Raw genomic sequence first — 57671 nt, 5'->3', positions numbered from 1 at the left:
TTTCCATATTTTTTAAACGGAAAGGATCCTGCATTCCTAAAAAGTCGAAATTATAAGTAATATCTTGTCGTATCTCCATAATAAAATCCTCCAATTTATCAAAAGCACTTCTATTATAAATTAAATTGTTGTTTTTTACAAACGCAATTTAAGTAGGTTTTATACAATAAAAAATCTAGAGTTTCAATATACTCTAGATTTTTTATTCTAACATATTCAGAGGATAATTTTAATATCTAATTTTCTGTATCGGATGAAATTTTCAACTTTTTTCTTTTCTTCATACGATTTTTTATAAGCACCCAAGTTGGACTAGCTATACATATAGAAGAATAGCATCCTGATATAATACCTATCAATATAGGCTCTGAAAAATTCCTTACAGAAGGAACCAATATATAAACTGAAACCAAGGTTATAACAACTGTAAGCACTGTATTTATAGATCTGGCCATAGTTTGAGTCAAACTGGCATCAGCTATTACTCCTGATTCTTCCCGTCTCATATATTTTTGATTTTCTCTTATCCTATCAAAAACTACTATAGTATCATGGACGGAATATCCGATAACCGTAAGTGCAGCTGCTATAAAACTAGAATCAATTGAGACACGAAGTATTGCATATATCGAAAGCATTATAAGTATATTATGGATAAGCCCAATAATTGCAGCCATGCCAAAACTAAATTCAAACCTTATAGCTATATATATGAACATAGCTACAATTGCTATAACTATTGCCTTAATTGCATTAATTCTAGCTTCTTGCCCTATAGATGCACCTATACTTTCCTGATTTGTAATATTGCTCTTACTATATTTAGCTTTTATATCTTTTACAATTCCGCTTACATCGTCATTGCTTAAATTGGCACTCTTTATGGATATATGGGTTTTTTCCACTTTATTGGATTGAAAATCATTGGAATACTTTTTAATTACTTTATCCACATCCGGTTTATTAAAATTTTGGCCAAGATTTATTTCAATTACAGTTCCACCTTTAAAATCCAATCCAAACTCTAGTCCTTTAGTTGCCATTGTAAAAATACCTATTGCAATTACTATAATTGATATTGCATACCATATTTTTCTTTTTTCTACAATTCTATATATTTTATTCATGCTATTTTGATATCCCCTTTCTAAAGTCATGGACACCAAAAGTTCCAATTGTAGCTTTGTGACTGAACAATCCTATATCTGCCACCAGCTTCATCAGAGTCCTTGTGACTGTTATAGCAGTAAACATACTTAGAACTACTCCTATTATAAGAGTAAGTGCAAATCCTTTAACAGCACCTGTACCTACGCTATAAAGTACAATTCCTGAAATAATTGAAGTTATATTTGAATCAAAAATTGAACTCATTGCTCTCTTAAACCCTATATTTATAGCTGCTTTAATAGGCCGCCCGCTTTTCAGTTCCTCCTTGGTCCTTTCAAATATAAGTATATTTGCATCAACAGCCATACCTACTGTAAGCAAGAAGGCAGCTATTCCTGAAAGTGTCAAAGTTACATTTACATTTGCAAATGCTGCCAGTACTATGTATATATATAATGTCAGTGCTATATCTGCAATAAGTCCCGGCAATCTGTAATACAAAACCATAAATATCATTACAAGCCCTATGCCAATTTTACCGGCAAGTATGCTCAGAGGTAAAGCATTGGCACCAAGAGATGCTCCAATAGTTGTAACCTGTACTGGCTTTATTGAAACTGGCAGAGCTCCTGACTTTATTAAATTTGCTTGTTTCTGTGCTTCCTCAAGAGTCTGGCTTCCACTTATTATTGCCTTTCCATCGGTTATATGAGCATTTACTGTTGGATCCGTAAGCTTCTGATCATCTAAATATATTGCAATCTTCTGTCCCATAAATTTCTGTGTGGCATCTGCAAATTTTTTAGTTCCACTTGAGTTTAATTCCAGGCTTATGGTAGGTTGTTGGTCGTTGTTGGTATCTAGATATGCACTAGCATCTTTTACATCCCTACCTGTAAGTATAGTGCTATTATCTGGTCCTACAAATTTGAGCTGTCCTGTTTTTGCCACACCATCTACAACTTCTTTTGCGTCAAATTTTCCAGGTATTTCAATCCTTATTCTATTGTTTCCTTCTTTTGTTACTACAGTTTCACTTACTCCTAGTTTATTAACTCTCATAGCCAGGAGATCTACTGTTCTATTTACCGTCTTCTGATCCACATTTTTAGATTGGATTTCCTCTAATACGGAAATACCACCCTGCAGATCAAGTCCCCTGTTTATAACCTGAGTGAATGGTTTTACCTGATATCCGGCAAATCTAATTCCATACACTCCAGAATAAGCTAGAAAACCTATAATAGCAAGACATACTAATAAAATTATAGTACTTCTCACTCTCGTACTACTTTTTCTTCCAGATCTCATGTTTATGCTCCTTTTTTACTAATTTGTACTTTTTTATAGATAATACAATAAAATTATATCACTTTTATTCAATTCATAGTTTTAACTTTAAGTGCAATTGCACATTCAATTCTCTTTTTCTGCATTTTACATCCCAATGAATAAGGTTTATTCATATCTCCATTGAAATTATAGTTATTTGCCTGACAACCTCCGCTGCAGTAAAATCTAGCCCAGCAATTTGTACATTCAGGCTTATTGTATATATGTGCAGTTTTGAATTTTTGACTTATGTCCTGTCTCAAATTTTCAAAATTACTCAAATTACCCATTTTAAAATTCTCATTTCCTACAAATTGATGACACGGATATATGTCACCATCTGGAGTTATTGCCACATACTCATGCCCTGCACCGCATCCTGATATTCTCTTGTAGACACAGGGCCCCCCCTGTAAATCTATGTTAAAATGGTAGAATTTAAACGTTTTTCCATCTCTTTTTCTATGGATCATTTCCTCATATAATCTATCATATTGTTTAAATATAGTATCAAGGTCTTCTTCCCTTATAGAAAGAGGGTTATCCTCAGGAAGCACTACTGGTTCAACTGATATTTCATCAAACCCTTGATCTGCCAAAAATTTTATATCTTCGAAAAAATCTATATTTTCTCTTGTAAATGTTCCTCTAGCATAATATTGCTTGGATTTGTCACGCATTTCCACCATCTTTTTTATTTTTGGAAGTATAGAATCAAAGGATCCACTTCCATCTACTCTCACCCTGACATTATCATTTACTTTTTTTCTGCCGTCAATACTTAGTACTATATTTCCCATATTTTTATCCAGGTAATCCATGATTTTATCATTTAATAATGTAGCATTCGTAGTCATGGTAAACCTTATATTTTTGTTATGTATTTTTTCCTGAGTCTTTGCATATTCTACTATTTCTACTATAGTATCAAATGCCATAAGTGGTTCTCCACCAAATAGATCGATTTCTATATTTTTTCTAGGTCCAGACTTTTCTATAACAAAATCTATTGCTTTTTTTCCAATTTCAGCAGACATCAATTTTCTTTTACCTTTGTACTCACCTTCATCTGCAAAACAATATTTACATCGTAAATTACAATCATGTGCAATATTTAAGCAAAGTGCTTTTATAAATGATGGAGTACTGTCATTTCTTAATGCCGCATTCTTGTATATATCTTCAGAATATAGTGTTCCATTTTTAACTAATTGTTTAACTTCTGAATAGGCCTCTAAAATATCTTCTTTTCTGTATTTATCTCCAAGGCATTTACCAATTTGATCCAAAGTTTTTAATCTATCATCATCTAAAATATCATATACAAGTTCATCTATTACATGAACCGTTCCAGAGTTGACATCTATTACATAATAATCATCACCCTGAATAAATTTATGAATATTGTTCAAATCTTCTTCCTCCTACTATTTTTTGTATTTTCATGTGAGTATAAACTTAAGGCAGTAACTCTATGTTACTGCCTTAAGTTTATACTAATTTTCACAAGCTAAGTTAGCAACTGTACATGAAGTCTTACATGCTGACTGACAAGAATTAGCACATTCTTTACAACCTGGTTTTTTTAAACTATCTTTTATGTTAGAATTGTTTATAGTTCTTATATGCTTCATTTAATTTCCCCCATTCTTAAAGGTTTCTGTTTGATTATAACATAAATTATTCTTAAAATAAAGTTTGTAAACTTAGATACAACCTATATTTACAAAGAATTAACCAACTAAAGATTAACCCCAATTATGCCTGACATTCCACCTACAAGAAGTGCAAGTATCAATCTTTTAATACCTTCAGAACCAATTACAGAAGAATTTCCTGAAATTATAGAGACTATGTATAGTATGATTATATACAAAATCGCAACTATAATTCCTACAAGCCAACCTTTTCTCTTTATTTTTCTTGAAGCATATATTGCACCATACATTATGCTCAGGATAGTTGTTACAACATAAAAAATAGAATTCACAAATTCATTTACTTCAACAAATGTCATTACTACAGCAAACATCAAAAGCATCAACACTGTAATTATAAAACTTCTAAGTACACCTTCGGCAGCAGGAATATAATTATATTTTTCCAAATTAAAACACCCCCCATCTAATAGTATTTATGTAGATGAAAGATGCTTTATTACTTATAATTTATTTATCTTCGCTTTTAGACACTTCTGAAGTGCTTCTACTTGACAAAACATTCAATATACCACTTTTACTGAGCTTTATTTTTACTCTGTCCGGTCCTGTCTGAAGTGTAATTTCTTTATCCTGTATGTTGGTAACTTTTCCTATTATTCCTCCCTTTGTTATAATTTCATCGTTTACCTTAAGTTCACCAAGCATGCTGCTATATTTTTTTCTTCTCTTGCTTTCAGGAAGAAACATAAATAGATAACACACTATAATGACAATAAGGAATGGTGCAAATGTTCCTAAATTCTTCATATTTATACCTCCTTGTTATTTTTTACTTTCATTCCATTGTTGGATTTTTTGTTCTTTATATTTTGGAAAGTAATTTCCATCAATAGCATCTCTTATTTCACTCATCAAATTATTATAAAAATATAAATTATGCATGACACAAAGTCTCATAGCTAGCATTTCCTTTGCTTTAAATAAATGTCTTATATAAGCTCTGCTGTAATTTTTGCAAACCGGGCAACTGCAATTATAGTCAATTGGACTATCATCCAATTCATACTTTGCATTTAAGAGATTCAATTGTCCATGGTCTGTAAACACATGAGAATGCCTCCCATTTCTTGCAGGAAGTACACAATCAAAAAAATCTACCCCTCTTTCTACTGCTTCAAGTATATTTGTAGGAGTTCCAACTCCCATTAAATATATAGGCTTATCTTGAGGTAAATGTGGTACAACTTTTTCTATTATCCTATACATTTCTTCACTAGTTTCACCAACAGCCAACCCTCCAATGGCATAACCATCCAGGTTCAAGTCACTGATCGCCTTGGCATGTTCTATTCTTATATCATCATATGTACCGCCTTGATTTATTCCAAATAGCATCTGTTTTCTATTTATAGTATCAGGCATTGAATTCAATCTATTCATTTCTGCTTTACATCTTTCAAGCCATCTTGTAGTTCTCTCTACAGATTTTTGGACATATTCTCTAGGTGAAGGATTTTCAATGCATTCATCAAATGCCATAGCTATAGTTGATGCAAGATTGCTTTGAATTCTCATACTCTCTTCAGGTCCCATAAATATTTTTCTTCCATCAATATGAGAACTAAAATAGACTCCTTCTTCCTTTATTTTTCTTATCTTTGCCAGGGAAAACACCTGAAATCCACCTGAATCCGTTAAAATAGGTCTATCCCAATTCATAAATTTATGAAGACCTCCAAGTTTTCTAATAACCTCGTCTCCTGGTCTTAAACTTAAATGATATGTATTTGACAATTCCACCTGGCATCCAATATTTCTCAAGTCAACACTTGAAACAGCACCTTTTATAGCTGCCAATGTGCCTACATTCATAAATACAGGTGTTTGAACTACTCCGTGTACTGTTGTCAACTGTCCACGTCTTGCATTTCCTTGTTTTTTAAGAAGCTTATACATTGATTATTCCCCCTATTTTATGAACATGGCATCTCCAAAGCTAAAAAACCTGTATTCCTCATCTACTGCAATTTTGTAAGCATTCAGTATATTTTCTCTTCCACAAAGTGCACTTACAAGCATTATTAATGTTGATTCAGGCAGGTGAAAATTGGTTATAAGATTATCCACCACTTTGTATTTGTAACCAGGGTAAATAAATATATCTGTCCATCCCGATTGTTCTCTTACTCTTCCATCTTCGTCTCCTATAGTCTCTAGAGTCCTACAGGATGTTGTACCTACCGCTACTATTTTATGTCCTGTCTCTTTAGCTTTATTTATCTTATCTGAAGTATCTTTAGTCATACGGTAGTATTCAGAATGCATGTCATGATCTTCAATATTCTCAACTTTAACCGGCCTAAATGTACCAAGACCTACATGCAATGTCAAAAATGCAATCTCTACTCCCTTTTCAGCTATTTTGCTCAAAAGTTCTTTTGTAAAATGAAGTCCTGCTGTAGGAGCTGCCGCAGATCCTTCTTCCTTTGAATATACTGTCTGATACATTTCCTTATCTTCCAGTTTTTCCTTTATGTATGGTGGAAGAGGCATTTGTCCAAGTCTGTCCAGTACTTCCTCAAATATACCGGCATATTCAAATTTTACCATCCTGTTTCCATCTTCCTTTTCTTCGAGTATTTCAGCCTTCAATTCGCCATTTCCAAAGTTAAACCGACTTCCTACTCTAGCTCTTTTACCAGGTTTAACTAAAGTTTCCCATGTATCATCCTCTGTTCTCTTAAGTAACAGGATTTCCATCTTACCCCCTGTTCCCTCTTTGCTGCCTATTAACCTTGCAGGAAGTACTCTTGTATCATTTAAGACAAGACAATCTCCTTGATTCAAATAATCTATTATATCCCTAAATACCTTATGTTCAACATTGCCGCTATTTTTATCAAGTACCATAAGTCTTGCCTCATCCCTCTGTTTTAAAGGATGCTGTGCAATAAGTTCCTTTGGTAGATAAAAATCAAAATCTGTTATTCGCAATTTATTCACTCCATTTCGTACGATTCAAATTACACAATTACAACTCTATTTATCAAATAAAGTTGATTGTCTTGATTTTTTGTCTGATCTGGTTCTATTAAAATGTCTATATGCACTATCTGATGCCATTCTTCCTCTTGGAGTTCTTATTATAAAACCTTTTTGGATTAAATAGGGCTCATATACATCTTGTATTGTATCCAGTTCCTCTCCTATAAAATAAGCCAGGGTTTCCAATCCAACAGGACCTCCATTAAAATTATCAATTATAGCCTTAAGTATTTTATTGTCTATACTATCAAATCCTTCATTGTCAACTTCAAGGAGTTTAAGTGCAGCTTTGCTGCTTTCCATATCTATGATTCCATTACCCTTAACTTCCGAATAATCCCTTACTCTTTTTAATATTCTATTGGCAATTCTTGGAGTGCCGCGCGATCTTCTTCCTATCTCTTTTGCAGCCTGAGCATCAATTTTTATATTGAGTATATCTGCAGATCTCAATATAATTTCACTGAGTTCGTCTTCACTGTAGAATTCCATAGGACATAACATTCCGAACCTATCCCTAAGCGGTGCTGTTAAAAGTCCAATTCTCGTAGTTGCACCTATGAGTGTAAAGTTCGGCAAATCCAGTCTTATGGATTTTGCTGAAGCACCTTTACCTATTACTATGTCAAGTGCATAATCCTCCATGGCTGGATACAATATTTCTTCTACACTTCTATTCAACCTGTGTATTTCATCTATAAAAAGTACATCCATATTATTTAAATTTGTAAGTATTGCAGCCAAATCACCTGCTTTTTCTATAGCAGGTCCTGATGTAACCTTCAAATTTCCACCCATTTCACGGGCTATTATATTTGCAAGAGTAGTTTTTCCAAGACCTGGCGGACCATAAAACAGCACATGATCCAATGCTTCATTTCTATTTTTCGCAGCTTGTATAAATATCTTAAGCTTGTTTTTTACATTTTCCTGTCCTATATATTCATTGAGTTTTTTAGGTCTTAAACTATACTCGTTTTCTCCTTCCCCGTCTAAAACAGAAGGAGTTACAATTCTATCTTCCATATTTACTCACCTAACCTAACCCATTAAAAATTTAAGTGCATCTTTAATAATAACTTCAACAGAATCACCAATTTTTATTGAATCCAATGCCTTTGATGCTTCTTTTTGAGAATACCCAAGAGAAATGAGCGCCTCTAGTGCTTCAGATAAGTTTTCATTATTTGCATTCAACTCATCTTCATTACCATTAAGTTGATCTATTTCCTTGCAGTCTATTTTATCCTTTAGCTCCAATATAACTCTTTGGGCAGTTTTTTTACCTATGCCGGGAGCTCTGATTATTGTATTTTCATCTTTAGTTATTATAGCATATTTTAAGTTGTTTACATTAGTTATAGACAACAGTGACAATGCAGCTTTCGCTCCTATACCATTTACTCCAAGCAACAAATTGAACATAAACAGTTCTTCTCTAGTTAAAAATCCATATAATCCAATAAAATCTTCTCTTACTATTTGAGTTACATAGACCAATATGTGATCTCCAATTTTAGGAATATTAGCAATGGTACTTCCAGATGTATTTATTCTATATCCAATATCGTTGTTTTCCACTATTATGTAGTCTTTATTCATACCTGCATAAATTCCTTTTATATACTCATACACTGAAACTTCCTCCAAAAATAATAATACTTTCCAAAAATTAAAGAAATAATTGTAACACATAATACTTTATCATTTTAAAAACGTTTATTCAAGTAATTAAATACAACTAACGTCAAAAAGCCTCAAAGGCTATTATTCATAGTCTTCAAGGCGTGCTTCAGCATCATTCAGGGTGTCACATTGAAAATATTTATCTCCTTTGGTCAGCATTTCTATATCCTTGGGTTTCAATCTATTTATTTTTATATCCGTTATATCCCTTGATGAATCTTCTATAAACATGCTGCCATCCGCATCTGTTTTATATATTGCTACTGCTCCATCTTTTATGCCAACTACATATTTATTTGGTTCATACTTATCCACTTCTTTAATCATAACTGCTTCAAGTGGATTAAAGCTATACATCTTATAGCCCCTGCCTTTATAAATATTTTCTATCTGACTTTTAGTTTTTCCCGCCAGATTACCTGCTGATTTTTCTTCTTGAATTTGAACTGCCCCACTTTTAGCATATTTTATTTTCAATATTATATTTCCATTTTTAGACATTATATTGTCTACATTTGAATTTGTCTTTACAAAATTATAATTTTTTGTACTATCATAATCCTGTATTTTATTTACACATATATAATAACTTATACCAAATACTAAAATGGTTAAAACAACTAATGATGCTGTACGAAATTTTCTTATATCCATAATATCCCTCCTTACTGATTATTATGGACATGATGTGCTAATATTATACATATATTATTTACTTTTACATTAAAATCAGCAATTTCTTATATTTTTAAATTATTACTAAATTTTAATAATGATATTTGCAGATATGTTATACTAATATAAGATTAAATATATAAATACAGAAGGAGTTGAAATTAGTTCTTAGCTTAATTAGTTACGCTATATATGAACTTTGTAATTATGAAATCAAAAAAATTTATATTCGTAGCTATTGTTTTTATTTTGGCCATATATGGAGTATTTTGTCTGAGGAATATTCCTTATATAAGCAGACATTTTAGAAACAATACAAATATAGTAAAAGTAACAATACCCGAAGGATACACAACTGAACAAATAGGCCAAGCGCTAGAAAAATCAGGATTGGTTACAAAATATGACTTTATGGATGCAGTTGAAAATTGGGAAAGTGATAAAGATACTAATTATTGGTTTTTAAAAAGTATTCCAAATAACAAACATAAATTGGATGGTTTCTTGTATCCTGCTACATATTCCTTTAATAAGAAGATGTCCAGCAGGGAAATTGTAGTTGAAATGCTCAATGCATTTGCAATCCACATACAGCCTTATAAAGAGTATATAACTAAAAACAATCTCAATACAAAAGATGTTGTAATAATAGCCTCTTTAATAGAGAAAGAAGCAAAAAAAGATGTAGACAGGCCCAAAATATCAAGTGTTATTTATAATAGATTAAACAAAAACATGCCTCTTCAGATAGATGCAACTATTTTATATATAATTGGACATAAGGATAAATTATATAACAAAGATTTAAAAGTAAAATCTCCATATAATACCTATTTGAACACTGGATTACCACCATCAGCGATATGTAATCCAGGCACTAAGTCAATATCTGCAGCTGTTCATCCTGCAAATACAAAATATCTTTATTATGTGTTGGATAATAGAACAAATGAACATATATTTTCTGAAACATATTCAAATCATCTTAAAAACATATCAACATATAATAATAAGTAAGTAAAGAGAATATAGATAATTTATGCAAAAACCAAATCTATCTATATTCCCACCCATTCCCCCCTAAGTAAAATAAAAACCAGTCCACACAATGCATTATGTGGACTGGTTTTTAATGTTTTAATCATCAAATTCATCAGGGAAATCCGCATTGTGATAGACATTTTGAACATCATCATCATCTTCAAGTTTATCTATAAGTTTTTGAACCTTCTCAGCAGTTTCCATATCAACAGCTGTCAGAGTATCTGGTATCATAATAATATCAGCTGATATAAATTTAAATCCCTGTGATTCAAGTGAATCTCTCACATCTCCAAAATCTTCTATGGTAGTAGTTATTTCAAATACTTCATCCTGAGCCTCAAAATCTTCTGCACCCACATCCAAAGCTTTCATCATCATGTCATCTTCGTCCATATCATCTGTTTTTTCTATTATTATCTGACCTTTAGTATGAAACATATAGCCTACACATCCGTTAGCTCCTAAGTTGCCACCACTTCTTGTAAATGCAGTTCTAACATTTCCTGCAGTTCTATTTTTATTATCAGTAAGAGCTTTAACTATTATGGCTACACCACTTGGTCCATAACCTTCATATGTAACTTCTTCATAATTTAGTCCTTCCATTTCGCCAGAACCTTTTTTTATTGCTCTATTTATTGTATCTTGAGGCATATTGTTGGATTTTGCCTTTGCAATAACATCCCTAAGTTTTGAATTTGTATCCGGATTTGAACCATCTTTTGCTGCAATTGCAATTTCTTTACCTATTTTGGTAAATATCTTTCCCCTTTGGGCATCTATTTTACCTTTTTTAGCTTGTATATTATGCCATTTTGAATGTCCTGACATATTTATTCCCTCCCAAATACCATTTATATAAAATCTTAAATATTATATCATATAAACGTTTATTCACACAAATCTTCTTCCCTATACAATCTATTTTCCATTTTAAAATAGTCTTCTTCATCTCCAACTATCACCTGACATTTTCCCCTAGTTATATCTATAGTCTTATTTATGACTTTATCATTACATTCCAATGGACAGTACATTAAAATTTTAACTTTATCTGAATAATCTATATTTTCTATATGCCACAATTCCTTTTCAAAACCATGCTTAATCTTGTCCAAGTCTTCATAGTTTACTATTATATCAAGCTCTACACCTTTAATTTTTTCTATTATACCGCTATCTTCTATAGCCTTGGACGCAGATTTGGAATAAGCTCTTAGAAGACCTCCTTTTCCTAATAGAATTCCTCCAAAATATCTTGTAACTACTACTATAACATCTGTTATTTTATTTTTTTTGATTATTCCAAGGATAGGTAATCCTGCTGTACCTTGCGGTTCACCATCATCACTATATCTTTGTATATTCATATTCTCTCCTATAGCATAGGCATATACATTATGCCTAGCTTCTTTTTCACCGCCTTTTATTTTATTTATAAATTTTTTGGCTTCATCTTCAGAATAAATTCTCTTTACACGACCTATAAATATGGATTTTTTTTCTTCAAATTCATATCGAGACTCATCCTTCACTGTAAAATAACCCAAACTTTTCACCTCTTTTAAATATTTTGTTTAATAATATTTAAATATTGTTCTGAGCATATCTTCAAATATTCCTTATCTGTATTATTTTTTATACATTCTATTTTTTTCACTGCTTTTTCACTTTTTATTTTAATCAAAGCCTTTATAGCATACATTATAACTTGGGGGTTTGTATCATCTAACGCTCTTATAAGTGCATTTTCTCCTAACTTATTTCCTAATTTGTCACCTAATTTTCCAATAGCAGAAACTGCCATTCTTCTAACATTTACGTGTTTATGGACTACTCCCTTTACTAGAACATCAAAGACCTCCATATCCCCTATTTCTCCTAGTATCCAAAGTGCAGTTTCTTTATCTTTGGTTCGCATGTTTATATAATTCAACTTTATAAATTCAACTAATTTTTTTTCATTAAACTTGTCTAAATTTTTAAGTACATTTATTTTATCAAATTTTCCAGATGTACATATTTCATAAAACAGTTGTTTTTCGCTGCCACTTTTAGCCAAAATCCCATATTTTATTTTACCACTTATTATATGCTTTTCAATTGTCTTTCTATCTAAATTTCTTATTTTACTTATAGAATCTATGCTTTTGCCTTCCAGAGACAAAAAATAACTTATCTCTTCAGTAGTATAAGAATCTATATCATTCCAATCTACTTTCAACATTCCATTTAATCCCATAACATTACCTCTTTTGGTTCATAATATCTGATATAATATTAATCCCTGTTTTTATATCTTCATCTTTTACCTGGGAAAAACTCAACCTGAAATATTTTTGTCCATCTAATGGGTTCTTATAAAATAAAGTTCCAGGAGTTATTAGTATTTTTCTACTTTTAGCTTCATTAAAAAGCTGAATTGTATTTATAGAGATTTCATCTAGTATTCTCAAATAAAAATGTAGTCCTCCTCCGGGGTCATTAAATACTGCTTTATCTTTCAAATATTTTATAAGACAGTACTTTGTATAATCATATCTATGTGAATAGACACTATTCAACTTATCTATATAGTTTCTCCAAAATCCCTTTCTAATATATAGATCAAGTGCCCTCTGCATAATACTTGAAGTAGATATGTCAGTGTTTATTTTACAGTTTTGTATGCCCTCTTTAAATCTCTTAGGAGGTACTAAATAACCAATCCTTATTCCAGGCAAAAATATTTTTGAAAAACTCTTTATATATATTACTCTATCATTAGTATCTAAACTTTTAAAACTATTATATTTTATTCTGTCATCATAAATAAGTTCTGATAAATAATCATCTTCTATAATATAAAAATCATATATTTGTGCTAAATTAAGTATCTGTATTTTCTTTTCATAGCTATAACTCATACCTGTTGGATTTTGGAAATAACTCATCGTATAAAAACACTTTATAGTATTTTTTCTTAATATTTTTTCAAACTTATTAATATTCAAACCATCTTTATCCACAGGTACTTCAAATATCGCAGCTCTCCTCCATTTAAATACGGATAATGCTCCACTATAAGTTGGTTTTTCCAAAATCACACCATCATTTGTATTAACTATAGCTTTGGATACTATATCTATTCCCTGTTGTGCTCCTGAAACTATTAATATATCCTCACTATTAATTTTATTATTCCAAAAAATATGACTTATACTGTCTCTAAGTCCTTCATATCCTAAAACTTCCTGACAAATAAGAGCCTTGGCACCATCTCTGTCAAGGACTTCATCTATTACATTTTTAAAAGACTTTACAGGAAAAAAATCTCCATTTGGAGTTTCTCCTGTAAAATCCATATACTCTGTATAACCGTTATTAGATATCTTTTTTAGTACTTTTGAGTACTCTCTTCGAAAATTTTTATTTATATCTTTTCTCTTGGCATATGTTCCGCTGCCCATCTTTTGAAAAGCATATCCTTCACTTTCAAGCTTTTTATATGTATTTACAATAGTTATACTATTTACATTTAAATATTCAGATAATTTTCTTATAGAAGGTAATTTCTCTCCATCTTTTACAATATTCGAGTCAATTAGCTTTTTTATATGCTTTGCTATAGCCTTATATTTAATTATTCCTTGACGATCAAATTTCAAAAAATATTTATTCGATTCAATCACATCCATTTGTTTTGTGTATTAATCTAAACAAAATACACATTTTCTTTAGATAGTATGCTGCCATCTTCCAATTTATAATCTCTCATTTGTTTTTTTATTATATTCTTCTTCCAAAGTTTGTCTAGTATTTCTTCCATACATATATCATATTCCTTGAATAATTCATCTTTTTTTATTTGTTCTGAACTCAAGAAATCATCTTTTTTCTTAATATAACTTATTAGTACATTTACAAATTTTGATATATTTGAATTTATGTTTTCATCAAAGTACTCAATTAAATTTCTTATAGATATCTCTATATCTTTTTCGTCCTTACTGCAGAATAATAGGTTTTTAACATATTGTTTCAATTTATCATTTAAATTCACAGCAACACTGACGGCATCCTTGCTGATCATATATCCTGCAGAGTTGACATACAACTTAGAAAATTCCTCTATTGACTTAATTGCCTCAATGTATGCAGTATAAATACCATCATTTTGTAAATATTTTTTACATATAGATATGTCTTTAATCAGATTTCCCACATAAACCATATTCCATCTTTCTCTATCTATATCTGGATAATATCTAATTATATCGTATCTAGAACTTATTTCCATATCCTTGGAAAACACCAGACGAGAAGATGATATTATTCTATGTATAAAACCTCCTCTTAAATTTTCATCATTAATTTGCATGAAATTACCCTTACTCATAAATTTAATATGAATTGGAATACCTATTTCTTCCGTATATATATTTATTAAACTTGAAGCATTATTGTCATATATTACAAATAGATCTACATCTGACTCATCCCATAAATCCCCTGTAATCATACTTCCAAAAACCATAACAGCCAATATGGATTTATTTTTCTTAAATCTAGCAATTGCACTATTAAATGCTTTTTGATATTGTAATATTGTCTTTTCCACTATATTACAACCTCCCTTATCATAGGTTATAAGCAATTCAATCGGTTATTTTGCTGAATTGAATATTAACAGAATTTTTATATATTATATAATTATTATAATATAAATACAATAGTGAATTTATATTATAAATTATTTCATTCAATTTTTAGCTGAATTATAATTTAAAAATTAAAAGAGGAAAAAGCAATTTAATTTGCTCATTCCTCTTTTTTACTTCTATATTTTAACTCTCTTTTTCAAATTCATCCTTCGAAACTCCGCAAAGTGGACATACCCAATCATCTGGTAAATTCTCAAATGCTGTTCCGGGATTCACTCCATTATCTGGATCCCCTTTTTCTGGATCATATACATATCCACAGGCACTACAAACATATTTATCCATTCTGAATTCCTCCAATCATAAAATGTAATAATAAATTTTTGTATTATCAGTATGTCACATTTAGTCATATAAGTCAATATATCTATGTATTAACCATGTATTTGATAATTATAAATTATATGGATCTGTTATATAATACAATAGATTTTGTCAGCATTTAATTTCAATATTACTGACTACCTATAGTATTATTAAAAACATTGAAAAATATTAGAAACATTGCTAATATTAATAATGTAATTTTATAATAAAATGGACAATTTTAATAAGGAGGATAATTATGGGAAAGAGCCAAAAAAAGTCTCGGAAAAAAACTCCAAAGAAAACTCAGAAGAAAACTTTAAAACTCTCATTTACCATTTTAATCTGCATATTTTTATCAGTAGTTGTAATATGTATTGGAGTCGGAGCAGCCATCATAAAAAGTGCACCTGCTCTAGATGTAAATCGTGTATTAAATTTAAATGAGCCTTCAGTTTTATATGATGATAAAGGAAATATGGCAGATACAGTGACGAGTACCGAGCAAAGAACTGTTCTTTCTTTTAATAATATACCTGACAATTTGAAACATGCTTTTATAAGTATTGAAGATGAACGATTTTATAAGCATAAAGGTATAGATATAAAAAGAATAGCAGGAGTAGTTCTAATAGATATTGGAAATAAAATAAAAAGACAATCTGGACTGCAGGGAGCATCTACTATAACTCAGCAGTTGGTAAGAGGTATATATCTGTCACCGCAAGTAACTATTACAAGAAAACTACAAGAAATATATCTTTCCATAAAGCTCGAAAAACTTTTAACTAAAGATCAAATTCTTGAAGGATATATGAATACAATTTTTTTAGGTGGAAGAGCTTTCGGTGTTGAATCCGCTTCACAACAATACTTTGGAAAGTCGGCCAGTTCATTAAATTTAATTGAATGTGCCTTCATTGCAGGTATACCTCAAAGTCCATCTGTATATTATCCTTATTCCAGTGCTTCTAAAAAAAATCCATCCATATATTTAAACAGAACAAAAAGTGTATTGAAGAAGATGTATGAAAATAACTACATAAGCGAACAACAATATGTGGAAGCTATAAATAATATAAATAAGGGAAATTTACATATAAAACCGTACTCTCCCCAGGACAACCGATTAGAACATGAATGGTTTTCCATGCCTGCAATGCAGCAGGTAAAAAATGATTTAAAGACAAAGTACAATTACAGTGATTCCCAGGTTAATCAAATGATAACTTATGGAGGATTGAAAATATATACTACTATGGACAAAAGCCTTCAAAAGCAAACTGAAAGTATATTGAATAATTCTACTATATTACAAAATAATTCTGCAAAAGATAAAAATGAAATAATACAACCTCAGGCTTCAGCTGTAGTTATAGACTACCATACCGGAGAGGTAAAGGCCCTAGTTGGAGGTAGAGGTACTCAGCCCGCTATGTCATATAATAGAGCTGCATCTCAAAGTTATTTAAGGCCACCTGGTTCGGGAATAAAACCTTTAACTGTATATAGTCCTGCTATAGAATCTAAAAAATATACTGCCGCAACTGTACTTGAAGACTCACCATGGTCAGATGATATAGCTAGAAAATATGGAACAAATGGCAGCGCTTATACTCCAACAAATGAGGGTACCTTTTCATATACAAATATGACATTGCGAACCGCAATTATGAAATCGTCAAATGCTATAGCTGCCAAAGTAGAAGATAAGATAGGCCTTGAAACAGGTGCTTCTTATGCCGAAAAATTCGGATTAAATTTGGATGCTACTGATAAATCAAGTATGGCTGCACTTTCCCTAGGAGAAATGTACCATGGTACAGATACACTGCAAATGGCTGCTGCCTATGGAGTATTTGGTAATAATGGCATATATACTTCACCTAGACTTTATACAAAAGTTACAGACAGATCTGGAAAAGTAATTTTGGAATCAAAAGTAAGTACTAGAAAGGTATTATCAGCAAATGCTGCATATGTAATGTATGATCTTTTAAAATCTCCTGTAAGTTCGGAAGGAACAGGTTCTACAGCCAACTTTAGTGATATGGCTAGGGGTAAGACAGGTACTTCAAGTGATGACAAGAATTTATGGTTTTCAGGGTTAACTCCCTACTACTCCGCTTCAGTTTGGATAGGAAATGATGATAATTCACGAATATCAGGTTTAAACAGTAACTCTTCAGCTGCAATTTGGGCATCTATAATGACAGCTTTTCATGAAGGATTACCTTATAAAGAAATAACTATGCCTTCTGGAGTTGTAACTGAACAGGTTTCTTCTGAAACAGGTAAATTACCATCTCCACTTTACTTTTTGAATCCATCAAAAAGTAAATACTATACTGAAGTATTTATAGATGGTACTGAACCAACAGAACAAGATACAATATCTGATTCATTATTTGACAACAATAACAAAAATAACGACAATAACAAAAATTCTTATAAAACAAATAATCAGCAAAATACTAAGTCAAAAAGAAAACATGTGAATACTCCAAATTCTAATGACAATACAGCTGATTTAAATAACCAAAACTCCAATAATAAAAATGCAAATAGCACTAATAATAACAATAACAATGTTGATAATACTGATAATACCAATAACACTAATACCAATAATACAGATACAACAAATGACACAAATTCTAAGAATCAACCTAATTTAAGTAATTAGTGTCAATACAATAAGTAGGTTCCGTAAATATTTTTATGTTACGAAACCTACTTATTTATTGATTCAAAATATCCTTCATAGTTTTCAATACTTTCTTTTCAATTCTTGATACTTGTACTTGATTTATACCAAGCATTTTGGCAACCTGTACTTGAGTTTTATCTTTAAAATATCTTAACATTATTATTTGTCTTGACCTTACATCCAAACTTTTAAGTGTTTCTTTTAAAGCTATCCTATTTACCATCTCAACATCTTCATTTGGATTCTGACTTAACTTATCTATCAAGAGAACTGGTGCTCCATCATCCTGATGTATAGTATCATATAAATATTGCATATTATTTGCAGATTCCGATGCAAATATCAAATCTTCTACCTTTATTCCAGAATACTCAGCCAATTCTTCAACAGTAGGCTCCCTATTTAGTTTTTTTGTAAGTGCCTCTTTATCATAATGGAGTTTTTTAGCAGTATTTTTTACACTTCTGCTCACTTTTATCATTCCATCATCTCTCAGGAATCTCTTTATTTCGCCCATTATCATAGGTACCGCATAGGTAGAAAATTTCACATTATATGTTTCATCAAAATTATTAATTGCTTTCATAAGACCCATACACCCTATCTGGAATATGTCCTCATATTCATAGCCTCTATTTAAAAATTTCTTGCTTATAGAAGTAACTAATGGAAAATTAACTTCTACTAACTTATTCAGCGCATTTTTGTCCCCTTTTTTAGCAGCTCTTATAAGTTTTAAATTGTCATTATAGTCATAATTAGATATTTTTACAGCTTCTTCACTCATATTATTCACCTAACTTAATGATTTAAAAACTTTTTTCATCAATACTCTTGTCCCCTTGTTCTTTTCAGATTGTATTTCAAGAGAATCCATAAAAGTATCCATAACTGTAAATCCCATGCCTGATCTTTCTAAATCGGGTCTGGAAGTATACAGGGGCTGCATAGCAAGATTTACATCTTCTATGCCGGCACCTTCATCTTCTATTATTAAAGTAAGTTCTCTTTCTTTTATATAAGCTTCAATTTTTACAATACCTTTTCCATTTTCATAACCATGAATAATAGAGTTTGTAACTGCTTCTGAAACTGCAGTCTTTACATCAGTTAATTCATCTATAGTTGGATCTAATTGTGATACAAAAGCTGCTACTGCTACTCTTGCAAAGCTTTCATTCTGCGATTTGCTAACAAACTCTATTTTCATACTGTTATCATACATGTCTCTATCCCCCCATTAAATATTATCAATAGCCTGCTCAACGCTGTCATACACCTTTATTATTTTAAACATACCTGATAACTGAAATACTCTATTTACCGAATCTATAACTTTTGCAATACAAACAGTTCCATTTTTTAAGCTGAGCTTTTTATACCTTCCAATTACAACACCTATGCCTGAACTATCCATAAAACTCACATGAGAAAAATCCATTATAAGTTTCTTTATGTTATCTCTTTCAAGTCTATCATCAATCTTATTTCTAACTTCTTCAGCACTATGATGGTCTAGTTCCCCGATCATATGAACTATAAGTTTATCATTTTTAACTTCAAATTCTAAATTCATATCATAAAAACTCTACTAAAACCATAGTTTAATATATAAAATGCCATATATGGTATTAGCGTTAAGCTACTGCTTAACTTTAATTTTACATATAGTAATAATGGCATATTTCCATATGTCTAAAATTTATATAAATAAATTTATATAAGTTCTAGTATGTGCAATTATCTACACAGTCCGAGTCAGACGTTCTTACCCCCTCTCCTTTGTAAAGTTTAAAAAACCATTAGGTTTTATTAAAGTATTTGAAATTTCAATTTCATACATAAAAATGTCCATAATATAAAATTAGATACTCTAAGATAATATTCGCTGTATGGAATAATTTTCCTCTATTTTTATAAATTTATTTTTTATTTATAATATATTTTTACCATATAATATATTTTTAAACACATTTAACTTGTATTACTTACATTTATTTTCCAATATGTTTATCTCCCTTTTATTAAACCCAAAAAATTCATATAAATATTCTGTATCTTTAATATGTGCATAATCAATATATGGAATTTTCAATTTCATAAGTTTATTAGGATAATATTCATATAAATTTTCTCCCAATTTTTTAGCAAAACTCTTAATATAAAATTCATAGATGGAGCTATTTAATATATACAATAGCATTTCATAATTAAAAATACCCTGTTTCTTTAATGTTAGGCAATACACATCCGCACTGAAATAACTTCCCCTATCAAGTGCAAATCTATTATGAGAAGCTTTATATGGAAAGACAATTTTTTCATTTTCAAATATTTCCGGTTTTCTTGCCCATTGAATTTCATACCACTCTCTCCTTCCAGCCCTACATTCCCTTCTATTCTCCAATTTATCCTTATATTTACTTACATAATTTATTGAACTTTTATATTTTTCTTCTTCTACTTTATTTAAATATATAATATACCTTTCCGTAGGATTTACTTTGTATTTATGTATATAACTGCTTTTTATCCATGGTTTAACTATATCTTCTTCTATATGTTTTACTTTAATAACTTCACGATCTAAAATAAAAGCCTTATCACATCCAGTTATTATTCCCTGATGACTATTGCATATATCTGATAGTAAAAATTTACATTTTCGTATTATCTTGTTTAACATTTTTCTTTCAGTTTCATTTATAATAACCCATCCTTCTGAATCCAATTCTCCTTTTTTTATAAAAAATCTTGTAAATTTTCCTTTATGATTTGGTTTTATAATTTTTATTTTATTTTCATCACTACAATTTTTTTCATTTTTAAGATAAATTATAATTGGATCTATTCCTATATCCTTAAAAGGCCTTATACCATAAAAATCTATAATTAATTTTATATTTGCATTATTCAATATAAATTTTCTCAATTTTTTTCCACTTGAAGCTTCACAAAAATATCTTGATATTATAAAACCTAATTTTCCTGTTTTATTTAAACATTTTAATGCCCTGCTGAAAAAGCAGTAAGATACATCTCCCTTATCTTCATATACCTCTTTATACTTTTTCTTTAATATCTTGGAATAATTTCTGTCCACATTTTTATGTCCTATATAAGGAGGATTTCCTATGATAAAATCGAATTTACCTTTTACATCATCCATTAAAAAATCCTTTACAATGAAATTTTTATTATTTATAATACCCGTTAATCTAAATAAATCTATTTTTAATATAATAATAGCTGTTTTATCTATATCAAATCCAAACAAATTATAGTAGAGTATATGATAATCTATATCATCTGAATTTAACTTTTTATTCAATCTTTTATTTATTTCATTAATATTATTTAAAAATATTTCTTTCAAATACTGAAAACATGAAAATATTAAATTTCCGCATCCACATGATGGGTCCAGTATTTTAATATATGGATTATGAATCACTTCACTTGAGTCTATTAAATTTTTAACCATATAATCTGCTATTTTTTTAGGAGTATATACTATTCCTGATCTTTTACTATCTTTTATATATTTGTAGTATCTAGTGGAAAACCTGTCTTTCACATTGATTTTCATACTTCTTTTAAAAATATCTATATAATCATTTTTTTCATATACAGATACTTCCTTATTTATAAATTCATATATTTTATATATATTTTTTAAAAAATCATCCATATATTATTATACTCTCCTCAATATATTTCCAACCTATTCATAGTATAAATTATTCCATATAGTATACCATAAATATATCATAGTTATGGTAGGTGATATAGAAATGAAAAAAAATATTGTCCATTTTTTATTAATGTTTATAATTTCTACAATATTTATTTCCCAAATAAATATCTGTACTGTAAATGCTTCAAACACTCTAGAAAAACCTGATTCCAATTCTATTAAGGGTTTAGATATTTCTAAATTGGATATGACTGAAAAAAACTGGTTTTTCAAACCTAAAAACGATGGATTACCATCAGAAGAACCTGCTGATGTCATATCTCTTCTAAAAAAATATTCTGGATATTACTTGGGAGATACCTCTAAAAAAGTATTATATCTAACTTTTGATGAAGGATATGAGAATGGATACACAGGTAAGATACTTGATATATTAAAACAAAATAATGTAAAAGCAGCTTTCTTTGCAACTACTCCATATATAAGGGATAATAAGGATCTAATAAAGAGAATGGTAAATGAAGGTCATTTGGTATGTAATCATTCAAACAAGCACCCTTCTATGGCTCAGAGGGCCAAAACTCCTGATGAATTCAAAGAAGAATTCACTATTACAGAAGATGCTTATAGAGAAGCTACCGGTAAAGAAATGCCTAAATTTTTCAGACCCCCTATGGGAAAATATAGTGAATTATCATTATTCTATACAAAGAATTTAGGATATAAAACTGTATTCTGGAGTTTTGCTTACAATGACTGGAATAGGGATAGCCAGCCTTTACCCGAATCTGCTAAAAAGAAAATAGCTGATAGAACTCATAATGGAGCTATAATACTATTACACGCAGTTTCAAGAACCAACTCTGAAATTTTGGATTCAGTTATTAAGGATTGGAAGCACTCTGGTTATATCTTAGAAAGTCTTGATAAATTACCTTAATATTAATAAGATATTCTATAAAAATAAAAATACTTTCACAATTTTACTTTATATTATCTCCATATTTAGTTATAATTAAACTGACATATAAAAATACTATTTAATCATAATAAAAGAACTAAATAGTATCTTAGTTGTGCTCTATTAATATAATTTATATTTGGAGAGATAATATGAGAATTACACAAGAAACAGACTACGGATTTAGAGTTATATTATATCTATCAAAACTTGGTTATGGAGAAAAAATTGAAGCTAAATCTATATCTAAAGATCAAGGTATACCACTTAGATTTCTTTTGAAATTACTTAGAAAGTTAACTAGACATGGAATCATAAAATCCTATAGAGGTGTCAATGGAGGTTACTCCCTCAATCGCATGCCCGATGAAATTACTTTAAAAGATGTTATTGAAGCCATAGACGGACCTATTTTTATAAATAGATGTCTTGATGACCCTGAAAACTGCAACATGGACAATAGTTCCTATTGTGCAGTACATCGTGCTTTATCTAAAATTCAGTCCAATCTAATTGAAGATCTACAAAAAATGAATTTTGGGAGCTTGTTAAAAAAAACTCCTTAGATAAATATTATACAGTACAATAGAAAATGCTATTTTCTATTGTACTGTATAATATTTATTAAAAATTTCGGTATTGATATCAATCTTTTTATTCTCCACGGTTCTTTTATTACTCTATAAAGCCATTCTATTCCGATATTAACCATCCACTTTGGAGCTCTCTTTACCTTCCCTGCAAAAACATCAAAGCTTCCTCCAACACCCATGAATATATTACATGGAAGTTTTTCCATATTCCTGCTTATAAATATATCCTGTCTTGGTGATCCCATTGCTACAAAAATAGCATAAGGTCTTTTTTCTTTTATATCTTCTATAATATTATTACAATTTTCCAAATCAAAAAATCCATTATGGGATCCAACTATATTCAAATTTTTATGGATGTTTCTTAAATTTTCTATACAATTTTCAAGTACATTCTGTTCAGCTCCTAGAAAATATACAGCCTTATTTTCAATCTCACATTTTTCAATAATCTGTTTCATTATATCTATTCCTGCTATCTTTTCAGCTACAGGATTTTTTAAAATCTTAGATGCTAGAACAGTACCTACACCATCAGGTATTATAATGGAATGTTTACTCGTAAAATATTTGAATAATACAGGATTTTCAAGACCATTATACAGTACTTCAGGATTACCCGATATTATATTTACCTTTTCAAATTTTTCTATATAATTTATAAATTGTTTTCTGGTTCCATTGAAGACTTTATAGTCCAATATATTCGTAAATATTTGTTCATTCATACTTTAAAAAGCTCCTTCACTTTTAAATACAGAAGAGAATGTTTTAAAAAGTACCTTTATATCCAACCATAGTGAAAAATTCTTTATATAAGTTAAATCATAGTATACAGTCTTGCCAAGTTCAATTTCTCCTCTTCCGCTTATCTGAGCCAAGCCTGTTATTCCTGGTGTTACCATAAGTCTCTGTTTATATTCTTCCGGATAAACTTTTACTACATCTGGTATTTCAGGTCTTGGACCTACCAGACTCATATTTCCAATAAGTACATTCATAAGCTGAGGAATCTCATCTAAGCTTGTTTTCCTCAAAAAAGCTCCTGATCTTGTAATTCTATTATCAGTTTTACTTTGGAATACAAAATTTTCTAAATTCTTTGCATCTATATTTAACTTTCTTTTTTTTTCTGCATCTACTATCATGGTCCTGAACTTATATATTGTAAAATATAAACCATCCTTCCCCACTCTTTCTTGCTTAAATATAACAGGTCCTTTAGAATCTTTTTTTATCCAAAATGTAATTATGAGAAACACCGGACTTAAAATTATCAAACCAATAAGAGCAAGTATAAAGTCAACTATCCTCTTTATTATAAATTGAACTTTCTTTCCACCTATGTCTTTATCAGAATCTATTTTTATGTCTTCAGCCTTCATGAGAGCCTCCTCCTTATTTAATTTCTATATATTTATAAGAATTTCTTTAATTCATTTATTATTAAAGCTCCAAAAAATGTAATTAAAAACGCTTTTAATTCAAAATGTAAACTATTCAATGAATATCCATTTGAAATATAATATTGTGTGTACAAATACAGTATTAGTGCATGACATAGATAAACACTATAAGATGCTTTGGATATGTATTTTATTATACCCATAAATAATTTATTTTTCCAATTAAAGCTGAATATAAATAATATAAACAAGGTACTGTATATTATAATCGATGGTCTTTGAAAAGTCACTAAATATTCTAAATTTTTTCCAATTCCCTTATAAAAAATAAGTGAATCTAAAACATATAACATGGAAATTATAAGACATCCAAAAATTATAAAACTATAATTTTTTAATTTAGGTAATATAGTATCCTTGTGTTTCCCTATATATCCACCAATACAAAAGTAAAAGATCCAATACAGTAAATTCTTCTTGTCAAAAAACCACATATCAGGAGTCACATTTATAAAATAATATGTATATATAATCATAACTGCAGTAACACCAAAACTCAATATTACAAACCATATATTTTCTATAAATCTGTAAATTATAGGAAATATCAAATATAATTCTATTATCAACGGTATAAAATATAGATGATAAAACACCTTTCCATGTATAATATAATCTATATTCTGATGTATATTATAATTTTTGGTTATGGCTATTATGTAAATTAAACACCATACAAGATATTGTGGTAAAACCTTTTTGCATCTCTTCCATAAAAAATAAAAGTAATTTTCTTTTCTATTATAAGATATGGTAATACCCATTCCCGAAATAAATATAAAGGCAGGAACAGAAAATCTACATATCTGATTTAATATAAATGTAATATTGTACGTAGTAGGATATGGATTATATCTGAGTGTAGTTGCAGAAATATGTATCCCTATTACCCCAAGTATAGCCATAGCCCTAATTACATCCATTTCCAAAATACGTTCCTTATTAATTAAAAGCACCTTCTTTATCTATTGAATATTCTACTTTTTATTAAAGCAACTAAATTTAAATATTCTCGAATTCTAACCATATATAAAGATACAGCATATACAATAGTTCCAATTACTAATGATGCAAGTATTGAAACCAGGCTTGCCTTCATAGGACTTGCAAATGTATAATTGCATAATCTATTTATAATAAATATGACAACACCCATTATACCGGAAGCAACAATGACTTTGATAAAATTTATAAATATCTTTGAGATATCAATTCCTTTAATTCTTTTGTTCAAATTCCACAACATGAGAATTGTAGTTGTCACCGCTGAAATAGTAGTAGCTAATGTAAGCCCTGATACCTTCATATATTTAACTATAAATATATTTATAATTATATTTACAATTATACCTAAAAAACTATTTATCATGGGTGTTTTTACATCTTTTAAAGAATAAAAGGCTTTATTAAGTATGTCACGTATACCATATGCAATCATTGCAGGACAATAAAATAGGAGTGCATTTGAAGTCAGCTTTGCAGCCTCTACAGTAAAGGCCCCTCTTCTAAAAATTAAGGTTACAAGAGACGTTCTAAGCATTCCTATAGAAACTGCTGCTGGAACCATTATAATTATTATAGTAGTTAACGCACTTGATAATGACTTTTTGTATTTATCTAAGTCCCCTTTAACTGCCAATTCTGACAAGGTTGGATATACAATCATGGCTATACCAATGGCAAATACTTCATAAGCCAAAGTATTTATTTTATTTGAGTAGTCCAGTACAGTAGCCGCCCCAAAATAAATATTTATTGCAAATGACCTATTTACAAAAACATTTAATTGAACTACTGATGTGCTTATAACTACTGGAATCATCAATTTAAACATTTTTACAGTATCACTATCTTTAAAATTCAATACTGGGAAATACTTATATCCAAGCTTTCTATACTTATGAACATTTATTAAGAACTGTACAAAGAATCCTATTACAGTGGCAACAGCGAACCCTATTATTCCATATTTTGCTGTAAGAAATACAAGATATATTATATACACTATATTTGACATCAGTGCCATGGCTGCAGGTTCATAAAATTGTTTATGTGACTGAAGTGCCCCTGCCAGTATACTCTGCAATGTTACAAATATAAGAGATAAGAACATTATTCTCGTTACATAAACAGATGTATTGAATATTACTGTTTGAGAGGTAAAATTATGACCAAATATATATATTATCTGTTTTGTAAAAACAACAAGTAATACAGTTATAATTACAGTTACAATAGAAGATATGCTTATAATGTTATTTACAAATCTATTTCTCTTTTTTATATTTCCACTTTCTATGTATTCTGTATTCAATGGTATAAATGTAGTTGTAAGACCATAACTTATAGTAGTTAAAAGATATACTATGCCTATTGCAAAATTATATATATCGGTAACATATGTAGCTCCAAATTGTGAAGCTATTAAAGAATCTCTTAAAAGAGCCAGTACCTTTCCCCCAATTATAAGAATCATAACCAATAGGGAACTTTTCATTAATGTCTTCTTTCCCATTTACTTCACTCCACCCAAAATATGTAAATATGTTTTGTAATAGTTTTCCCAGAATTTTTTCATTGAAAATCCATTTAACATATCCCTATAGAAATTATCTCCTACAACACCTAGTTTATCTCTATTTAAATAAGCTTTTTCCATTTTATTGTATATATCTTTTTTGTCTTTTGGATTTATTAAATATCCATTCTTGCTATTAACAATTAAATTCATATCGCCTACATCAGAGCATATAACAGTCTTTTTTAACAGAGCACTTTCAAGTACCACAAGTGGAGGAGCTCCTCCTTCATTAAATGAAGTAAGTATGCTTATGTCCGAGGCATTTATGAAGTCCAGTACATTATTTTTAAAACCTGTAAATATAACTTTATCCTTCATCTTTAAATCTTCTACCATATGTTTTAAACTTTCTTCCAATTCTCCGTCTCCAACCAGAAGCAATTTAGTATCTGAGAATTGATCTTGCAGCATATAGAAAGCTCTTATAAGTGTATCATGATTTTTAATAGGATGCATTCTAGCCACCATTACATATACAAAATCATCTTTATTTATATTAAATTCCATCCTCAAGTCATCCCTTGCCAATACTATCTTGGGAGAATTGAAATTTATTCCATTATTCACCACATATTTATTGCCTGTAAAATTGCTTTTATCCAATAAATTTTTAAGATAATTTGATACACATATATAATTATCAAATTTTTTAAGTCCTCTAATGCTTAAAGGTGTATATATGTACTTTTTTAACTTGTTGTTTAAGAAATCATATCTGTAATCACTATGTACTGTAACAGCACAGGGAATATTCAATTTTCTATTTATTACAGAATATAAAAAATTTGATTTAGCTCCATGAAAATTTAATATATCTATATCATTGCGCTTTAAGTAATTTAAAAATTTTTCACCTAAAATATCTTTATATGCAAAATTGACTACTTCTATGTTGTTTTTAATAGCAACGTCATATAAAAAACCTTTTCCTATAGTTACAATAGAACTTTTCATATCAAAAATATTATTACTGCAAATATTTAAAACATGTCTGGCGCCCCCACCATTATCATTTCCAGATATAATCTGTACTATATTCATGTTATAACCACCAATTTAAAATATATTTTTTATTTCAACAGGATTGTCATCACATTCTATTTCATATGCCTGCAGCACTGCTATAATAATCCAAAAAAATACTATTACTTTTGGTGCTGAAAAGAAATCATCAAGTAAATTCATTATCAAAAATACTATAAAAGATACAAAAAAACCTTTATAAAAAGCTGAATAAAATTTATCTCTAACATTTTTAACGAAATATACAAGCTTAATTATAATTGAAATTATAATTGCTATAAAAGCTGCAGATCCAAAAATTCCTATTTCACTCTGCATTTCCAAAAAAATATTATGGGGATGTTTAGGAACAAAATTGCTAGTTTTTAATCCAGGCCGCTGGTACATATACCTGGCAGCTGCTTCTTCAAAATTTCCATTTCCTACTCCTTTAATTGTATGATCCTTTATTATCATAATGGCTACATCCCATATCTTAATTCTAGAAGTATTCTGACCTATATCTGTTATTTCCTTTAATCTATCACGTATTTGTGGTATAAAAGAACTAATTCCCACAATAGGAATTAAAACGAACAAAAATTTCAAGCTGTATATAACTCCAAAAATTATGCACCCAATAATAAAAGCAATCCATGCATTTCTTGAAAAACTAAATACTATATTTGCTAGAAATATGCAAGTGCTTATTATATAAAATATTTTTTTCTTTTTATCTGTTTTCTTAATAGCAAGCATTATTGTTGGAAATATAATCAAAATAAAATAAGCTCCCAGATTATTAGAATTTTCTAAAGTAGAGGCAATTCTAATCCTTTGTACTCCCTCTCCAGCTTGAACAATGCCAATTCCATTTATATAGTCAAATATTCCTACCACACCTATTATAAGAGAAACACATATATAGCTTAATAAGATACCTTTCAAAAATTTTCTTTTACTTCCTTCGCATAGTATTATAAAATATATTACAATATAACTTATAAATCTACTAGTTGAACTTATGGATGATGTTATATCTTCAGCATATATAAAGGATATTAACATTATAATTATAAGTGCCAATATTGAAAGACTTAAATAGTTAGTAAAAAATTCTTTTATTCCCAGTGTAAACCTTCTTCTAGTATCTTTAAAAAACACAAGTCCAACTAGATATATAATAACTACTATTACAAGCCATATATCCCCATTAAAAGAAATATTCATAAACTTATACTTACTATATATAAGAGGCATAATAATTATATAGAGATAAATTGATAAATATAATATCAGATCATAAATTGCCATTTAATTTATTCCTCCAGACTACTTATTTTAAATTTAAAATATTCTTCCAATTTCATATATAATTCAATTATTAATATAACGTCTTAAATATATATTATATAAAATTGATGATATGATATATACTGAAACTGTAGCTAAAGATGCACCTAAAGATCCCAGTCTATTTATAAGAATTACATTTAATAATATATTAGCTATACCCGTTATCATCGAATTATAAAAATTCACTTTTACCAACTTCATACTTGCAAGTATATTTCCTGATGGTGTTCTAAAAGTTCCTGCTACAAGATACCCTATAGATAATATTCTAAAATTAGTAACTGCATCAGAATATTTTCTAGTAAATACAATATTTATAATATAAGGTGCAAATACTATAAGTATAATAGTTATTATTAAATTAAAAATAAATAAATATTTAATAAGCATTTTATATTTATCTTTAATCCATTTTTTATCATTCCAGTGCCTAGCAAAGTATGGATAGGCAAATATCATTATTGACATGGGAATAAATGTAAGATTAAATGGTATTTGAGCAGCAGCACTATAAGAAGCTACAACTGAACTATCCTTTATTATAATTCCTACAAAGAAAGTATCCATCATATATAGTATTTGCGACATTGCATTAGTAAAACAGCAAACCACTGAATACTTCAAAAAATCTTTTTTCTCTTTTAATTTTGGATAGTCTATTTTTACAAGCTTTTTTAATCCATTTCTTATCATATATATTCCAATTAAAATTGATATAATATACGATATATATCTTCCTATAATTATACCTTTTATACTAAAATATCTTCCAAGTACAATATTTCCCATAAAATATAATAAAGTATTTATAACTGTAAGAGAAGAAAATTCATTATTTCTAAATTCCGATCTAAGTAATACTTGAATTTCATTAAAAAATATAGTTAAAAGAGGCATTAAAGACATGTAAAATAATATCTGAGTACTGCCTTCAACAGGTAGTTTAAAAAAAGTAGTATATATTATAATACAAACAGCTATAATAAGATTGAACATTCCTCCTATTTTAATTGCATATTTAAAATAGGAAAGCCTTTTTTCTTCTATATTTTCCATACTGCAGTATTGAAGTGACCCTGATACCATTCCAAGTCCCTCCAGCAATAGAAACATATTTAATATACTTTGGGCATATACAAATTTACCATAAAGATTTACTGATAATATTCTAGTTAAAAGCATTACTATACCAAATTGTATTATTTTATTTATAAAATTTGCACTAAATATTTGAACAAGGCCTTTTTTTAAAGCTGCCTTAATGGTATGTGTATCCTGCATAATAGCCTCCTCAGATTTTAAGACACATAATTTTAACTTTTTATAAAATATCCTTAAGTATATTTTCTAGATTTCTAGTTATTTTATCTCTAGAATAATTTTCAGTAACATACTCTCTTCCATTGGTTCCAAATGAAGCCCTTAATTCTTTATCTTCAGACAATTTTAAAACTGCACCAGCCATCTCTTCAGAATTTTCTGGCTCAACTACTATTCCCGCTTTAGCCGCATTTATGAGATTTGCAGCTTCTCCTTCTACGGATAGAATAATTGGAAGCTCTGTAGCTAGTGCTTCAAACATCTTAGATGGGAGAGCCCCTTTAAATAAATCCAGTTTTTTTAATGGTATAATTGAAGCATCCATGGAAGCAATTATCTTAGGCATGTTTTTCTTGGGTTGCACCGGAATAAAAGTAACATTGCTAAGTTCTTTTTCTTTTACCATATTCTTAAGTTTTTCTTTTTCAGGTCCATCACCAACAAAAACAAATTGTATATTATCATGATTTTTTAAAATTTCAGCTGCATTTATAATAACTTCAAGGCCTTGTGCCAATCCGTGTATTCCACCATAACATGCTGCAAATTTATTTTCTATTCCTATTTTTTTTCTGAATTCTTCATCCCTGTTTTCTTTCTTGAAAAATTCAGTATCTACACCATTAGTTATAAGATGAACTTTATTGCTGTCAAATCCTCTCATGATTATATTGTTGACAATTCCTTTTGTCTGACCCGTAATTACATCTGCTTTTCTATAACAAAATTCTTCTAGCCAGGTAGATGCCTTTATTAAAAGTTTATTATGAAGCATACCTAATTTAACCGCTGATTCAGGCCACAAATCAGATATATTAAAAACAAATTTTGCCTTTATTTTTTTAGATATTACATACCCTGACCAACCTAAAAAAAGAGGAGGTGACTCAGTTATAATTACATCCTGATGTCCAACATGTTTCACTCCAGTAATTACAGAAGAAAATGTAAAGGAAAGATAATTCCTGAGTCTTTTTATAAAACCTTTTTCTTTTGTGGCATATATACTGGTTCTTATTATTCTTATATCGTCAATTTCTTCTATTACAAGCTTTTTTCCCTTATATTTATCAAATATTTCTCCCTTGGGATAGTTTGGCATAGCCGTAAGAATTGTAATCTCATGTCCAAATTTTTTTAGACGTTTTGCAAACTCAAAAATTCTATTCTGTGGTGCTCCAACTTCAGGAGGACAATACTGAGTTAAAAATAATATTTTCATTTTTTCACCTTACTTATTATATATTTCCTTCTTTAATATATCTAATATCTTTTTTCCAGCTTTTCCATCACCGAATATATCTTCCTGTTTTCTTTCTGGAGTAAATTCTACTATAGCATTTAAAATATTATTTTCATTGGTTCCCACAATAATATTCCATCCATTTTCTACAGTTTCAACCCATTCAGTTTCATCTCTCATAGTTATGCATGGCTTTTTCATAAAAAATGCTTCTTTCTGAACTCCTCCACTATCTGTAACAATTTTCTCAGAATACATTTCAAGACTTATCATGTCTAAATATCCTACAGGTTCAATTAATTTTATTTTATCACTGAATGTTAATCCATAATCATCTATATATTTTCTAGTTCTAGGGTGAAGTGGAAGCACTATTTCCTTGCCACTATCATTTAAAGCTGATACAATATTTTCTAATCTATGTATGTCATTGGTATTTTCAGCCCTATGTATAGTTGTCAAAATGTATTTACCATTATATAAATTTAGTCTGTCAATTATATTTGATTTCTCCATAGCTAACTTTTTAAAATCTATTACAGCATCAAACATTACGTCACCTACATTATATACATGCTCTTTTATACCTTCATTTTTTAAATTATATACACCAGTTTTCGTAGGTGGAAATAATACTGAGGATATATGATCTGTCAATATCCTATTCTGTTCTTCTGGCATCTTCATATTAAAACTTCTAAGACCTGCCTCTACATGAGCTACAGGTATTAATAATTTGCTTGCTGCAAGAGCTCCTGCCAATGTTGAATTCGTATCACCGTATACTAATACCAAATCAGGCTTTTCCTGCAAATATATTTTTTCAAGTTCTATTAACATGGTACCCGTTTGTTTACCATGATTTCCAGATCCTATTCCAAGATTATAATCTGGTTTAGGTATATTAAGTTCATCAAAAAATATTTTTGACATATTTTCGTCATAATGTTGTCCTGTATGAATTAACACTTCATTAAATTCATCTCTTATAACATTAGATACTGCTGCTGCTTTTATAAATTGAGGTCTTGCTCCAACTACAGTTAATATTTTCATAATTTCACCACCAACATAAATTATACATTTATTATTTCTTTATATATTCTATCCACTTTATTAAAATTATCTTTTATATTAAAATTATCTTCTACAAACCTTCTTGCACTCTTGCCCATTGATATTCTCAAATCTTTGTTTAAAATTAATTTTTCCAGTGCATTCTGTATATCATCACTATTCTCTTTTCTTACTAGAATACTTGATACATCCGGAGATGTTGCTTCAGGGAGACCTCCTACATTGGAAACTATAACAGGCGTACCGCAAGCTTGAGCTTCTACTGCTGCTACTCCAAAGCTTTCACTATCTAAGATAGACGGGAAAACAGCTATATCAAATCTATTAAAAACTTCTACAACCTGCTGCCTATTTAAGAATCCAAGGAATTCAACCTTATTATGTATTCCCAATTTTTCAGTTAGATTTTCAAGATACTCTCTCTGAGATCCTCTGCCACCTATTTCCAATTTTAAATTTATACCTGGATATTTAAAACTTACTTTGGCAAAACCCCTTATTAAATATTCTATACCATATTTCTCTTCAAGTGTCTTTATAGTACCTATAGTTATAGTATCTCTATGATCATATTTATTTTCATATGGTTTCAATATATTTAAATCCACTCCAAATGGGGTAATCTCTATTTTCTTATCTGTATATTTTCTAGTTTCTTCTGCCATAACTTTACTTGTGGAAAGCACTTTATCTGCTTTTTTCAAATTATATTTCAGCATCATTTTATTCAGTATTCCTGAATTTGGGAAATCAAATACATCACTTCCCCAAACAGATAGTATAAAAGGATGGAATTTAGACAGTGCTGCTAATAATCCGTAACTGGTTGCATAATGTGCATGAATTAAATCCGGTTTTATTTTATCTATAATTCCACTTATCTTTTTAAACGAAAGTATATATTTTAATTTTCTAGTAGAACTATCTTTTTTTACCTCATTCATATCATAATTCAAATTATATACGGGAATACCATCTATATAGCCATCATTTAAAGATATAACGGATACATCATATCCTTTATTTTTAAAAAAGTCACAAAATTTTTTAGTATGTATGCTATTGGCATCGGACAAATAACATATTTTCATATATATTCCTCCAAAATCATTTTTTTAAATCATTCATAACCTTCCTTGCCCTTGCTTCCCATGTATTATCCTGTATAATATTTTTTATGCTATTTACTTTTTCTATATATACCTTGGGGTTCTCAATTATATACATCAACTTTTTTCTAAGTTCCTCTTTTGAATAACCTACAGACCATCCCACATTATTTTTATCTATAAATTCACCTACTCCTGTTCCACTTGTAGCAATTATAGGTTTACCATAAGTTAGATAATCAAATAATTTAACTGGCATTGCAAATTCTCTATACTCTTGAGGTTCTACAAATATACTAAATAAATCTGCTTGTTTAAAATATGGAATTAATCCATCCCCTGATTCGTGTATTACCTTTATTCTGTCATTGAGATACTTTTCATATTTTCCTTTTTCTGCTGTCCACTCTTTCTCCCTACAGCAAACAGTCAGATTTAAATTTTTATTTTCACTTACTACATCAAACAAATACTCTAAATTGTAAAGATAATTTAATCCACCTACATAAAATATATTTAAATTTTTTCTTTTCTCAATTAAGACATTATGATTATCTAAACATATTTTATCTTTTTCTGCAGCAGGAGGCAGTTCTTCTACTTTTCCTTTAAAATCCATAGGCACATAATCATACATCTTTAGTGATGGAAGATATAAAGTATTTAAAAGTCGTTTATATCTAAATAAATCATACTTATAAAACATACATGCGATAATTCTTTTTATAAAAGATACTGTTAGTTTATATTCGTCAAACTTCCAATACACATCTCTATAAAATAATCCTATATTTATTCCATTATTTCTACAAAAATTAAAAAATCCAAAATCTAAAAATAGAAATTTAGGAATATGATTTTTTTCAGTTAATAATGTAGGTTCTGTAGAACTTTCTGAATACATAAAATCATATTTTACCCCACTTCTAATTTTATCTTTTATTTTCTGTATATTATTTTTCCGTTCCTTCCCATATCCCATAACTATGTCTACATTATATCCAATACTTTTAAAAGCATTTAACATTCTTATGGGTCTGATTTGAGATGCTGATGGCCAATCTTCATCTATTTTAAATGGTATATGAAATATACAATTTGGCAATACAATCCATCCTTTCAACAATTACTTGAGTATCAACTTGAAAGAATACTAATATATAGCTCTTTAAGTTTTTTTCCAATTGAATCATAATTAAAATTATCCTTAGCATAATTTCTTATATATTGAAAATCAAAATTATCATAGTTGTCAATCATATTTTTTATTCCAAGTTCTAATTGTTCCTTGTTACCAGGTTCAACCAGTATTCCAACTTTTTTGTTTACAAAATCTTGTGGTCCTCCACATTTAGTAGCAAGCACAGGCTTACCACCAGCCATGGATTCTATTAATACGCTTCCAAAAGTTTCCTTCACGCTCGGCAATATCAAAAAATCATTTTTTTCTATTAATTTAGGTATTTCTAATTTATCCACTTTACCATAAAAATTACACTTATCATATATGCCCAATTCTTTACACGTTTTTTCGTATTCTTTTCTTTTACACCCATCACCTACTATATTAAAAGTTATATCACAGCTGGGATTTTTAGATATAAAATCAGCAAGTGCTGGTATAAAGTATTGCAACCCCTTCACTTCACTATCAGGCATTAATCCAACAAATAATAAGTTCCAATGTTTTCCGTGTTTATTATTTATAAATTTTATATTATATGAAGATGTATCCACTACATTTCCTATTACTTTACTCTTAAATTTAAATTTCAAATCAGAAAGTTCCTTTGCCAGATATGTACTCACTGTAATTACATATTTGGCCTTTTTATAAGATAAATAAAATAAAATTTTATTATAAATCTTATTCGAGAATTCTTCAACTTTTGAAGAGTGTTCAGTTATTATATATGGTATATTGTTGAAAAATTTACTATATGCATATGCTATAAAACCTGCAGTATAACATACATGACAGTGTATTAAACTTATGCTGTTTTCATTCAATATTTTATTTAATATCTTAGCTGACTTTATTATGCTATACAATCTTGATATTTTAGCATTTTTTAAATAATCCGTATTAGCTCTATAAACAATAACTCCTTCTTCAATAGTTTTTCTATATCTACCATTATCTGAGCTTTTGTCATAAGGATAGAATACAATTGGAGTAACCCCTACTTTTTTCAAGGCTCTAACTTGCTCTTTTATAAATACTCCGCTTACATGATTTGAATCATCAGGATACCAACTAGCCAATACTAAAATTTTCAATATAATAACACCTCAACTACTAATTATTTTCCACAAATCTTTTACTTTTTCCTACTATAAGAGCTAAAGACATTCCCATAGAAATCCAAAATGGAGGATACCACATGATTGTACTAGGACCAAAGCACAAGAATATAATGCCAAATAAATTTGCAGAGAACATTATAAAGTATTTTTTATACTTCACTTGTTCATAATAATATGCTTTTAGACCATCTCTAATCATACTTATGTATATATATATAATGTACAAAAATATTGCTATACCAAAATCACCTAGCATTTCAACCCAAAAGCTATGTACATTAAGAACTCCAAATGTATTATTCATCTTTTCTACATATTTTTCTATATTCCCAGCTCCAAATCCCAAATAATGTTTTTCTGATATTACGCCATGTACTACATCGTACATAAGTGTATACCTTTCATTATCTGATCCCTTTTTACCTAATTCAAGTAATTTTTGATCTTCTAAATCGGGTTGATATTTATAATTGGCTATGTTCAATTTGCTTAAAAGTGTAGAACCGGTTATTTTACCATAAAAAGGCTGCATATTGGGAATAAAAGAAATTCCTACAAATATCCCGAGAGTTACAACAGCTGTAGATACTAGTTTTATTATGTTAAATTTGTCTTTATTTTTAGATAGACAATAGAATAATATCATGAATATTATTACTGCAAATATAGTAATCCATGATGTCCTAGACCTTGTAAATATTAAATTAATTTGACTTATAAAATATAAGACTATATATAATCTCTTTTTAAACTTATTTTTAGTAAATAACCAGGCAACTATAAGGATAGTCATGGCCATAACTAAAAATACTGCATAATTATTAGGATTATAAAAAAATACAACTGGTATTTTTTTGACATAGCTTATTTGAGTTGATATAGGGTCCCATTCCTCAAAATGATTTCTTACTCCATATCTTATGCCGAACATTTCCAATACTCCAAGGAACAATATTCCCATATATATGTACTGTAAAAGGCTTAAAGTCCTACACATGATATCTTTAGACCTATTCTCCCAAAATATCATTACCAAAAGAGAAAACATAATAAAAAAGTTAAATACATATTTAACTGCAAGCTTTTTATCTTGTGCGATTAGAACACTAAACAGCATATATACAATAAATATAATTATAAAAATCAAATATTTATTATATTTAATATTTTTAAAACCATCTTTAATACAATGTTTTATAAAATTGCGCAATAAAAATACTATATATATAAATAAGGTTATGTAGAAATAATATACATCATATCTACTTCCTATCGGTACTTTCAATGAAAAATTTATAATAGCAAATAGAAGTGTGGAAAAATATATAAAATTCCGTTTACTTCCTATAAATTTTTTATAAATTACGGTAACATAGAAAGCTGCAAATATTTGAACTACAATCAAGCTTGGAAACATAAAATAGTTAGCTATTAAACTTAAAATAATTATTAAATATATAATTTTATTTTGATTTTTGACGCTTATATCCATTACCAGTTCCACCTTTTCATTTATTGTTGATTTTTAAGAAGTTGATCTTCTGGCACTTTTCTTAAAGATTTAGCTGGATTACCTGCAACTATACTTTCACTTTCTATATTTTTTGTAACTACACTTCCCGCTGCTGCAAAGCCGTCAATATCTATTGTTTTCCCTGGCAATATAACAGCTCCTGCTCCTATTCTTCCCCCCCTTTTTACTGTTACGCCCTTAAAATGTTTAAATCTTTCTTTAGATCTGGCTGCATAATTATCATTTGACGTAACAACACATGGTGCTATAAAAACATAATCTTCAATTTTTGAATAAGCTGTTATGTATGCATTTGTCTGAATTTTACAATTTGATCCTATGCCGCAGTAATTTTCAACTGTGGCACCTTTACCAATTATGGTCTTTTCACCTATAGTTACATTTTCTCTAACTACAGCTATATCTGCAACTAACGTATTTTTTCCTATGCAGGAACCTGCATACACAATAGCAGCTGCACCTATCAAGCAGCCATCTTCTATTTTAGATGGCTGTAGTGGCTCTTCATCATCTTTAAATATACTATTTGCCGCTCTCATAGGTTGTTTACCTATAACTGCATTATCATCAATTCTGACATTGTCACCTATTATTGTTCCTTTATGTATAACTACATTGTTTGAAATAATACAATTATCTCCTATAATAACTCCATCTTCCACAACTACAAAACATCCAAAGCTTACATTTTTACCTACATTCGCAGTTTCAGATATAAAACATTTATCCATAATCTTCTGCTCCTTTTGACTAAAACAAATTATTTATGTATCTTATCTATATTTATCATATCCATAGTAGAAAAATTATCAAATGGGAATTTAACAGGCTGTCCTGTAAGTCTCGACTTATAGGCTGCCAGGATTATAGACATTCCCTTCTTTCCTTCTTCACCATTTACAAGAGGTTCTCTATTGTCATTTATTGCATCTATCATATCTTTAAACAGTGGAGTATGACCAAATCCATATACTGTATCAGGATCGCCTTCCTGAGCCTTCAATATATCTTCTTCATTGTCCTTATTATCATTGAATCTCCATGTCTCTATCTTGTTAACTGCAAGTCCTCCTATACATACTGCTCCATTTTGGCCAAATATGCTCAAAGTTTCTTCAAGATTTTTAGGATATACACATGCACTACCCTCAATCATTCCTATAGCACCATTTTTAAATCTTATTATTACAGCACCAAAATCTTCTGCTTCTATATCCCGCATAAAAGTATCACTTTGGGAATATACTGTATCTATTTCCCCACCAAGCATCCACTGAAGTAAATCTATATCATGTATACATTGATTCATCAACGTACCACCATCTAACTTCCAGGTTCCTCTCCATGGAGCTTGTTTATAGTAATTCATATTTCTGTTCCATAATATCCTTGCTGTACCGTTTATAAGTCTTCCAAATCTATTTTCATCAATGGCTTTTCTCAGCTTTTGAATTGGAACATTAAATCTGTTTTGATGACTTATGCATAATTTTACATTATTGTCTTTTGCACACTTTATCATATTATTTGCATCATCTATTGATAATGCCATAGGCTTTTCCACTATAACATTTTTCTTCTTGTTCATACAGTACATAGCTATCTCAGGATGATATCCACTTTCCGTAGCAATTGTAACTACGTCTATATCCTCATTTTCAAGCATTTTCTTGTAGTCACTGTATACTTTTACTTGTATATTTTCATTTAATTTATCTGAATATTCCTTGCCTTTTTCCTTGGCCTTATCCAGAACTATATCACATGTACATACAAGCTCCGCTCCCACCTTATTATTTATTAAAGCTTCCACATGTTTATAAGAAATTCTTCCACAACCAATAATAGCAAATTTTAATTTATTCATAAAGGCACCTCTCTTTTAAATTACTATATTCAGTAATATAAGCCCTATAAATTAGGACTTATATCAATATAATATTATTCATATAATTTTTATAGTTTATGAATTTTTTCTCTATTATTCTTTACATCTTTAGTAGCATTTCTAGTATCATAAATAAGTTTTGCTCTCCCAGCAATTTTTTCATAATCGTAGCAGCTGTGATTTGTAGTTATTATTACAATATCCACATCATCTATTACTTCTTTCCAATCGACACTTCTATATTCCTTGTCTTTATGTTTAAAACTAGGTATATATGGATCATTTATTATAATATCGGCTCCATTGGCCTCCAGATGTTCTATAACTTTAAGTGCTGGCGATTCTCTCATATCATCTATATCATTTTTATAAGCTACTCCAAGGAGCAATACTTTTGCACCATTCATGGCCTTTTTTTGATATTTATTTAATAATTTCATAGCATTGTCTACAACAAAAGAAGGCATAGAATCATTTATATCTCCTGAAGTTTCTATGAGTTTGGTATGAAAATCATATTCTTTAGCTTTCCATGAAAGGTAAAATGGATCCAGTGGTATACAATGTCCACCAAGTCCTGGTCCTGGATAAAATGGCATGAATCCATAAGGTTTGGTTTTTGCAGCTTCTATTACTTCCCATATGTCTATCTTCATTCTATTGCACAATATAGCCATTTCATTTATAAGTGCTATATTTATATTTCTAAATGTATTTTCAAGTATTTTTTCCATTTCAGCTACTGCCGGTGAGGATACTGTAAATACATCACTTTTTAATACGCTTCTATAAAGTGCTGCTGCTACTTCTGTACATTCAGGTGTGCAACCACCTACTACTTTGGGAGTATTTTTAGTTTTGTATTTTTTATTTCCTGGATCTACTCTCTCAGGTGAAAAAGCAAGGAAAAAGTCATCTCCACATTTTAAACCGCTCTCTTCAAGTATTGGCTTCAACACTTCTTCTGTTGTTCCAGGATATGTAGTACTTTCTAAAACTACCAACATTCCTTTATGTAAATATTTAGCTACGCTTTTAGTAGAATTTACTACATATGATAAATCAGGCTGCTTGTATAAATCAAGTGGTGTAGGAACAGATATTGTAACTGCATCTACATCTTTTACAAAGCTAAAGTCAGTAGTAGCTTTCAGTTTACCCTTTTTAACTAATGCAGAGAGATCTGAATCAACTATGTCCCCTATATAATTATGTCCTTCATTTACCATCTTTACTTTTTTATCCTGAACATCAAATCCTATAACATTATACCCTACTTTTGCCTTTTCAACTGCAAGTGGAAGTCCTACATATCCTAAACCTACTACACCTAACTTGGCAGTCTTATCATTTAATTTTGATATCAATTCATTTTTTAATTGTGACATTGTTTTTCCTCCTGAATTTTCAAGTATACAAATATATAAAATTTTATTAAATCATAAATCTTTTCCAATTAAAATTTTTCTTCTCCTATTATATCATACTGTATATTATGGAGTTTATTTTTCAGCCGGTTTATTACTTTATATCCTCTGTTATTTAAGCTGATTCTCTTTCATTATTTTTTCTCGTATAAGTTGGAACTTTTTCTTCCATAAGTTTAAATATATGTTCCCTGTCCTCATATACAACTTCTTTAAATTCAAGTATAGATTCTTCTATGAATTTCATATCTATTTTATTTGGCTTTTCAACAAATATCTTTTTATGTTCTGTTGATGTAAGTGCCAATTCATTCATAAGAAGTTCTTCATATAATTTTTCTCCAGGTCTTAATCCAGTGTATTCTATTTTTATATCTTCATCTGGTCTATATCCAGATAGGGTTATAAGATCTCTTGCCAGGTCTACTATCTTAACAGGTTTTCCCATATCAAGTACAAATATTTCCCCACCATGGGCTATTGCACCTGCCTGAATAACAAGTTGTGCGGCTTCCGGTATGGTCATGAAGAATCTATTTATTTTAGGATCTGTAACAGTAACTGGTCCTCCATGAGATATTTGTTTCTTAAAAAGTGGAATAACAGAGCCATTACTTCCAAGTACATTTCCAAATCTAACAGCTACATATTCAGTTTTACTTACAGCATCAAAAGCCTGAACCATCATTTCACAAAATCTTTTAGTAGCCCCCATAATATTGGTTGGATTTACAGCTTTATCAGTACTTATTTGAACAAATTTCTTCACATTGTAATCATTACAGCATTTAAGTACGTTATAAGTTCCTATTATATTATTTTTTACAGCTTCAGCAGGATTCATTTCCATTAGTGGAACATGCTTATGTGCAGCTGCATGAAATACTACATCCGGCTTATAATGTGAAAAAATTTCATTAAGTCTGTCATCATCCCTTATAGAAGCTATAATAACCTTTTTATTTACTTCAGGATGATTATAATTAAGTTCCATCTGAACGTCATATACATTGTTTTCATATATGTCAAGTATTAATAGTTGTTTAGGATAGAACCTCGCTATTTGTCTGCACAATTCAGATCCAATTGATCCTCCACCTCCAGTTACCAATATTATCTTATCTTTTATGTATTTATTTATATTGCTGTTATTTAACTTAACTTCTTCCCTGCCAAGTAAATCCTCTATATTTACATCCCTTAATTTACTTATATTTACTTTTCCATCTACAATTTCATATATTCCCGGCAATGTTTTTAATTTACATGCAGTACTTTTACAGATGTTTATAATTTCCCGCTTGGAATGCATATCAACTGATGGAATAGCAATTATTATATCTTCTATTCTATGCCTTTTGCATATTTCAGGTATATCTGCTCTTCCTCCTAAAACTTCTATGCCGCTTATAAATTTTTTCTTTTTGGAAGAATCATCATCAATAAGTCCTACTATATCATAGTTCAAATTTTTATGTCCCTTTATTTCCTTTATCAACATTGCAGAAGCATCTCCTGCTCCTATTATAAGCAGCCTTTTACATTTTTTCTTTACTCCTTTTTCTCCAGCACTCTGCTCAAACATTCTAAGTAAAAATCTTGTTCCACCTAAAGTTACTACAGACAATATCCAAAATATTATATGTACGGTATATGGAAATCTATAATATCTGTTTTCAAGGAACCTAAAACTTACTATATAACTATAGACTACAAATACAGCATTTGACAGTGAAACTGAATAAATAATAGACATTAATTCTTCTATAGATGCATACTTCCATATACTGCTATATAATTTAAAAAACCTATTAAATATAAGAGTTATTCCTATTACTGGGATTAACGACAACTTTAAAAATTCCATATATTCTGGTGGTATACTGAAATCAAATCTTAAGAGGAACGCAAAATACAATGAAACTATTATTAAAGCTATGTCATATATAATAAGCTTTTTGTCTTTCTGCATATCAACACTTCCTAAAGTTATTTTTACAAAAACAATCCTAAATTAAAACTCTCTTTTCTATTTTACATCATAGCTAAAATTATTCAATATATTTTTATTTATCAAATTGTAAACTTATTTTTATCAGTTTTGTCTAAAATTTCTTTATGTACATTTTTAAACAACTCTGTATCTTTTAAATTTAACAAATATTCCATAAAAGGTCTTTTCAATTCATCTCTCTTTAAAGCATACTCTACAGTAGCTTGTAAGAAGCCCAATTTATCACCTACATCATATCTTCTGCCTCTAAAATTATATGCATACATAGCTTCTTTGTTAGCTAGAGTTCTAAGAGCATCTGTAAGCTGTATTTCTCCTCCCTTTCCCGGCACAGTATCTTTAAGTATTTTAAATATGGATGGTGTTATTATATATCTGCCTAATATGGCTATATTAGAAGGAGCATCTTCTACTTTAGGTTTTTCTACCAATCCTTTTACTTTATATACCCTATCCTCTATATACATTCCCTTGACTATTCCATATTTGTATGCCTGATCTTTTGGTACTTCCTGAACACCTATTATTGAAGTCTTATATTCGTCATAACAATTTATGAGTTGTTTAAGGCATGGTTCTTTGCTATCTACTACATCATCACCTAGCATTACTGCGAATGGTTCATTTCCTACAAATGTTTCAGCACAACTTATTGCATGGCCAAGTCCCTTTGGTTCTTTTTGCCTTATATAATATATATCCGCCATATTAGATATCTTTTTGACCAAATCCAAAAGTTGAGTTTTATTATGCATTTCCAACTCTTTTTCTAATTCAACAGATTTGTCAAAATGATCTTCTATGGCTCTTTTATTTCTTCCTGTAATTATAAGTATCTGCTCTATTCCAGAAGATACAGCCTCTTCTATAATGTATTGTATTGTAGGTTTGTCAACTATTGGAAGCATTTCCTTGGGCTGGGCTTTAGTTGCCGGCAGGAATCTGGTTCCCAGTCCTGCAGCTGGTATTATAGCTTTTTTAACTTTCAAAATAAAATCTCCTTTCAAATAATTTGTTAATCTTTTTCCAAATAATCTTTAATCTGTAAAACTATTTCATCATTTGGATCAAGCTTTTTTGCAATATCATAGTTAAGTTTTGCATTATCCACGTCTCCAAGATTCAAATAACACATTATTATATTGGTACATATCTCCACAGATCTAGTAGCTTCAAAAGCTTTTCTCAAATATGCTAAAGCAGTTTGGTAATCTCCAATAGATGCATAATTTATTCCCATTTCATTTACTATCTCAACTATACTGCTGTCTATGCTGAGGGCTTCATTTAAATAATATATTGCCTTTTCATAGTTTTGAAGCAGTCTATAACCTACAGCTATGTAATAGTAAAGTGAAGCGTGATCTCCAAAAGTGTCCATTAATGGAATAAGCTTTTTCAATGCTTCTTTAGGGTTTTCATTCAAAATCTCCTTGGCTCTATCAAAATCTACTACTGATTTAACTGACTCTTTAAAATCTGTAACTTCTAGAGTTTGCTCTCCACCTTTTGATATATAGTTATTAATATAGAAAAGAGCCTTTTCATAATCTTCTCTCTCTTTTTCAATTATTGCATGATAGAAATATGGGAGAGCATAGTTATCAATGCCCTCAGCTCCCTCCAATATTTCCAATTCTTCATCTCTATAATCGTTGTTCATGATTCTAAGTCTATCTATTATAAATATAGTTTTATCATATACTTCCTCAGTTTTTTCCACACAGAGCAATCCTTTTAAAAGTATATACGCATCTTCATAATTTTTATTTTTTACTCTGTCTGCTATTTCAGCCTTTATTAATGGTACTGAATCCTTAGTATTTTTTAATATACTCTTATAGCAGTCATTGAATTTAAATTTACTATCTGCCCCGAGTACATAAAACATACCTTCTATAAAAAATGCTACAGGTATTTTATCCATATTTTTTTCAGCTTTAACAGTATCTACTATGTTTTTAGCTTTTAATGGTATATATATGTTTTCATTCAAATCGACTTTGAATACTTTTTGCAAAGTTTCCCTGTTTATCTCTAAAAACATTATACTTGATAGTTTATCTTTAAAATGTGCTTCTATATTCATAAATCTCACCTATATCTTTATATTTTAACTTTCACGTGCATCATCAAATATATTATCAATCTTCTTTTGAAAATTTTCAATTCTATTCTTGGAATCATCCAAAGTATTTCCTATTACAGAGAGATATATTTTTATCTTGGGTTCTGTTCCAGAAGGTCTTACTACAAAGCAGGATTTATCCTCCAGTATAAACTTGAGAACATTTGATTTAGGCAAATTAATAGGAATTTCTTTTATACTTACAAGATCTTTCTCCACACTTAGTTTATAATCCATCTTCTTGACTATTTTTACACTGCCAACAATATTCTTCATTGAATGTCTAAGATACTGCATTATTTTTTCGATTTTTTCATGACCTTCTTTTCCTTTAAGTTCTACTGATACAAGTTTTTCCCTGTAGTATCCATATTTGTCATACAATGCTATAAGTGCATCATATAAACTCATACCCTTGGATTTATAGTATAAGGACATTTCACATATAAGTGTAGATGCAATTACTGCATCCTTATCTCTTACAAAATCACCTGCGAGATACCCATAGCTCTCTTCAAATCCAAATATAAAATTCTTGTCTCCACTCTTTTTAAATTCCTTTATTTTTTCTCCTATATATTTAAAACCTGTAAGTACATCTATTATTTCGACCCCATAATCTTCTGCTATTTTTGAAGCAGCTTCTGTAGTTACAATTGTCTTAACTATAGCTCCATTTTCAGGTATTGAATTGAATTCTTTTAAAGATGATAAAATGTAATTTGTCAAGAGGATTCCAGTCTGATTTCCAGTTAAGATTTTATATTCTCCATTAGAGTTTTTTACTATAACTCCAATTCTGTCACAGTCTGGATCGGTTCCAAATATTATATCCGGCTTTATCTTTTTAGCCATATCAAGAGCTATTTCAAATACTTTTGGATCCTCTGGATTAGGATATGGTGCAGTTGGAAAATTCCCATCTGGCTTTTCCTGCTCTTTTACTACAAATACGTTCTCATAGCCTAATTCACTAAGTGCTCTTCTTACTGGAACATTTCCACTGCCATGAATTGGTGTATATATTATATTCAATTCTTTTGCTTTTGATTTAACTAATTCTTTTCTTATTCCAAGTCCTTTTACTTTTTCTAAATATGATCTGTCTACTTCTTCTCCAACTATATTCAACAGTTTTTTATTTTCTGCACCAGATCTGCTCATATTTTTAATTTTAGAAATATCATCTACATTTTCTATACTATATAATATTTCTTTGGCTAAAGTATCGGTCACCTGTCCACCATCTTCTCCATAAACCTTATATCCATTATACTGCTTTGGATTGTGAGATGCAGTTATTACTATTCCCGCTTTACTTTTAAAATATCTAACTGCATAAGACAACATAGGAGTAGGCCTTAAAGATTCAAATAAATTTACTTTAATTCCATTTGCACATAAATTAAGTGCCGCCCTTTCAGCAAATTCCTTTGACATAATTCTTGAATCATATCCTATAGATACGGATATATCTGCATTTTTATATTTGTTTAATAAGTAATCAGATAAACCCTGTGTAGTTTTTCCTATAGTATATATATTCATTCTATTTGTTCCTGCTGCCATTACTCCCCTAAGGCCACCAGTGCCAAACTCAAGATCTTTATAGAATCTATCTTCTATTTCCTGCTCATCTTTAATATTTCGTAATTCTTTTTTTGTATCTTCATCAATAAATTCTGAGTTCAACCACTGTTCATATTTTTCTCTATACATTAATTAATACCTCCCATTAGTTATAAAAATAATCTATATATCAATATTTAACATTTACAATTATACTATAAATACTTATTAAAATCACTTTTGCCCGCTTTAAAATTTATTTATATTGTTGAATTTATAAAATAATTAACATATAATAATATTAGTTTTTATTAAATATAAGAAAACCCTTTAAATTCAAGAGTTAAGGGATGTTTTTTTATGAAAGAAGGTGCATATCTAGATGTACAAATTAGATCAAAATGAAACTCCGCTATTTGATGCATTAATGGAATACGTAAAACGAGAAACTATACCATTTCATGTACCGGGTCACAAAAAAGGTGTTGGAGCAGATGCAGAATTCAAGGCCTTTATAGGTGAAAATCCTTTTAAAATAGATGTGACAGTTTTCAAATCAGTTGACAGTCTGCATCATCCTACAGGTCCTATAAAAAGGGCTCAGGAATTAGCAGCTGATGCATATGGATCAGACGCTGCTTTTTTTTCAATACATGGAACATCAGGAGCAATACAGGCAATGATTATGTCTGTAGTAAATTCAGGTGATAAAATTATAATTCCTAGAAATGTTCACAAATCGGTAACAGCAGGAATTATATTAAGTGGTGCTATTCCCGTATATATGCAGCCTAAACTTGATAAACGGGTGGGAATTGCCCATGGCGTAACTCCTGAAACCGTTGCTAAATCACTAGAAGAAAATAGTGATGCAAAAGCAGTTTTAATTATAAATCCAACATACTATGGTGTAGCTGCAGATATAAAAAAAATAGCAACTATTGTTCATAGTTATGATATTCCATTAATAGTAGATGAAGCCCATGGACCACACCTGAGTTTCAACAAAAAACTTCCCCTTTCCTCTATGGATGCAGGAAGTGATATGTGCTGCCAAAGTACTCATAAAATAATAGGTGCACTTACTCAAGCCTCATTGCTGCATGTTAATTCTGAAAGAGTTGACGTTCATAGAGTACAGCAGGTTTTATCATTACTACAAACTACTTCACCTTCTTACATACTAATGGCTTCCCTGGATTGTGCTAGAAGGCAGATTGCCATCAATGGTAAAGAACTATTGGATAAAGCTATAGATCTAGCGAATTATGTCAGATGTGAAATAAACAAAATTTCTGGTCTTTATTGTTTTGGAGAGGAACTTCTAGGTAACAGCGGTGTATATTCATTAGATCCCACAAAGATAACTATTACTTGTAGGGATTTGGGAATAACCGGATACGATTTAGATATGATTTTATCAAATAAATATCATATTCAAATGGAACTTTCAGATATATATAATGTTCTAGCTGTAGGATCCTTTGGAGATACAAGGGAAAATATGGATGCTCTGATAAATGCCCTTAAAGAAATCAGTAGGGAGTATTTTGGAAATAATACTAAAAAGTCAGATTTTCTTGATGTTCCTGATATTCCAAGACAAATTAAAATTCCAAGAGATGCTTTTAATGCAAAAAAAGAAGCTGTTTCTTTAAAAAATAGTGTTGGTATGATTAGTGGAGAATTTTTAATGGCTTATCCTCCTGGAATTCCAGTACTCTGTCCTGGAGAAGAAATAACAAAGGATATAGTTGACTATGTTAAACAACTTAAAGAAGCAGGCCTCTATGTTCAAGGAACGGAAGATCCTGAAGTCGAATACATTAAAGTGGTAAAGTAATAAAATATTCTTGATTCAACAAATTCAGAATAGCTCACAATAAAATTGGAGCTATTCTGAATTTTATACTTCAATAACCTCTATGTTATTTTCTATAAGCAGTTGTGCAAATACTCCATTTCCATTTATAGCATTTCCAGAAAAACTTCCATCATATATTTTTCCATATCCACAGGATGGGCTCTTGGATTTTAATATGGCGGTTTTTATAGAACATACTTTACATATATTTATTACTTCATTAGCTCCTTTTACAAACTGCTCGGTTAAGTTATTTCCCTCTTTATCAACTATTCTAGCTTTTCCAATTAATACATCTTTTCCAGTTCCCCCATTTATTTCACATGGAAGTCGTGGTGTAGTCAAACCACCAAGCTGCTCAGGACATACGGGTATTGCTTTTCCGGATTTTAGAAGTTCCAAAACTTTATAATCCAAACTGGACTTTCCATCATATCTTGTATTTATTCCACAAAGACATGCACTTACTATAATCATATATAAACCTCCTATTTAAGTGCAACTACAGTAACTCCCGTTCCACCTTCACCATATTCACCTAATCTGTAGGTTTTAACATGAGAATGATGCTTTAACATTTCATTTATAGAATTTCTAAGCACACCAGTCCCTTTTCCATGAATTATGACTACTTCTTTTAATCCACCCATATAGGCATCATCTAAATATTTATCAGTAGTATAAGATGCTTCTATAGAGTCCATACCCCTTAGATCTACAGAACTTGATACTGATTTGAAATTCAATTTAGCTTCTCTTTTTTTCTTTTTCTGCTGTTTTGAAATTCCCTTTGGAGCTCTTAAATCTTTTAATTTTGCACTTACCTTCATTATACCTGCCTGAACTTGAACCTCATCTCTATTATCAGGTGTTGTAAGAACTATTACATTTTGATTGAGTGAAGGTAGAAATACTTCTTCTCCTTCTTTTACATTTTCAAGTTTTTCGCCATCATCACTTTTATTTATATATAGCTTACTTTCGGTCTCATCTAATTTTTGGTTAATTTTTTTTCTGTGCATTTCCAGATTTTTTCTAGCTTCAGAAGTATATCCAAGTCTCTCCATCTCATGCATTTCACGTACTATTTTATCCGATTCATCTTTTGCTTCTTTTATTATATTTTTTGCCTCTCTCTGTGCCTCCATATATATCTTGTCTCTAGTATTCTGAAGTTTTTTCAATTTACTGTCATACTTATCTTTAATTTTTAAAGTATCAGCCTTTAGATTCTCAGCTTCTCTTTTATATGCCTCAGCTTTTAAATTTCTATCCTGAAGATTTTGAATTAAATCCTCAAATTTTAAAGTTTCACTAGTTATATTTTCCCTGGCATCTTCTATTATAAAATTTGGGAGTCCAAGTCGTTTTGATATTTCAAAGGCATTGGATTTTCCGGGTATTCCTATTATAAGTCTATATGTAGGTCTTAATGTCTCAACATCAAATTCTACAGATGCATTTTCAACTCCTTCAGTTTTAAGTGCATATACTTTTAATTCACTATAGTGGGTAGTTGCAACTATACTTGAACCTCTTTTCTTCAAATTTTCAAGTATTGCAACTGCAAGTGCAGCTCCTTCAGTTGGATCAGTTCCTGCACCAAGTTCATCAAATAGTACTAAAGACTTTTCATCCGCCTTATCTATAATATTAACTATATTTGTCATATGAGAAGAAAAAGTAGACAAATTTTGTTCAATACTTTGTTCATCACCAATATCAGCAAATACTTCATTAAAAAATCCTACTGTGGAATTTTCCCTTGCGGGTATCATAAGCCCACTTAAAGCCATAATATGCAAAAGCCCTATGGTTTTTAACGTTACTGTTTTTCCTCCTGTATTAGGACCTGTTATAACAAGAGACTTAAATTTCTTTCCCATGTATATATCCATTGGGACAACTACTTTTCTATCTATAAGAGGATGTTTTGCCTGTATTATATCTACAATTCCATCTTCATTTACTGAAGGAATTGTACAATTTAAATCATTTGCAAATTTAGCTTTTGCAAATATAAAATCCAGTTCCCACAATATGTTGGCATCTATCTCAATTGCAGATATATCATCATATATCTCTAGTGACAACTCTGCCAGTATTCTTTCTATTTCAGCTTTTTCACTTAATTTTAATTCCTTTATTTCATTATTGAGATTTACAAGCCCCATAGGTTCTATATACAGAGTAGATCCACTTGCACTTTGATCATGTACTAATCCAGGAACCATGGATTTATGCTCTGATTTTACTGGAAGTACATATCTATCCCCTCTCATGGTATATATACTGTCCTGCAAATACTGGGAATAATTTCTCATAAGAGAATTCACTTTATCTCTTACAGAAGAATTTTTATCTCTTAAACTTCTTCTAATTTTATACAAAGTAGAACTTGCCCTATCCGATACTTGTTCTTCACTTTCTATGGATAAAAATATTTTATCTTCCAACTTATTCAATTCCGTAATTCCTGAACATATGTCTTCTATTACAGGAAACGATTCTTCATCATCTTTATGACTTATATATTTTTTAAATCTTCTTGCAGACCTTAGCACTGCACCTATTCTCAGTATCTGAATGGGCATAAGTACCGAACCTTTTTTTGCCATAGTTATCCCAGTTCTCACATCATAAACTCCATCAAAAGGAACCTCGCCCTTGATCACCAGTAATTTAAACGCTTCTCTAGTTTCTTCCAAGTGCTGTCTTACTGCATAAATATTATCATAAGGTTTTAGATCCTCTATTATATCTTTAGCTGCAACAGTGTTGGTATATTCTTCTATTCTTTTCTTTATCTTGTTAAATTCCAATATTTCTAAAGACTTTTCGTTCATGTAAAATTATTCATCCTTTCATATTTCACTAAAAATATATTAAATTTACTCTACTCCTCTTTTATAACTGCCTCTCGTAAATTCAGAAAAATCTCCACTCCACTTTTCTGAAATAAAAGCTTTTAATATGTTTTTGGTTTGTTCATAACTTTCATCTAAAAAATCCAGTCTAAAACTTTTTATGCCCATATTCCTAACTTCTTTCATATCAGATATTAAATTTAAAGAAACACTATTATATATATGACTTCTGCAGAACTTATCTGTTTTAATCGGGAATTTTATATTTTTTCTATCTATAATACAATATTCACCATGTTCACAGGAACTATTGCAGTTTTTTGAAGCAGTCTTGCCTCCAAAAGTACTTCCTATAGCACAATATTCGCTTACCATAAGTTCAATTTTCCCATACATCAATATTTGAGCACTATATTTGGTATTATTTAATACATTTCTAATTTCACCTCTACTTAACTCTACACTCAAACAATTTCCATTTGTAAATCCATTGTAAAACTTCAAAGAAGCACTATTAAATATATTAAGTTTATAATCTCCAATTAAATTTATTTTATTTTTAAATCTGTTCAATATACCTAGATTTGAGGTAATTATACCTTTAATTCTATTAGAATTTTTTTCTATAAAATTGCATATATAATCGAATTCCTCCTTTATTATATTAGGAGCTTTAATATATATATCTATATTACCTTCAATATTATTCAATTCAATTGAGTTCTTTCGTTGAAAAGGGTCTACACATATGGAATTGAAGTTTAATTCTAAAGCTGCTCTAAGCTGATCATTTGTGGTTACAAATATTATATTTCCTGGTAAATCAACTTCAGTTTCAATATCAGTTATATCAAATTTATATTTATCATTAACTACAGGCATATTTTTCCCAAGCACGTACTTTTCAATTTTATTTATAAGCTCTCTTCTGGCAATATTTATTTCAGATATAGGTAAAAATCCTTCTTCATAATCTATAAATTCCATATTTGAAAATTTGAAAGGGGTATCCCCTGTTTTTAATAGATTTTCACTTATTCTATCTTTGGTAACAGGTCTTTTAACTGCACTTTCAACAATTTCACCAGCAAAAGTAAATACATGATTCTTATATTTGGTTTCAAGTAAAAATTCTGTTCCTACTTTGAATTTTACTTTTAGATTTAAGTGTATTTTCCTTTTGTAAGGTTTTCTATAAATATTTTCCAATCTCTTAAGTTGATTTAAATCCGATGTCTTATATATTATATCACCTGGTTTATATCTTATTGGCATAAGTTTTACTCTTTTAGCTTTCTCAGCATGATCCAATTCTCTGTTATTTTCAATTATTTTAGAAACAGTGAATCCATTTTTGTTATTCCTAACTCCATCACCTTTAGATATACACTCATTTAAAAGAATAGTCATATCTTTTTCAATCTTTCCAATTTCAACTCCTGTATTCTTTGGAAACGAATAAGACATCATATCTTTTCCTGTATTTTTAAATAAATATGCCTTAGAAAATCCTTCCCTATTAAATAGTTGTAATAATCTCTTTTTGCGTTCACTTATATTAATGTTATTATTTTTACTTTTGGAATCTATATATTCATCTATTACAGCTCTGTATTCACTTACAACTCCAGCTACATATTCTGGTCTTTTCATTCTTCCCTCAATTTTTAGAGAAGCTGCACCAGTATTTATTATATCTTCTATATTTTCAATAATACACATGTCTTTAGGACTTAAAATATATCCTTTTCTGTTGACTCCATTTTGTAAATTTACTACACTATATGGAAGTCTGCAAGGTTGTGCACATCTTCCCCTATTCCCACTTCTTCCACCAATCGTACTGCTCATAAGACATTGACCTGAATAACAAATACAAAGAGCTCCATGTATAAATATCTCAGTTTCAACTCCAAGATTTCTTGATATATATTGTATCTCTTTTAACGAAAGTTCTCTAGATAATACTATTCTTTTAAATCCAATTTCTTTTAAAAACAGTGCACCTTCAAGATTATGAACTGTCATCTGAGTTGAAGCATGTAATTCAAAATCAGGTAGAATTTTCTTTATATTAATTGCAAATCCTATATCCTGTATTATAAGACCATCTACACCTATACTATGTAAAAACTTTGTATATCTAACTGCCTCTTTCAATTCATTTTCCTTCATAAGCGTGTTTATAGTTATGTATATTTTAACATCATAAATATGACAGTATTTAACTGCAACTTCAAGATTCTCATTATTAAAATTATTTGCGTAAGCCCTAGCAGAAAATTTATTTCCACCTAGATAAATTGCATCAGCTCCAGATTGAACTGCTGCATATAAGCTGTGCATATCTCCAGCAGGAGCTAATAACTCAATTTTTTTCATATATTCATCTCCAAGTATCAATTTTATTTTTTAATTTTTGCATATGAATCATAGTATCACATATTTTAATTATTGCACAATAAAAATAACATTTAAAAGTTTAAGCACTTTAATTTAAATACTTTAATTTAAGCACTCTAATATGTAACCAAACCTACTGTCCTACAATATATTATAATTGAAGCAAATTAAAACTTGTTTTATTACAACAGAATAATACTCGAAAGTGAGGTATGTATTATATGACTATTCACAGAGCTTATCCTACTGATGATGTCTATATATCCGAGTTTTTCCCAAATAAGAACTTTGTTTCATCTTCAGTTTTATATACAGGCGAATACACAAGATATAAGAACTGCCCGGATTCCTATAGAAGTCTTTTAAAGTTTGATATTCCTGGTTCAATACCTTCTAAATGTAAAATAACCAAAGCACTATTATATATATATGTTAACAGAAAAGATAAAGATCATTGCAGCTATCCATCTCAAACTGTAACAGTTTATAATAACCTGGTTAATTTTAGTCAAAACACAGTTACATGGAATAATGCACCTAATATTTCAATTACTCCATATAAAATTAAAATATCTAATAAGGATATAGGTCATTATGTAAAATTTGATATTACAAATTTAGTTAGAGACTGGTACAATAATACCATTGCAAATAATGGTTTAACATTAGTCGGAATAGAGGATACTCCTTATACTATAATTGGATATGATAGCAGTAGAGGTGCTAATAGTCCTTATTTATCCATAGACTATAAATGTGAAAAACCATGCCCAGTATGCCCTACTGGCCCAACTGGTCCTCAGGGTCCTGCTGGTGCTGACGGCTTAAATGGTGTTACTGGTCCTGCCGGTCCTCAGGGTCCTGCTGGCTCTACTGGTTCTCAAGGTCCTGCTGGCCCTAACGGTCCTCAAGGTCCTCAAGGTGCTGACGGCTTAAACGGTGCTACTGGTCCTGCCGGTCCTCAGGGTCCTGTTGGCCCTACTGGTTCTCAAGGTCCTGCTGGTCCCCAAGGTCCTCAAGGTGCTGACGGCTTAAATGGTGTTACTGGTCCTGCCGGTCCTCAGGGTCCTGTTGGCCCTACTGGTTCTCAAGGTCCTGCTGGCCCTAACGGTCCTCAAGGATGTCCTGGCCCTGCTGGTCCCCAAGGTCCTCAAGGTGCTGACGGCTTAAATGGTGTTACTGGTCCTGCCGGTCCTCAGGGTCCTGTTGGCCCTACTGGTTCTCAAGGTCCTGCTGGCCCTAACGGTCCTCAAGGATGTCCTGGCCCTGCTGGTCCCCAAGGTCCTCAAGGTGCTGACGGCTTAAATGGTGTTACTGGTCCTGCCGGTCCTCAGGGTCCTGTTGGCCCTACTGGTTCTCAAGGTCCTGCTGGCCCTAACGGTCCTCAAGGCCCTGATGGTCCCCAAGGTCCTCAAGGTGCTGACGGCTTAAACGGTGCTACTGGTCCTCAAGGTCCTCAGGGTCCTGTTGGCCCTACTGGTTCTCAAGGTCCTGCTGGTCCACAAGGTCCTCAAGGTGCTGACGGCTTAAACGGTGCTACCGGTCCTCAAGGTCCTCAGGGTCCTGTTGGCCCTACTGGTTCTCAAGGTCCTGCTGGCCCTAACGGTCCTCAAGGCCCTGATGGTCCCCAAGGTCCTCAAGGTGCTGACGGCTTAAACGGTGCTACTGGTCCTCAAGGTCCTCAGGGTCCTGTTGGCCCTACTGGTTCTCAAGGTCCTGCTGGTCCACAAGGTCCTCAAGGTGCTGACGGCTTAAACGGTGCTACCGGTCCTCAAGGTCCTGCTGGTGCTAACGGCTTAAATGGTCTAAATGGTGCTAATGGTTTAAATGGTTTGAATGGTGCTACCGGTGCTACTGGTCCTCAAGGTCTTGCTGGAGCTGACGGTTTGAACGGTGCTACTGGTGCAAATGGTCCTCAGGGTCCTGCTGGTGCAAATGGTCCTCAAGGCCCCATTGGTCCTACTGGTTCTCAAGGAATTCAAGGTCCTATTGGTCCTGACGGTGCTCAAGGTCCTGCTGGTGCTGCTGGCCCTCAAGGTATTAATGGCCCTGCCGGCCCTCAAGGTGCCCAAGGTCCTATTGGTCCTCAAGGTGTTCAAGGTCCTGCTGGTACTAATGGTGTTGACGGTATTCAAGGTCCTGCCGGTCCTACTGGTCCTGCTGGTGCTCAAGGTCTTGCCGGTGCTCAAGGTCCTCAGGGTCCTCAAGGCGTTCAAGGTCCTGCCGGTGTTGATGGTCCTCAAGGTTCCGTTGGCCCTACCGGCCCTCAAGGGATTCAAGGTCCTACTGGTCTCCAGGGTCCTCAAGGTCCTCAAGGCCCTGCTGGTGCTGATGGTGCTACTGGACCTGCAAATGGTCTGAATGCTTATGGATATATTTATAATCTTCAAGATAGTATGGCTATTGTCAATGGTGATATCCTGTTTAGTAATAATGGTTATCTGAATGGTATTGCACACACAACAGGTACTGCCGAAATTAGTATTACCCAAACTGGAATATATGAAATAAACTATATTATATCTACAACAATTAATTCAAATACTGCTTCTTTAGCAATTGCTGTAAATGGATTTGTTCAGCCATCAACTCAAGTTATTGTTTTATTAGGTGCTGGCAAGACTTCTGGAAATGCTGTATTAACTCTTAATGCTGGAGATATAATAACTTTAAGAAATACTTCAACAAACACTATAGTTCTCGAAAATACTCCTAACGTAAATGCTCAACTAGTAATTACAAAACTAGATTAATATCCTTAGAGTCCTCTAAATCATAGAGGACTCTTTTAATCTTAATCTGCATATTATGTGCAGAATTTATATAATTATGGAACTAAAAATATGGAATTACATATATTAAATTGAGCAAACTATAAATTTATTACACTAGAATAATACTCTAAAAGTGAGGTGTAACTTAATGACTACTTATAATGCTTATCCAACTGATAATGTGTATATATCAGAATTTTTCCCAGGCAAAAATTTTAT

Annotated in this window: 51 protein-coding genes (1 of these 51 running past the window's edge); 6 read left to right on the top strand and 45 right to left on the bottom strand. The window is 30.4% G+C overall.

Annotation, left to right across the window (positions count from 1 at the left end; genetic code table 11):
- From J418_RS0108480 to J418_RS0108425, 12 genes are all read right to left on the bottom strand, one after another.
- A protein-coding gene (locus J418_RS0108480) for a DHH family phosphoesterase (RefSeq protein WP_017895364.1) crosses the window boundary here: on the bottom strand, positions 1-79 show its 5' portion. The gene continues 776 nt to the left of window position 1, outside the view; the window shows 79 of its 855 coding nt (coding positions 1-79); its start codon is at positions 77-79; its stop codon lies off the left edge, out of view.
- Between the two features lie 157 nt (positions 80-236).
- Positions 237-1127, bottom strand: a complete 891-nt coding sequence (gene secF, locus J418_RS0108475) for a protein translocase subunit SecF (RefSeq protein ID WP_017895363.1) — start codon at positions 1125-1127, stop codon at positions 237-239.
- Position 1128: 1 nt separating this feature from the next.
- Positions 1129-2421 carry a protein translocase subunit SecD gene (gene secD / locus J418_RS0108470; RefSeq protein WP_017895362.1) on the bottom strand — a complete coding sequence of 431 codons (1293 nt, stop codon included), beginning with the start codon at positions 2419-2421 and terminating at the stop codon, positions 1129-1131.
- A gap of 68 nt (positions 2422-2489) precedes the next feature.
- Positions 2490-3854, bottom strand: a complete 1365-nt coding sequence (gene scfB / locus J418_RS0108465) for a thioether cross-link-forming SCIFF peptide maturase (RefSeq protein WP_017752805.1) — start codon at positions 3852-3854, stop codon at positions 2490-2492.
- Positions 3855-3938: 84 nt separating this feature from the next.
- Positions 3939-4076, bottom strand: coding sequence for a six-cysteine ranthipeptide SCIFF (scfA, locus tag J418_RS15570; RefSeq protein WP_017752806.1), 138 nt, complete (start codon positions 4074-4076; stop codon positions 3939-3941).
- A 107-nt stretch (positions 4077-4183) separates the two neighbouring features.
- Positions 4184-4549, bottom strand: coding sequence for a TIGR04086 family membrane protein (locus tag J418_RS0108455; RefSeq protein ID WP_017752807.1), 366 nt, complete (start codon positions 4547-4549; stop codon positions 4184-4186).
- Positions 4550-4610: 61 nt separating this feature from the next.
- The gene (yajC, locus tag J418_RS0108450; RefSeq protein WP_017752808.1) at positions 4611-4910 is read right to left on the bottom strand and encodes a preprotein translocase subunit YajC; all 300 of its coding nucleotides are present in this window, start codon (positions 4908-4910) and stop codon (positions 4611-4613) included.
- A gap of 15 nt (positions 4911-4925) precedes the next feature.
- Positions 4926-6059: a tRNA guanosine(34) transglycosylase Tgt gene (gene tgt, locus J418_RS0108445; protein WP_017895361.1), complete on the bottom strand. Its 1134-nt coding sequence runs from the start codon at positions 6057-6059 to the stop codon at positions 4926-4928.
- Between the two features lie 12 nt (positions 6060-6071).
- On the bottom strand, positions 6072-7097 hold the full coding sequence (gene queA, locus J418_RS0108440; protein WP_017752810.1) for a tRNA preQ1(34) S-adenosylmethionine ribosyltransferase-isomerase QueA: 1026 nt from the start codon (positions 7095-7097) through the stop codon (positions 6072-6074).
- 45 nt (positions 7098-7142) lie between these two features.
- Positions 7143-8174 (bottom strand): Holliday junction branch migration DNA helicase RuvB, encoded by a 1032-nt coding sequence (gene ruvB, locus J418_RS0108435; protein WP_017752811.1) that lies wholly within the window; start codon positions 8172-8174, stop codon positions 7143-7145.
- Between the two features lie 15 nt (positions 8175-8189).
- Complete coding sequence (ruvA, locus tag J418_RS0108430; protein WP_017752812.1) at positions 8190-8783, bottom strand: Holliday junction branch migration protein RuvA; 594 nt, start codon at positions 8781-8783, stop codon at positions 8190-8192.
- Positions 8784-8915: 132 nt separating this feature from the next.
- Positions 8916-9488, bottom strand: a complete 573-nt coding sequence (locus J418_RS0108425) for a hypothetical protein (RefSeq protein WP_017752813.1) — start codon at positions 9486-9488, stop codon at positions 8916-8918.
- Positions 9489-9716: 228 nt separating this feature from the next.
- Between J418_RS0108425 and mltG the strand changes: the two genes are divergently transcribed.
- Entirely contained in the window at positions 9717-10526 is an 810-nt protein-coding gene (mltG, locus tag J418_RS0108420; protein WP_017895360.1) for an endolytic transglycosylase MltG, read from the top strand.
- Between the two features lie 120 nt (positions 10527-10646).
- Here the strand turns inward: mltG and J418_RS0108415 are convergent, their stop codons facing one another.
- From J418_RS0108415 to rd, 6 genes are all read right to left on the bottom strand, one after another.
- Positions 10647-11384, bottom strand: coding sequence for a YebC/PmpR family DNA-binding transcriptional regulator (locus tag J418_RS0108415; protein WP_017752834.1), 738 nt, complete (start codon positions 11382-11384; stop codon positions 10647-10649).
- A 59-nt stretch (positions 11385-11443) separates the two neighbouring features.
- The gene (locus J418_RS0108410; RefSeq protein ID WP_017752835.1) at positions 11444-12103 is read right to left on the bottom strand and encodes a YigZ family protein; all 660 of its coding nucleotides are present in this window, start codon (positions 12101-12103) and stop codon (positions 11444-11446) included.
- A gap of 14 nt (positions 12104-12117) precedes the next feature.
- Positions 12118-12795, bottom strand: coding sequence for a HEAT repeat domain-containing protein (locus tag J418_RS0108405; RefSeq protein ID WP_017895359.1), 678 nt, complete (start codon positions 12793-12795; stop codon positions 12118-12120).
- Between the two features lie 4 nt (positions 12796-12799).
- Positions 12800-14230, bottom strand: a complete 1431-nt coding sequence (gene pdxR / locus J418_RS0108400; protein ID WP_023625147.1) for a MocR-like pyridoxine biosynthesis transcription factor PdxR — start codon at positions 14228-14230, stop codon at positions 12800-12802.
- A gap of 17 nt (positions 14231-14247) precedes the next feature.
- Positions 14248-15153 carry a nucleotidyltransferase domain-containing protein gene (locus J418_RS0108395; protein WP_017752838.1) on the bottom strand — a complete coding sequence of 302 codons (906 nt, stop codon included), beginning with the start codon at positions 15151-15153 and terminating at the stop codon, positions 14248-14250.
- Positions 15154-15379: 226 nt separating this feature from the next.
- The gene (gene rd, locus J418_RS0108390; protein ID WP_017752839.1) at positions 15380-15541 is read right to left on the bottom strand and encodes a rubredoxin; all 162 of its coding nucleotides are present in this window, start codon (positions 15539-15541) and stop codon (positions 15380-15382) included.
- 280 nt (positions 15542-15821) lie between these two features.
- Here rd and J418_RS0108385 point away from each other — a divergent pair, with 280 nt between their 5' ends.
- Positions 15822-18248, top strand: coding sequence for a transglycosylase domain-containing protein (locus J418_RS0108385; RefSeq protein WP_017895357.1), 2427 nt, complete (start codon positions 15822-15824; stop codon positions 18246-18248).
- Positions 18249-18303: 55 nt separating this feature from the next.
- Here the strand turns inward: J418_RS0108385 and sigF are convergent, their stop codons facing one another.
- The 4 genes from sigF to J418_RS0108365 all read right to left on the bottom strand — a co-directional run bounded on the left by sigF (position 18304) and on the right by J418_RS0108365 (position 21963).
- On the bottom strand, positions 18304-19059 hold the full coding sequence (sigF, locus tag J418_RS0108380; protein ID WP_017752841.1) for an RNA polymerase sporulation sigma factor SigF: 756 nt from the start codon (positions 19057-19059) through the stop codon (positions 18304-18306).
- 9 nt (positions 19060-19068) lie between these two features.
- Positions 19069-19497 carry an anti-sigma F factor gene (spoIIAB, locus tag J418_RS0108375; RefSeq protein ID WP_017752842.1) on the bottom strand — a complete coding sequence of 143 codons (429 nt, stop codon included), beginning with the start codon at positions 19495-19497 and terminating at the stop codon, positions 19069-19071.
- 15 nt (positions 19498-19512) lie between these two features.
- The gene (gene spoIIAA / locus J418_RS0108370) at positions 19513-19848 is read right to left on the bottom strand and encodes an anti-sigma F factor antagonist (protein WP_017752843.1); all 336 of its coding nucleotides are present in this window, start codon (positions 19846-19848) and stop codon (positions 19513-19515) included.
- Positions 19849-20256: 408 nt separating this feature from the next.
- Positions 20257-21963: an Eco57I restriction-modification methylase domain-containing protein gene (locus tag J418_RS0108365; RefSeq protein ID WP_017895356.1), complete on the bottom strand. Its 1707-nt coding sequence runs from the start codon at positions 21961-21963 to the stop codon at positions 20257-20259.
- Between the two features lie 103 nt (positions 21964-22066).
- On the opposite strand from J418_RS0108365, the gene pdaA reads away from it, so the two are divergent.
- Positions 22067-22909 carry a delta-lactam-biosynthetic de-N-acetylase gene (pdaA, locus tag J418_RS0108360; RefSeq protein ID WP_017895355.1) on the top strand — a complete coding sequence of 281 codons (843 nt, stop codon included), beginning with the start codon at positions 22067-22069 and terminating at the stop codon, positions 22907-22909.
- A 173-nt stretch (positions 22910-23082) separates the two neighbouring features.
- A complete protein-coding gene (locus J418_RS0108355; protein ID WP_017752846.1) occupies positions 23083-23496 on the top strand; it encodes an RrF2 family transcriptional regulator in 414 nt (137 codons plus the stop codon).
- Positions 23497-23525: 29 nt separating this feature from the next.
- On the opposite strand, the gene J418_RS0108350 is transcribed toward J418_RS0108355, so the two are convergent.
- The 20 genes from J418_RS0108350 to J418_RS0108255 form a co-directional block, all read right to left on the bottom strand.
- Positions 23526-24239: a WecB/TagA/CpsF family glycosyltransferase gene (locus tag J418_RS0108350; protein ID WP_023625145.1), complete on the bottom strand. Its 714-nt coding sequence runs from the start codon at positions 24237-24239 to the stop codon at positions 23526-23528.
- Positions 24240-24254: 15 nt separating this feature from the next.
- Complete coding sequence (locus tag J418_RS0108345) at positions 24255-24908, bottom strand: sugar transferase (protein WP_017895353.1); 654 nt, start codon at positions 24906-24908, stop codon at positions 24255-24257.
- A 32-nt stretch (positions 24909-24940) separates the two neighbouring features.
- Positions 24941-25912 carry an acyltransferase gene (locus J418_RS0108340; RefSeq protein WP_035123856.1) on the bottom strand — a complete coding sequence of 324 codons (972 nt, stop codon included), beginning with the start codon at positions 25910-25912 and terminating at the stop codon, positions 24941-24943.
- A 38-nt stretch (positions 25913-25950) separates the two neighbouring features.
- Positions 25951-27504 carry a murein biosynthesis integral membrane protein MurJ gene (gene murJ, locus J418_RS0108335; RefSeq protein WP_017895351.1) on the bottom strand — a complete coding sequence of 518 codons (1554 nt, stop codon included), beginning with the start codon at positions 27502-27504 and terminating at the stop codon, positions 25951-25953.
- Complete coding sequence (locus J418_RS0108330) at positions 27505-28611, bottom strand: glycosyltransferase family 4 protein (protein ID WP_017895350.1); 1107 nt, start codon at positions 28609-28611, stop codon at positions 27505-27507.
- A gap of 15 nt (positions 28612-28626) precedes the next feature.
- Positions 28627-29886, bottom strand: a complete 1260-nt coding sequence (locus J418_RS0108325) for an O-antigen ligase family protein (RefSeq protein WP_017752852.1) — start codon at positions 29884-29886, stop codon at positions 28627-28629.
- Between the two features lie 63 nt (positions 29887-29949).
- The gene (locus tag J418_RS0108320; RefSeq protein ID WP_017752853.1) at positions 29950-31209 is read right to left on the bottom strand and encodes an oligosaccharide flippase family protein; all 1260 of its coding nucleotides are present in this window, start codon (positions 31207-31209) and stop codon (positions 29950-29952) included.
- A gap of 40 nt (positions 31210-31249) precedes the next feature.
- Complete coding sequence (locus J418_RS0108315; protein ID WP_017752854.1) at positions 31250-32470, bottom strand: glycosyltransferase family 4 protein; 1221 nt, start codon at positions 32468-32470, stop codon at positions 31250-31252.
- Between the two features lie 9 nt (positions 32471-32479).
- Complete coding sequence (gene wecB / locus J418_RS0108310; RefSeq protein WP_017752855.1) at positions 32480-33547, bottom strand: non-hydrolyzing UDP-N-acetylglucosamine 2-epimerase; 1068 nt, start codon at positions 33545-33547, stop codon at positions 32480-32482.
- A gap of 20 nt (positions 33548-33567) precedes the next feature.
- Positions 33568-34659 (bottom strand): glycosyltransferase, encoded by a 1092-nt coding sequence (locus J418_RS0108305; RefSeq protein ID WP_017752856.1) that lies wholly within the window; start codon positions 34657-34659, stop codon positions 33568-33570.
- A 16-nt stretch (positions 34660-34675) separates the two neighbouring features.
- Positions 34676-35788 (bottom strand): glycosyltransferase, encoded by a 1113-nt coding sequence (locus tag J418_RS0108300; protein ID WP_023625144.1) that lies wholly within the window; start codon positions 35786-35788, stop codon positions 34676-34678.
- A gap of 26 nt (positions 35789-35814) precedes the next feature.
- Entirely contained in the window at positions 35815-36957 is a 1143-nt protein-coding gene (locus tag J418_RS0108295) for a glycosyltransferase (RefSeq protein ID WP_017752858.1), read from the bottom strand.
- Positions 36958-36976: 19 nt separating this feature from the next.
- Positions 36977-38476: an O-antigen ligase family protein gene (locus tag J418_RS0108290; protein WP_017752859.1), complete on the bottom strand. Its 1500-nt coding sequence runs from the start codon at positions 38474-38476 to the stop codon at positions 36977-36979.
- 20 nt (positions 38477-38496) lie between these two features.
- Positions 38497-39249 (bottom strand): acyltransferase, encoded by a 753-nt coding sequence (locus tag J418_RS0108285; RefSeq protein ID WP_017752860.1) that lies wholly within the window; start codon positions 39247-39249, stop codon positions 38497-38499.
- A 29-nt stretch (positions 39250-39278) separates the two neighbouring features.
- Complete coding sequence (locus tag J418_RS0108280; protein WP_017895348.1) at positions 39279-40385, bottom strand: Gfo/Idh/MocA family protein; 1107 nt, start codon at positions 40383-40385, stop codon at positions 39279-39281.
- Positions 40386-40474: 89 nt separating this feature from the next.
- Entirely contained in the window at positions 40475-41794 is a 1320-nt protein-coding gene (locus J418_RS0108275) for a nucleotide sugar dehydrogenase (protein WP_017895347.1), read from the bottom strand.
- A gap of 154 nt (positions 41795-41948) precedes the next feature.
- Positions 41949-43805: a polysaccharide biosynthesis protein gene (locus tag J418_RS0108270; RefSeq protein WP_017752863.1), complete on the bottom strand. Its 1857-nt coding sequence runs from the start codon at positions 43803-43805 to the stop codon at positions 41949-41951.
- A 101-nt stretch (positions 43806-43906) separates the two neighbouring features.
- Entirely contained in the window at positions 43907-44836 is a 930-nt protein-coding gene (galU, locus tag J418_RS0108265; RefSeq protein ID WP_017752864.1) for a UTP--glucose-1-phosphate uridylyltransferase GalU, read from the bottom strand.
- A gap of 26 nt (positions 44837-44862) precedes the next feature.
- On the bottom strand, positions 44863-45936 hold the full coding sequence (locus tag J418_RS0108260) for a tetratricopeptide repeat protein (protein ID WP_017752865.1): 1074 nt from the start codon (positions 45934-45936) through the stop codon (positions 44863-44865).
- A gap of 24 nt (positions 45937-45960) precedes the next feature.
- Entirely contained in the window at positions 45961-47694 is a 1734-nt protein-coding gene (locus tag J418_RS0108255; RefSeq protein WP_017752866.1) for a phospho-sugar mutase, read from the bottom strand.
- 232 nt (positions 47695-47926) lie between these two features.
- Here J418_RS0108255 and J418_RS0108250 point away from each other — a divergent pair, with 232 nt between their 5' ends.
- Positions 47927-49387 (top strand): aminotransferase class I/II-fold pyridoxal phosphate-dependent enzyme, encoded by a 1461-nt coding sequence (locus J418_RS0108250; RefSeq protein WP_017752867.1) that lies wholly within the window; start codon positions 47927-47929, stop codon positions 49385-49387.
- A 63-nt stretch (positions 49388-49450) separates the two neighbouring features.
- Here J418_RS0108250 and J418_RS0108245 read toward each other — a convergent pair whose 3' ends face one another.
- From J418_RS0108245 to J418_RS0108235, 3 genes are read right to left on the bottom strand one after another with little or no spacing between them, the layout of a single operon-like run.
- Positions 49451-49885 (bottom strand): 2-thiouracil desulfurase family protein, encoded by a 435-nt coding sequence (locus J418_RS0108245; RefSeq protein WP_017752868.1) that lies wholly within the window; start codon positions 49883-49885, stop codon positions 49451-49453.
- An 11-nt stretch (positions 49886-49896) separates the two neighbouring features.
- The gene (locus J418_RS0108240) at positions 49897-52254 is read right to left on the bottom strand and encodes an endonuclease MutS2 (RefSeq protein ID WP_017895346.1); all 2358 of its coding nucleotides are present in this window, start codon (positions 52252-52254) and stop codon (positions 49897-49899) included.
- A gap of 45 nt (positions 52255-52299) precedes the next feature.
- Entirely contained in the window at positions 52300-54657 is a 2358-nt protein-coding gene (locus J418_RS0108235) for a U32 family peptidase (RefSeq protein WP_017895345.1), read from the bottom strand.
- Positions 54658-54899: 242 nt separating this feature from the next.
- Here J418_RS0108235 and J418_RS16950 point away from each other — a divergent pair, with 242 nt between their 5' ends.
- Entirely contained in the window at positions 54900-57431 is a 2532-nt protein-coding gene (locus tag J418_RS16950) for a DNRLRE domain-containing protein (protein WP_017895344.1), read from the top strand.
- Positions 57432-57671 lie beyond the last annotated feature (240 nt).

Source organism: Clostridium tyrobutyricum DSM 2637 = ATCC 25755 = JCM 11008 (genome assembly GCF_000359585.1).
In the GTDB taxonomy this organism is placed as follows: Bacteria; Bacillota; Clostridia; order Clostridiales; family Clostridiaceae; genus Clostridium_B; species Clostridium_B tyrobutyricum.
Note: the sequence above shows the minus strand (reverse complement) of the source record. Positions and strands in the feature narration are given on the sequence as shown.

What these genes read in the sequence shown, in the direction of transcription:
- secF (WP_017895363.1), bottom strand. Translation starts at nt 1,127, where the DNA reads ATGAATAAAATATATAGAATTGTAGAAAAAAGAAAAATATGGTATGCA.
- secD (WP_017895362.1), bottom strand. Translation starts at nt 2,421, where the DNA reads ATGAGATCTGGAAGAAAAAGTAGTACGAGAGTGAGAAGTACTATAATT.
- scfA (WP_017752806.1), bottom strand. Translation starts at nt 4,076, where the DNA reads ATGAAGCATATAAGAACTATAAACAATTCTAACATAAAAGATAGTTTA.
- yajC (WP_017752808.1), bottom strand. Translation starts at nt 4,910, where the DNA reads ATGAAGAATTTAGGAACATTTGCACCATTCCTTATTGTCATTATAGTG.
- tgt (WP_017895361.1), bottom strand. Translation starts at nt 6,059, where the DNA reads ATGTATAAGCTTCTTAAAAAACAAGGAAATGCAAGACGTGGACAGTTG.
- ruvB (WP_017752811.1), bottom strand. Translation starts at nt 8,174, where the DNA reads ATGGAAGATAGAATTGTAACTCCTTCTGTTTTAGACGGGGAAGGAGAA.
- J418_RS0108425 (WP_017752813.1), bottom strand. Translation starts at nt 9,488, where the DNA reads ATGGATATAAGAAAATTTCGTACAGCATCATTAGTTGTTTTAACCATT.
- mltG (WP_017895360.1), top strand. Translation starts at nt 9,717, where the DNA reads ATGAAATCAAAAAAATTTATATTCGTAGCTATTGTTTTTATTTTGGCC.
- J418_RS0108415 (WP_017752834.1), bottom strand. Translation starts at nt 11,384, where the DNA reads ATGTCAGGACATTCAAAATGGCATAATATACAAGCTAAAAAAGGTAAA.
- J418_RS0108405 (WP_017895359.1), bottom strand. Translation starts at nt 12,795, where the DNA reads ATGGGATTAAATGGAATGTTGAAAGTAGATTGGAATGATATAGATTCT.
- pdxR (WP_023625147.1), bottom strand. Translation starts at nt 14,230, where the DNA reads ATGGATGTGATTGAATCGAATAAATATTTTTTGAAATTTGATCGTCAA.
- rd (WP_017752839.1), bottom strand. Translation starts at nt 15,541, where the DNA reads ATGGATAAATATGTTTGTAGTGCCTGTGGATATGTATATGATCCAGAA.
- J418_RS0108385 (WP_017895357.1), top strand. Translation starts at nt 15,822, where the DNA reads ATGGGAAAGAGCCAAAAAAAGTCTCGGAAAAAAACTCCAAAGAAAACT.
- sigF (WP_017752841.1), bottom strand. Translation starts at nt 19,059, where the DNA reads ATGAGTGAAGAAGCTGTAAAAATATCTAATTATGACTATAATGACAAT.
- spoIIAB (WP_017752842.1), bottom strand. Translation starts at nt 19,497, where the DNA reads ATGTATGATAACAGTATGAAAATAGAGTTTGTTAGCAAATCGCAGAAT.
- spoIIAA (WP_017752843.1), bottom strand. Translation starts at nt 19,848, where the DNA reads ATGAATTTAGAATTTGAAGTTAAAAATGATAAACTTATAGTTCATATG.
- J418_RS0108365 (WP_017895356.1), bottom strand. Translation starts at nt 21,963, where the DNA reads ATGGATGATTTTTTAAAAAATATATATAAAATATATGAATTTATAAAT.
- pdaA (WP_017895355.1), top strand. Translation starts at nt 22,067, where the DNA reads ATGAAAAAAAATATTGTCCATTTTTTATTAATGTTTATAATTTCTACA.
- J418_RS0108355 (WP_017752846.1), top strand. Translation starts at nt 23,083, where the DNA reads ATGAGAATTACACAAGAAACAGACTACGGATTTAGAGTTATATTATAT.
- J418_RS0108345 (WP_017895353.1), bottom strand. Translation starts at nt 24,908, where the DNA reads ATGAAGGCTGAAGACATAAAAATAGATTCTGATAAAGACATAGGTGGA.
- J418_RS0108340 (WP_035123856.1), bottom strand. Translation starts at nt 25,912, where the DNA reads ATGGATGTAATTAGGGCTATGGCTATACTTGGGGTAATAGGGATACAT.
- murJ (WP_017895351.1), bottom strand. Translation starts at nt 27,504, where the DNA reads ATGGGAAAGAAGACATTAATGAAAAGTTCCCTATTGGTTATGATTCTT.
- J418_RS0108330 (WP_017895350.1), bottom strand. Translation starts at nt 28,611, where the DNA reads ATGAATATAGTACAGATTATATCTGGAAATGATAATGGTGGGGGCGCC.
- J418_RS0108325 (WP_017752852.1), bottom strand. Translation starts at nt 29,886, where the DNA reads ATGGCAATTTATGATCTGATATTATATTTATCAATTTATCTCTATATA.
- J418_RS0108320 (WP_017752853.1), bottom strand. Translation starts at nt 31,209, where the DNA reads ATGCAGGATACACATACCATTAAGGCAGCTTTAAAAAAAGGCCTTGTT.
- J418_RS0108315 (WP_017752854.1), bottom strand. Translation starts at nt 32,470, where the DNA reads ATGAAAATATTATTTTTAACTCAGTATTGTCCTCCTGAAGTTGGAGCA.
- wecB (WP_017752855.1), bottom strand. Translation starts at nt 33,547, where the DNA reads ATGAAAATATTAACTGTAGTTGGAGCAAGACCTCAATTTATAAAAGCA.
- J418_RS0108305 (WP_017752856.1), bottom strand. Translation starts at nt 34,659, where the DNA reads ATGAAAATATGTTATTTGTCCGATGCCAATAGCATACATACTAAAAAA.
- J418_RS0108290 (WP_017752859.1), bottom strand. Translation starts at nt 38,476, where the DNA reads ATGGATATAAGCGTCAAAAATCAAAATAAAATTATATATTTAATAATT.
- J418_RS0108285 (WP_017752860.1), bottom strand. Translation starts at nt 39,249, where the DNA reads ATGGATAAATGTTTTATATCTGAAACTGCGAATGTAGGTAAAAATGTA.
- J418_RS0108280 (WP_017895348.1), bottom strand. Translation starts at nt 40,385, where the DNA reads ATGAATAAATTAAAATTTGCTATTATTGGTTGTGGAAGAATTTCTTAT.
- J418_RS0108275 (WP_017895347.1), bottom strand. Translation starts at nt 41,794, where the DNA reads ATGTCACAATTAAAAAATGAATTGATATCAAAATTAAATGATAAGACT.
- J418_RS0108270 (WP_017752863.1), bottom strand. Translation starts at nt 43,805, where the DNA reads ATGCAGAAAGACAAAAAGCTTATTATATATGACATAGCTTTAATAATA.
- J418_RS0108260 (WP_017752865.1), bottom strand. Translation starts at nt 45,936, where the DNA reads ATGAATATAGAAGCACATTTTAAAGATAAACTATCAAGTATAATGTTT.
- J418_RS0108255 (WP_017752866.1), bottom strand. Translation starts at nt 47,694, where the DNA reads ATGTATAGAGAAAAATATGAACAGTGGTTGAACTCAGAATTTATTGAT.
- J418_RS0108250 (WP_017752867.1), top strand. Translation starts at nt 47,927, where the DNA reads ATGTACAAATTAGATCAAAATGAAACTCCGCTATTTGATGCATTAATG.
- J418_RS0108245 (WP_017752868.1), bottom strand. Translation starts at nt 49,885, where the DNA reads ATGATTATAGTAAGTGCATGTCTTTGTGGAATAAATACAAGATATGAT.
- J418_RS0108240 (WP_017895346.1), bottom strand. Translation starts at nt 52,254, where the DNA reads ATGAACGAAAAGTCTTTAGAAATATTGGAATTTAACAAGATAAAGAAA.
- J418_RS0108235 (WP_017895345.1), bottom strand. Translation starts at nt 54,657, where the DNA reads ATGAAAAAAATTGAGTTATTAGCTCCTGCTGGAGATATGCACAGCTTA.
- J418_RS16950 (WP_017895344.1), top strand. Translation starts at nt 54,900, where the DNA reads ATGACTATTCACAGAGCTTATCCTACTGATGATGTCTATATATCCGAG.